Here is a 44,637-nt window from a genome sequence, read left to right as displayed (position 1 = left end):
AAATAAAAGAGCTAAGGTGCATTTTTGTATCTTAGCTCTTTTTTCGTATATACAAAACTAGTCATAGTAATAAAGGATAGTCTATTTCAAAATTTGATATATGGAATAGATAAATTTTATCTTGAGGAGGACAAAAAATTGAATTATATGGATCAAATATTTGGAGATGATTTTCTTTTGATTGTCCTTCGCCTATTTGTTGCTCTGTTATTATCCGGCATGATTGGATTTGAAAGAGAAATAAATAATCATTCCGCGGGTTTTCGTACACATATTTTAGTTGGTGTGGGTTCATGTTTAATGATGATTTTATCCTTATTCGGTTTTATTTCATTTATGGAAACATATGAAAATGTTCAATTTGACCCAGCACGTATACCATCTTATGTAATTAGCGGGATTGGCTTTCTTGGGGCAGGAACGATTATAGTGTATGGAGGAACGGTTCGGGGATTAACTACGGCTGCTTCTATTTGGGCTGTTGCGGGTATAGGACTGGTAGTTGGAGCTGGTATGTACAGTGTTGCGATAGTGACAACACTGATTATATTAATTAGTTTAGTTTTCCTTAATCATATTGAAAGTTTCTTTCCAAAATCGAAAACTAGTAATTTTATAGAGATTGTAGTAGAAGAACATTTTCAAATTCATTATGTGGTTGAGCTTATTGAGAAATATAATTTATCGATTAATAATGTTGAAATCTTTCGGATGGAAAGTAATTTAAGAAAAATTTTCATAAAAACAGACGTAAAAGACAATCAGGACCTAGTAGGATTGTTCGAAGAAATATCCAGAATTGAACATGTTAAAAACATTTCTAAGTGAAATAGTTAAACTGTTTTAAAAGCCTTACACATATAATATGTGTAAGGCTTTTGTTTCGTTTCTTTTAATTTTGGCTAATATATATAAAGTAAGATGTTTGCATCTCCTTCATTTTGGCGTATAATAAATGTAAAGTCAAAGATAGTCAAAGTCAAAATAACATTACAAACTGAGATAACTCATACAGATAAGAGGTGCAACACAAAATGAGCAACATTTCGGATATTATTGAACAATATTTGAAGAATGTGCTTCTGTCGAAAGGCCAAAATACGATTGAAATAAAACGCAGCGAAATCGCAGATCAATTTCAGTGTGTCCCTTCACAAATAAATTACGTCATTAACACGCGTTTTACAATGGAAAAAGGGTATATAGTAGAGAGTAAGCGCGGTGGCGGTGGGTATATCCGCATCATGCGTGTAAAGCATGAAGATAAATCCGATTTAATTGATGAAATTATACAAATGATTGGGACCGCCATTACACAACGTTCTTCCATTGATGTACTTGAACGCTTATTAGAAGAAGAACTTATTTCAAAGCGAGAAGCTAAAATTATGTTAAGTGCCATTGATCGAACTACATTGGCATTTAGTTTACCATTAAGGGATGAGGTTCGCGCTCGTGTACTGGCCGCAATGCTCTCTACACTTAAGTATTTAAACGAATAAATAAGGTACTTTATTTTCGGGTAAGGGGGAATAACCTTGGAATGTCATGAATGCCATGAAAGGCCTGCTACACTACAATTTAAAAAGATTATTAATGGAGAAGAAACAACAGTGCAATTGTGTGAAGAATGTGCCAAGAAGAAAGGGTATGTATCCTATCCCGAAGACGGTTATTCGCTTCATGATTTGCTAACAGGGTTATTTAATTTTGATAATTTGAAAATGGCAAATCCTAGTGGCAACCAGATAAATCAAATGAAGGATCTGCAATGTTCCTCTTGCGGGATGACCTTTTCTGAGTTTAAGAAAATCGGGAAATTTGGATGTGCGCAATGCTATGAATCGTTCACTTCCAGATTGGAACCAATTTTCCGTAGAGTACACGCGGGTAATACAAAGCATTTTGGTAAAATACCAAAACGTGCTGGCAGTGATTTACATGTAAAAAGGCAGCTGCAAAGCTATAAAGAAGAATTGCATCACCTAATTGAAGCAGAGGCTTTTGAAGATGCAGCAAGTGTTAGGGACAAGATCAAGGCATTGGAGAAAGGACATCGAGAGCCGGAAGCAGGTGAGGACTTATGACCTTAGAGCACTTTATTAATGAAGCAATCAGTCCATGGATGCTAGAGGATGGCCCTGATAAAGATATTGTGATGAGCAGTAGGATTCGATTAGCCAGAAACTTCGCCAATGTGTCCTATCCCATTCTTGCTGATCAGGAGAAACTGGAGGAAATCCGTAACTTTTTTGAGAAGGAGTATGCGCATCAATCATTTCAGTCTTACGAAAATCTTGAGTTTGTTTCCATCCCAGAGTTAACGGCAGTGGAAAAAAGTGTACTGGTCGAAAAGCATCTAATTAGTCCGCATCTTGTAACATATACACAGCAAGGGGCCGCATTGATTTCGCAGAATGAACAGGTTTCTGTAATGATTAATGAAGAAGATCATATTCGTATCCAAGTATACTTCCCTGGTCTGCAGTTAAAAAAAGCACTGGAGCATGCTTTTAACTTTGATGACTGGCTGGAGGAAAAGGTGAATTATGCATTTGATGAGACGAAAGGCTACTTAACTAGTTGCCCAACGAATGTTGGGACAGGAATGCGGGCCTCTGTGATGATGCATCTTCCAGCATTGGCCATGTCAAATCAAATTAATCGAATGATTCCTGCAATCAGTCAACTCGGGCTTGTTGTCAGGGGGATATATGGTGAGGGCAGTGAAGCGCTTGGTAATATATTCCAAATATCGAATCAAATTACACTTGGAAAGTCTGAGTCTGACATTATTGAGGATCTGGAAAGTGTAGTGAATCAATTGATTGAACATGAAAAAACGGCACGTACTCATATCGTAGAACGATCGGAAATGAAGCTTCAGGATCGTATTTTCCGTTCCTACGGTGTGCTGCAATACAGTCGCATAATAGATTCAAAGGAAGCATCCAGATGTATTTCAGACGTGCGATTAGGTATAGATTTAGGTATTATAAAGAATACATCAGGAAATATCCTAAATGAGTTAATGGTTCTTACACAACCGGGTTTTCTTCAACAATATGCAAATAGAACTTTAAAAGCGGGTGAACGTGACGTACTGCGTGCATCGCTCATTCGTGAAAGATTAAAATTGGAAAAATAGGAGGGAAATCCAGATGATGTTTGGACGATTTACAGAAAGAGCACAAAAAGTATTGGCGTTATCACAGGAGGAAGCGGTACGACTTGGTCATAATAATATTGGTACAGAACATATTTTATTAGGCCTGGTTCGCGAAGGGGAAGGAATTGCCGCTAAGGCTTTGCAATCCCTTGGTTTAGAAGTAACAAAGATTCAGGAAGAAGTTGAAAAATTAATCGGGGTTGGCAAAGAGCCAATGCAGTCGATACATTATACTCCACGTGCTAAGAAAGTGGTCGAATTGTCTCAAGATGAGGCGAGGAAACTTGGTCATTCCTACGTGGGAACAGAGCATATTTTACTTGGTTTAATTCGTGAAGGTGAAGGTGTTGCTGCACGTGTATTAAATAATCTTGGCGTAAGTCTAAATAAAGCAAGACAGCAGGTTTTGCAGCTACTGGGCAGCAATGAATCACAGGCAGGTCGTCAAGGACGTGCAGGACAGCAATCGAATGCAAGTACCCCTACGCTCGATTCCTTAGCCAGAGACTTAACTGTAAGCGCCAAGGAAGGTAAAATTGACCCTGTCATTGGACGTGCGAAAGAGATTGAACGTGTCATTCAAGTATTGAGCCGCCGGACGAAAAATAATCCAGTATTGATTGGTGAACCAGGTGTTGGTAAAACGGCTGTTGCTGAAGGACTAGCACAGCAAATCATTGATAATGAAGTACCGGAAACGTTAAGAGACAAGCGCGTAATGACGTTGGATATGGGTACGGTAGTTGCTGGAACAAAATACCGAGGTGAATTCGAAGATCGCCTGAAAAAAGTGATGGAAGAAATCCGTCAGGCAGGTAATATTATTTTATTCATCGATGAACTTCATACATTAATCGGTGCTGGTGGGGCAGAAGGTGCCATTGATGCTTCTAATATTTTGAAACCATCGCTTGCCCGTGGTGAATTGCAATGTATCGGTGCAACCACATTGGATGAATATCGTAAATACATTGAAAAAGACGCAGCACTTGAACGTAGATTCCAGCCGATTCAAGTAGATGAGCCAACAATGGATGAAACCATTCAGATTTTAAGAGGTCTCCGTGACCGTTACGAGGCACATCACCGTGTGACGATTACAGATGAAGCTATTGAAGCGGCTACAACACTTTCTGATCGATATATTACCGATCGCTTTTTGCCGGATAAAGCAATTGATTTAATTGATGAGGCAGGTTCAAAGGTGCGTCTTCGTTCGTATACGATTCCACCTAATCTAAAAGAGTTGGAGCAGAAGCTAGAAGAAGTCCGTAAAGAAAAGGATGCTGCTGTTCAAAGTCAGGAATTTGAAAAAGCTGCTTCATTACGTGACTCGGAACAACGGTATCGTGAGGAACTGGAAAAGACAAAAGATGAATGGAAAGAAAAACAAGGTCAGACCGACTCTGAAGTAACCGTGGAAGACATTGCAAGTGTTGTTTCTATATGGACGGGTGTTCCGGTATCCAAATTGACGAAAGATGAGAGCCAACGTCTATTGAACATGGAAGATATTTTGCATAATCGTGTAATTGGTCAATCAGAGGCTGTTGACGCGGTATCCAAGGCGATTCGCAGAGCGCGTGCTGGATTAAAGGATCCGAAACGTCCGATTGGTTCATTTATCTTCCTCGGACCAACAGGAGTTGGGAAAACAGAGCTTGCACGTGCACTGGCAGAAGTAATGTTCGCCGATGAGGATGCAATGATACGAATTGATATGTCTGAATACATGGAAAGACACGCTACATCCCGTTTGGTCGGTTCTCCTCCAGGATATGTTGGGTACGAAGAAGGCGGACAGCTTACAGAAAAAGTTCGTCGTAAACCATATTCCGTTGTATTGCTGGATGAAATCGAAAAGGCTCACCCGGAAGTATTTAATATTTTACTGCAAGTACTTGAGGATGGACGATTAACCGATTCAAAAGGTCGTCTCGTTGATTTTCGTAACACAGTAATTATTATGACTTCCAACGTTGGCGCAAGTGAGTTAAAACGAAACAAGTATGTTGGGTTTAATATGGGTGATAAAAAACAGGAATATAGTGATATGAAATCCAAAGTAATGGAAGAATTGAAAAAGGCTTTCCGTCCGGAGTTCTTGAACCGTATCGATGAAACGATCGTGTTCCACTCCTTGGAGAGAAAGCATATGAAGGATATCGTAACGCTTATGCTGGACCAACTACAACGTCGTCTGAAAGGTCAGGATATCCATTTATCTCTGACGGAAAAAGCAGTTGAAAAAATCGCCAATGATGGATATGATCCTGAATATGGTGCGAGACCATTACGCAGAGCGATTCAAAAAAATATTGAAGATCTGTTGTCTGAAGAACTGCTCAAAGAAAGCATTACAAAAGGGGAAAATGTTAAAATAGGATTAAACAACAAAGGGGATTTTACTGTTCTCGCATAGTGTTACTTCATTCAAAAAACACGTCATACTAGCAGTAAATGTGGCACTATATAACTGATGAACATAAAAGCTAGAAGAGTAGTATCTTCTAGCTTTTCCTTCCTTTTAAACGTTAAGAAGCTACAAACTTCTCAGTTGTGGCATAATTATGGTAAGAAATTTTATGAAATGATAGGAATCTGTAACCTACCAGATTCAAAAATGTTTTACAATAGAAAAAGGGGATAGTGATTTGGCTAAACGAAAAACGAAGTATACCTGCCAGGAATGCGGATATGAATCTGCAAAATGGATGGGGAAATGTCCCAGTTGCAATAAATGGAATTCAATGGTTGAAGAGATTGAGGCATCAGATGTCAGAGGAAGAACCTCGTTTTCGAGTGGAACACAGTCAGTTAGCAAGCCGGAAAGTATCACGGCGATTGAATCAGAAAAGGAACCGAGAGTTACAACTTCCATGATGGAATTTAATCGTGTCCTTGGTGGGGGAATCGTTTTAGGTTCTTTAGTATTGATTGGTGGAGATCCAGGTATTGGGAAGTCCACATTACTGTTGCAAATATCTTCCCAATTGGCAGACAAGCAATTGCCAGTACTTTATGTATCTGGAGAGGAATCTACACGTCAAACAAAACTTCGGGCGGATCGTTTGGGAATAAAATCAGATTTACTATATGTTCTCGCTGAAACCAACTTGTTTGATATCGGTAAGCAAATAGAAGAATTGCGACCCTCATTTGTAGTGATTGATTCCATTCAGACGATTTTTAAGGAAGAAGTAACCAGTGCTCCAGGAAGTGTCTCACAGGTTCGTGAGTGTACAGTTGAATTAATGAAGATTGCTAAGACGAATGGCATTCCGATATTTATTGTTGGTCATGTAACAAAAGAGGGTGCCATAGCTGGTCCACGATTATTGGAACATATGGTGGATGCGGTTCTGTACTTCGAGGGGGAAAGGCACCATACTTACCGAATATTGCGTGGGGTAAAGAACAGATTCGGAAGTACCAATGAGATGGGGATTTTCGAAATGAAAGAAGAGGGGCTTCGTGAAGTGTTGAATCCCTCCGAAATATTTCTAGAAGAACGATCTGAGGGGGCAGCTGGATCTACAGTGGTAGCATCGATGGAAGGTACAAGGCCAGTACTTGTTGAAATACAAGCCTTAATTTCACCTACCAGTTTTGGTAACCCACGAAGAACCGCAACCGGTATTGACCATAACCGTGTACCATTACTTATGGCTGTCCTTGAGAAGCGGGTGGGGTTGATGCTACAAAATCAGGATGCCTATATTAAAGTAGCGGGTGGTGTCAAACTCGATGAACCTGCAATCGACTTAGCACTTGCAGTCAGCATAGCTTCCAGTTTTCGTGATCAACCTACAAATCCAGATGATATTTTTATCGGTGAAGTTGGCTTAACTGGAGAAATCAGAAGAGTATCCCGTATCGAACAGCGTGTGCAGGAAGCGGCTAAATTAGGGTTTAAACGTGTTATATGCCCGAAAAACAATTTAGAAGGCTGGACATTTCCTAAAGGGATTGAGATTGTCGGTGTTAGCACGGTTCAGGAAGCACTAGATATAGGAATTATTAGATAGTATATTCATACAAAAATTCGTCTTTTTTTTAGCTATATTAAGATCTACTTGATATGACAAGCTTTTAATTTGATTTTAAGGTTACATTTTAAAAATATAGGTAATAATAATTGTTAGGAGGTGACGATAGTGCTCAATAAAGTTGTGCATTTGTTTTTTATTATCCTGGGTGGTACCGTCGGGTATTTATATGTACCGGAATTAATCAGGATATTGAACTTCACAGATTCTGAATGGGTGAGTTCTCCATATTTAGGCATGATTATCGGTGCAATTATATTTTTTATACTTTCATACTGGCTGGCAGATTACATCTTGGATTTATTAAGGTGGATTGAAGATGCACTTATTAAACTCCCGGCAATGGATTTGTTCTTCGGTAGTGTCGGTCTAATTGTAGGATTGGTAATTGCTTATTTTATCAACATGCCACTGCAGGATATAAACATCCAAGTAGTTTCACAGGTGCTGCCATTATTTATTATGATTGTACTTGGTTATCTTGGGTTCCAGGTAGGCTTCAGACGGAGAGAAGAGTTTGTTAATTTACTGAAAACAAACAAGAAAGAACGACGTCGTCCATTGGAGGGCGAAGATGCTGAATTACTGATGCCTAAGGGAAAAATTCTGGATACGAGTGTAATTATCGATGGTAGAATTGCAGATATTTGTCAAACGAATTTTCTTGAAGGAACCATTATTATCCCGCAATTTGTTTTGGGGGAATTACAGCATATCGCAGATTCCTCTGACACGCTAAAAAGGAATAGAGGGCGCCGTGGGTTGGATGTATTAAATCGGATTCAAAAAGAACTACCTGTAAAAGTAGAAATTTACGAAGGTGACTTTGAGGAAATACCTGAGGTGGACAGTAAGTTAATTAAACTTGCTAAAGTCATCAATGGTATTGTTGTAACAAATGATTTCAATCTAAACAAAGTGTGTGATTTACAAGGTGTTAATGTATTAAATATTAATGATCTTGCGAATGCAGTTAAACCAGTCGTATTGCCTGGGGAAGAGTTAGTCGTACAGGTAATCAAAGATGGTAAGGAGCATAATCAAGGTGTTGCATATTTGGATGACGGCACGATGATTGTTGTCGAAGAAGGACGCGATTATATCGGTAGAACCATTGAAGTAATCATTACGAGTGTGTTGCAAACATCTGCGGGTCGGATGATCTTTGCAAAACCGAAATTACTTGAAAAAGCGTTGTAAAAAGGGTATAACTTATAGAGGATGTAGTAAAGTGATAACATATTATATGTTATCACTTTTTCATATAAACGGTTATATTAATTAATTATTTGAGAGGGGTAACACCATGGGTAACGAAGTTCGTGTACGTTATGCACCAAGTCCAACAGGTCACTTACACATTGGAAATGCACGTACAGCATTATTTAATTATCTATATGCAAAACATTTTAACGGGAAATTTATTATTCGTACGGAAGATACGGATGAAAAACGGAATGTTGAAGGTGGAGAAGAAAGTCAGCTTAAGTTCCTAAAATGGTTAGGACTGGAATGGGATGAAGGGGCAGATATTGGTGGAGATTATGGTCCATATCGCCAAACAGAACGCTTGGATCTCTATGCGTCGTATGTAAACGAACTGCTTGAGAAAAATCTGGCTTATAAATGTTATATGACGGAAGAAGAACTTGAAGTAGAACGTGAAGAACAACGTGCAAAGGGACAAGTTCCTAAATACTCAGGTGCACATTGCAATCTATCACCAGAACAAATTGCTGCCTTTGAAGCAGAAGGCCGTCAGCCGAGTATTCGATTCCGCATTCCGGAAAACACCACCTACAAATTTGGTGATCTTGTTCGTGGCGATATAACGTTTGAATCTGTAGATTTCGGTGATTGGGTCATTGTGAAGAAAAATGGAATGCCGACCTATAATTTTGCAGTAGCAATTGATGATCACTTAATGGAGATTTCACACGTCCTCCGTGGGGAAGAACATATTTCCAATACGCCGAAGCAAATAATGGTCTTTGAGGCATTTGGCTGGGAAGCACCGCGTTATGGTCACATGACACTGATTCTAAATGAAGAACGAAAGAAATTGAGCAAGCGTGACGAGCATATTCTACAATTTATAGAACAATATCGCAATCTTGGTTATTTGCCGGAAGCAATGTTTAACTTCATTAGTCTTTTGGGATGGTCTCCTGTAGGTGAGGAAGAAATCTTCTCACAAGAAACACTGATTGAAATTTTTGATCCGGAACGACTATCCACATCTGCTGCTATCTTTGATCAGCAAAAACTGAAATGGATGAATAACGAGTACATTAAAGCAGCTGAACTGGAAACGGTAATTAAGCTTGCAATGCCACATTTAATTGAAGCGGGAAAATTACCGCATGATATGGACAACGATAAGAGAGAATGGGCGGAAAATGTAATTACTCTTTATCGTGAGCAATTACGCTACGGAGCAGAAATCGTTGAGTTGACAGATCTTTTCTTCAATGACGATATCTCCTATGACGATGAAGCCATGGAAATACTAAACCAGGAACAGGTACCGGAAGTGCTTCAGGTGTTTACGGATAAGTTGATACATTTGGATGACTTTACAAAAGATTCAGTCAAGGCACAAATTAAAGCGACCCAAAAAGAGACAGGGCATCGAGGAAAGAAATTATTTATGCCAATTCGCATCGCAACTACAGGCCAAATGCATGGGCCAGAACTTCCTTTTGCAATCGAACTTTTAGGGAAAGAAGTTATTCTTGCAAGACTTGATAAAGTACTTAAACAATTGGGAGCTTAGTAGTTCACATTTAGACGATAGTATAATATAGTATTAAAAAAGGACGTTCAAAAAGTTCGGTAAAAATGATTAACCTAAGATAATATAAAAAAATATGCAATGAACGTTGAAAAGGGAAAGTAAGAGCAGAACGCTTATCCAGAGAGAATCACCAGTGGCTGGGAGTGATTTTAAGCACCTGTTCTGAAGTGCCCCTTGGAGTCTGGTATGGAAATTAAAGTACATAACAGCGGAACTCTCCCGTTATGAGAGCACAAGTTGGGAGATTTCAAATCTTCAAACAGAGTGGAACCGCGTATGAAAGCGTCTCTGTGTATAAATTGCACAGGGCCGTTTTTTTTATTTTTTTCTTTATAAATATGGTAAAGGGGCAAACAAATGGGGATATTTAAAACGATGAAAGATGATATGGATGTAGTGTTTGAACAGGACCCAGCTGCAAGGACCTATTTTGAAGTGTTGTTAACTTATGCTGGGTTGCATGCGGTTTGGGCCCACCGGTTTGCACATTGGTTTTATAATCGAAAATTATATTTTATTGCACGCTCCATCTCGCAAATCAGCCGATTCTTTACCGGAATTGAAATTCATCCGGGTGCCAAAATCGGGCGTCGTCTATTTATTGATCATGGCATGGGAGTGGTTGTTGGAGAAACGTGTGAGATTGGTGACAATGTTACCATTTTCCAAGGTGTAACACTTGGTGGTACCGGAAAAGAGAAAGGGAAGCGGCATCCTACTGTGAAAAATAATGCACTTATTTCCACAGGCGCCAAAGTTCTTGGAGCAATCACGATTGGTGAAAACTCCAAGGTGGGTGGCGGTTCTGTCGTATTGAAAGATGTACCTGACAATTCAACGGTCGTAGGGGTTCCTGGAAGAGTGGTTATTCAGAATGGTGAAAGGGTAAGAAGAGACCTTGACCATCATAAAATACCGGACCCCGTATACGATAGATGTGAGTATTTACAGGAGCAAATTAATTCACTTAAAGCCGAAATTGCGTTATTGAAAGAAGGGAGCACAAAAGAGCATGTCAATAAAAGTCTATAATACGCTGACACGAACAAAAGAAGATTTTAAACCTCTTGTAGAAGGCAAAGTAAGTATGTATGTATGTGGTCCAACGGTTTATAACTATATCCATATAGGGAATGCGCGACCGGCTATCGTATTTGATACGGTGAGAAGATATTTTGAATACAAAGGTTTTCACGTAGACTACGTTCTCAACTTTACCGACGTGGATGACAAAATTATTAAAACAGCAAAGCAACTCGGAGAAGAGGTACCGGAGATTGCTGATAAATTTATCGAAGCTTATTTGGAAGATGTCGGCGCGTTAGGTGTGAAAAAGGCGACCCATAACCCACGTGTGATGGATACGATGGATGATATTATTTCATTTATCGATGTACTTATCCAGAAAGAGTATGCCTATGCAGCGGATGGAGATGTTTATTTCAAACCACGTGCTTTTGAAGGGTACGGTAAACTATCTCATCAATCCATTGATGAATTAAGGTCTGGTGCAAGAATTCAAATTGGTGAAAAGAAAGATGATCCACTCGATTTTGCTCTATGGAAAAAAGCGAAAGATGAAGAGATTTCATGGAATTCACCATGGGGAAAAGGTCGCCCGGGTTGGCATATTGAATGCTCGGCGATGGTAAAAAAATATCTTGGAGATACAATTGATATTCATGCTGGAGGGCAAGATCTTACATTTCCGCATCATGAAAATGAAATAGCCCAATCTGAAGCTATGACAGGTAACACGTTTGCAAAGTATTGGATGCATAATGGATATATTAATATTGATAATGAAAAAATGTCTAAATCTCTTGGTAATTTCGTTTTAACAAGAGAATTAATATCTCATCACGACCCACAAGTGTTAAGGTTTTTTATGCTTAGTGTGCATTATCGAAATCCAATTAATTTTACGGAAGAATTACTGGAAAGTGCAAAAAATAGTTATGATCGAATAAAGACGGCGTATCACAACTTGGAACACCGTAAACAATCAAGTATGAATCTTGTAAATGACACTGATTCGTGGGTAGCAAAAATTGATGAAATGAAAGCTCGTTTTGAGTCTGAAATGGATGATGACTTTAACACGGCGAATGCTATTTCCGTACTATTTGACTTATCAAAGGAAGCAAATGTCTATTTACAGTTAAAGCAAACATGTGCAACTGTTATTGCCTACTTTCAGGAAACAATAAAATCACTGCTACAGGTGTTGGGAATAGATATAACAGAAACAGATGAGTTATTGGATGAAACCATTGATGCACTCATTGAAGAGAGAAATGAAGCAAGAAAAAATCGAGATTTCCCCCGAGCTGACGAAATCAGAGATTTGCTAAAGGAGAAAAACATCATTTTAGAAGATACACCGCAAGGGATTCGTTGGAAAAGAGGCTAATAATGGAAAAGGATGTAAAGCAAGTAAAAAGCTTAGCCTTGGCGTATATGGGAGATGCTGTTTATGAGGTTCATGTCCGGGAATATTTGCTTCTAAAGGGAAAGGTCAAGCCTAATCAGCTGCACCGGGAAGCGATCACCTTTGTTTCTGGGAAATCTCAGGCTGCTGTTATTCTTCAATGGATTAATGAGGCAGGTTTTCTAAGTGAGGAAGAAGCAAGAATTGTATCCCGGGGGAGGAATGCTAAATCCGGAACTACGCCTAAAAATACCAGTGTTCAGACATATCGTTACAGTACGGCATTTGAAGCGTTAATCGGTTATCATTATTTAATGAAAAACGAAGAACGGCTGTTAGAACTAATGGATACAGCTATCCAATTTGTTGAAGAAAGGAGTGAATAAGATGGATCAGGAAATGATTATTGGAAAGAATCCGGTCATAGAGGCACTGAAATCCGGACGTTCGGTAAATAAAGTATTTGTTTCAGAACACTTGAACTCGAATGTGCAAAAACAATTAAATCAATTGGCCAGAGAAGCGGGAACAATTGTGCAGAAGGTACCAAAAAACAAATTGGATCAAATGGATTCAGGTAGCCATCAAGGTGTCATTGCTTATGTGGCGTCGTATCAATATGCATCCATTGAGGATTTATTTCAGCTTGCAGAGGAAAGAAAAGAAGATCCTTTTTTTATTATCTTAGATGAATTGGAGGATCCACATAACCTTGGGTCTATTTTGAGAACGGCAGATGCTACTGGCGCACATGGAGTAATTATTCCTAAAAGACGTTCAGTTGGACTGACTGCCACAGTTGCTAAAACAGCTGCTGGTGCGATGGAACATATACCTGTTGCAAGGGTTACAAATATCGCAAATACAATTGATGAATTAAAAGAACGGAATGTATGGGTGGTTGGAACGGAAGTGGAAGCAACAGAGGATTTCCGGAAACTTGATGGTCACCTGCCAATTGCTTTAGTTATAGGGAATGAAGGAAAGGGCATAAGCAGATTAGTCCGCAAGAAATGTGACTGGACAGTAAGCCTCCCGATGAAAGGTGAGGTTTCTTCCTTAAATGCTTCTGTAGCTTGCAGTCTGTTGTTGTATGAGGTATATCGTAAAAGGTATCCAATGGGTGATGTGTAATGGTTATACTCGTTGTCGATGGTTACAACATTATTGGAGCCTGGGATGAGTTACAACGACTAAAGGAAAAAGAAATTGGACAGGCCCGTGACCGTTTAATTGAAATTATGGCGGAATACCAGGCCTACTCCGGTCACCGAGTTATTATTGTTTTTGATGCCTACTATGTGAAAGGTATTGCCAGCAAGTTAAAGCAATATAAAGTCGACGTTATCTATACGAAGGAAAAGGAAACAGCAGATGAATGTATAGAAAAGCTTGTAAAAAAAATAAAAAATATCAAAACTCAAGTTTATGTAGCAACTTCGGATTATGCAGAACAGCGCACAATTTTTGGGCAAGGGGCACTACGGAAATCTGCTCGTGAATTGCTAATTGAAATGTCGGATATGGAGCGTGAAATCGAAGCCAGCATTGAAGTTCACAAGAGGGATCAGCCTTTATCAAAGATTGAATTGGATCAGGAGATTCGGGAGAGATTTGAGAAAATGAGAAGAGGAGAGAAATAGCATAGAAGTCTGACTTTTATGCTATTTCGACATTTTTCGTCTTGTAACCGCTTATATCGTGTATTGACTGTATAGAAATCCTTGCTGTATAATACTCTCTAAAGTGATATTGGGTAGTCGGGGGGACGATTTTGGTGAATGTTGAGCAAATTGAAATTAGCGACATAAGTTTAGACAAGCTGGGCGATAATGATTTGCTGCAATTGGTCCGTCAAACAAACAGTCATGCTTTGGATGTATTGATACATAGATACATAAATTTTGTCAGAGCAAAAGCACGAACATACTTTTTAGTTGGAGCTGATAAGGAGGATATCATTCAAGAAGGGATGATAGGTCTTTATAAAGCCATTCGTGATTATGATGTAGACAAGCTTTCTTCATTTAAGGCATTCGCTGAGCTTTGCGTGACGCGTCAAATTATTACAGCTATCAAAACGGCAACGAGACAAAAACACATTCCGCTTAATTCCTATGTCTCACTGGACAAACCAATCTATGATGAAGAATCCGATCGCACTTTATTGGATATAATCGGAGGATCGAAGGAAATTGACCCACAGGAAATGTTAGTCAATCAAGAAGACTACGGGAATATGGAGTTTAAACTATCTGAATTGTTGAGTGATTTAGAGAAACAAGTCCTTCACTTATATTTGGATGGTAGAACATATCAGGAAATTTCTGTTAGTTTAAAGAGACATGTTAAATCCATTGATAATGCTCTGCAACGAGTGAAACGGAAGCTGGAGCAATTGATGGAGGCAAACGGTGTGACTTATTGACGAGTAAAGTACCCTCTCATTTAAATTAATTGCAAAATCTGCCGAGACGTTGACACAATATGTCAAGCATGCTACATTTATAAGAGTGAAAAAGGTGAATGAATGAGTAATAAAATAACTTTATCGTGTGCGATATGTTCAAGCAGAAATTATTCTACTAATAAAAATGTATCTACAAAATCTACAAGATTAGAAGTAAACAAATATTGCAAAACATGTGGGAAGCATACATTGCATCGCGAAACAAAATAAAATGAAAATTACATTTAAGAAAGTTAATAACTTCTAAAGTGTATGATGAAAATGAGAGTTAGGTAGCTTCGGGGGGTACGAGCATGTTTAAATTTCTGAAGAATGTCTCCAAAGAGATGAAAAAAGTCAGCTGGCCAAAAGGTAAAGAACTAAGAAATTATACGATCATTGTAATTTCGACTGTTATTTTTGTAGCACTGTTCTTTTTTGTTATAGATCTTGGGATAACACAGATTTTAAATGCATTTTTTGAATAATTGAGCTATAATATAGCTATACTGAAAAAATGATATTTCTTTTTTAAAACCCGGAGAAAAACGGGTTTTTTAATATTGGGAAAGAATTTTTAAGGAAACGTTCGCAAACGTGTTAATAAATAATGAACGCTGCAAGGGAGGGAAGGACAAGGCATTGTCCTGATAATTAATGGAAAAGAATTGGTATGTTGTTCATACGTATTCCGGATACGAAAACAAAGTGAAAATGAATTTGGAAAAAAGAGTAGAAACAATGGGGATGGAAGACAAGATCTTTCGGGTAATTGTCCCAGAAGACGAAGAAACAGAAATAAAAGATGGAAAAAAGAAAGTAACAAAAAAGAAATCATTTCCAGGCTATGTATTAACGGAAATGATTATGACAGATGATTCCTGGTATGTAGTCAGAAACACACCGGGTGTTACCGGCTTTGTCGGTTCTAGTGGCCATGGTGCAAAACCAACACCGTTAATGCCTGGAGAAATTGATGTGGTGTTAAAACGTATGGGTGAAGCAGCGCCAACGGTTCTGGTTGATTTTGAAATGAAAGAAAATGTTCGAGTTGCTGACGGTCCGTTTACAGATTTCACAGGAACAATAGAGCATATTGACGTCGATAAACAGAAAGTCAAAGTCCATGTAAATATGTTCGGAAGAGAAACACCTGTTGAATTGGATTTCTCACAAGTAGAAAAGCTTTCTTAAAAAATTCTTAGGAAACTTGCAATATTATTTAATGTATGGTAAAATTTTTATGTTATTCATTCCCCGGATTCGGGAGCGTGTATAACTCTGAGTGGGAGGGTATCCAATACAATAACAGGACCCTATTACCACATCACGGACTTTAAGGAGGTGTGTCTCGTGGCTAAAAAAGTAATCAAATTAGTTAAATTGCAAATCCCAGCTGGTAAAGCTAATCCAGCACCGCCAGTAGGACCGGCCCTAGGTCAAGCAGGTGTAAACATCATGGGATTCTGTAAAGAATTCAATGCTCGTACACAAGAACAAGTGGGTTTAATTATCCCTGTTGAAATTACGGTATTTGAAGACCGTTCATTTACATTTATTACTAAAACTCCGCCAGCAGCTGTTCTTTTGAAGAAAGCAGCCGGTATTGAGTCAGGTTCTGGTGAACCGAACAAGAATAAAGTCGCAACAGTAAAACGCGATAAAGTAAAAGAAATTGCAGAAACTAAAATGCCTGATTTAAACGCCGCTGATGTAGAAGCAGCGATGCGCATGGTTGAAGGAACTGCACGCAGCATGGGAATTACAATCGAAGACTAATGGACAAAAGCAATAGCAGCCGTTTAGCGACGCGCGGACGGGATAAGTAGTCTCGTCAGTCGCCCGGCCGCTTGAGCTAGACTTCGAATGAACTAAATACGGTATAGGTTGCGGTTGGGTAACCACCCGCAACCTTTTTCGTGAATGTAATGGACCAGTGATGGTCCATTACATGCTTTATAAAAGCCAGGTGCTTTTATAAGTGGGAGGTATTACCGTTATAACCACAATAGAGGAGGAAATAAAATGGCAAAAACAGGTAAGAAATATCAAGAAGCTACAAAGCTTGTTGACCGTACAAAAACGTATGAAGTAAAAGAAGCTGTTTCGCTTGCGAAGCAAACTGCTAAAGCTAATTTTGATGAAACCGTTGAAGCTGCATTTCGTCTTGGAGTAGATCCGAAGAAAGCAGACCAACAAATCCGTGGAGCATTTGTTTTGCCACATGGTACTGGTAAAACACAACGTGTCCTTGTATTTGCAAAGGGCGAAAAGGCAAAAGAAGCAGAAGCTGCTGGAGCAGACTTTGTAGGAGAAGCTGAATACATCGAAAAAATCAATCAAGGTTGGTTTGATTTCGACGTAATCGTAGCAACTCCTGACATGATGGCTGAAGTTGGTAAACTTGGTCGCGTACTTGGACCAAAAGGACTTATGCCGAACCCTAAAACTGGAACAGTTACTTTCGAAGTAGAAAAAGCTGTTAATGATATTAAAGCTGGTAAAGTTGAATATCGCGTAGATAAGTCAGCTAATATCCATGTTCCTATTGGGAAAATTTCATTTGAAGATGAAAAATTGGTTGAAAACTTTGTAGCACTTACAGAACAACTAGTAAAAGTTAAACCACAGGCATCTAAAGGCGTTTACATGAAGAATGTTTCAATCGCCTCTACAATGGGACCTGGAATTAAAGTTGACGTTACCGGTTTCCGTAAATAAGTATTGACTTTTCTGCAGAGGTTAGGTATACTAAGCCCTGTTATATAAAACGAATACGTTATACCGTAGACAGTAGGGGCGACGAGTCGCTTAAAGATCCTGCCGAGGTGTTTATAAACAGATGTGATGATCGATAAGATTTTCATTTGTTATATAAAGCTCCCATGTCTGCATGGGAGCTTTTTTTTGCTTCGTGTCCTAAAGTTATCGTATTTCGAACGTTGTAATGATAGGGAATATCTATAGGAGGTGGAACAATGTCTGGAATAATCGAAAAGAAAAAACAAGTGGTTGATGAAATCACTGAAAAATTTCGTGCGAGTCAAACTGCTGTGGTAGTTGATTACCGTGGACTTGATGTAGCCGAAGTTACAGCTTTGCGTAAAGAGCTTCGCGACGCAGGAATTGAATTTAAAGTTTACAAAAACACAATGACACGCCGTGCAGTTGCTGCTATTGATTTATCAGACCTGAGCGATACGTTGGTAGGACCGACTGCTATTGCTTTCAGTAATGACGACGTGGTAGCCCCTGCAAGAATTCTAAATAACTTTATGAGAGAACATGAAGCTTTGGAAATCAAAGGTGGAGTTATTGAAGGTAATGTTGCAACATTTGAACAAATTCAAGAGCTTGCTTTACTTCCAAACTACGAAGGTATGGTTTCAATGTTGCTTAGCGTACTTCAAGCACCTATTCGCAACTTTGCATATGTTACTAAAGCTATTTCGGAACAAAAAGAAGAACAAGGCGCATAATTTATGCCCCGCATTTTAAATAGGATTAAATTAAAATTATTAGGAGGAAATATATCATGACTAACGAAGAAATGATTGGCGCAATCAAAGAAATGTCAGTATTAGAATTAAACGATTTAGTTAAAGCTATTGAAGAAGAGTTTGGAGTAACTGCTGCTGCACCTGTAGCTGCTGCTGGAGCTGGAGCTGGGGCTGTCGAAGAAGAACAAACTGAATTTGATGTTGTTCTTACTAGTGCTGGAACAGCAAAAATCAAAGTTGTTAAAGCTGTTCGTGAAATCACTGGTCTTGGTCTTAAAGACGCAAAAGACATGGTTGATAACGCACCAAAAGCAATTAAAGAAGGCGTAGCTAAAGAAGAAGCTGAAGAAGTTAAAGCTAAACTTGAAGAAGCTGGCGCTGGAGTAGAAGTTAAATAATTAAGCTTTTCAATAATAGGAGCTCGTCGTATTTTCGGCGGGCTTTTTATCACGATTTCCCCTGCTTCGTACTCTTTTATTCGGACTGGGAAATTAACACAACATAATTACCACCTATTTGGGATAGGATTTTCTATTGATTGATGCGGCGTCATTGTTTTGTGTGCATACGATACAACTTTATTAGTGTGACTTACTCTCGCTGGTTAAGTTTTTATTATATATATTTATGGAGAGCGATAGGCTTTCCGATATCTTCTAATTCTAATTCTAATTCTAATTCTAATACTAAGTCAAAGTAGGTGCCCATATGTCTGAGCATTACTTTTCCAATAAACCTCAATCTAAAACTTCACCTAGAACATGGACCTATCAATTAAGAGGAAAAGAATATACGTTTAATAGTGATGTGGGCGTTTTTTCAAAAAATGAAGTAGATTTCGGTTCCAGGCTTTTAATTGAGCAATTTCGGGAACCGGGTATTTCCGGGGATCTATTGGATCTCGGGTGCGGATACGGACCAATCGGGATTTCATTAGCGGGTAGCTTTGAAGACCGTAAAGTAGTTATGGTTGATGTAAACGAGCGTGCGCTTGCACTCGCTGAAAAAAACGCCTCCGCCAATGCGGTGAGAAATACAGACGTCGTTCAGAGCGATCGTTTTTCCAGTTTAGCAGATAGGTCATTTGCGGCAATACTTACAAACCCGCCCATTAGAGCAGGCAAACAAGTTGTTCATCAAATGTTTGAGGAGTCCTTTGCAGCCTTGCTGCCAGGTGGTGAATTATGGGTTGTTATACAAAAGAAACAAGGAGCCCCTTCTGCAATAGAAAAAATAGAGATGTTGTTTGGAAATGTTGAAGTTGTGGCAAAAAGTAAAGGTTACTATATTCTGCGAGCCTTAAATAATTGACCGTGGAAAATTACTATGATAAGATTGGAAGATGCTAACATGGGGATTCTCTTGTCAAGAGATTTTTTCATGAATAGAAACGTATATTTCGAAGACTAACGGCAACACTGGTATAATCGAAGAAATTGAAGGTTTTTAATTAAGCCTTTTTTCTAGTTTACCAAAATAATTGCCATCTGTACAACCGGAAATTTGTTATATGGAAGTCGAGGATGTGAAAGCACTCTACTAATAGATAGTACTAACGGGTGCTGCGTTTTTGATATTAGAACTATAAATGGTTCTGCTTTCAAAGGCTTGTCTGGAATGCCGATAGACAGCCGAATGTTATGTATGTTAGTTTCAAAAAACAACCCGGGCAGGAAGTTCTCCGGTGCTGTTTTTTCTAAATATGATAAGCATTTTGTGGAAAAACTACTAAAATGTATGATTTAAGGGGTGAAGCAGTTGACAGGTCAACTAGTTCAGTATGGACGGCACCGCCAACGCAGGAGCTATGCACGTATCAGTGAGGTGTTGGAATTACCAAACCTAATCGAGATTCAAACCTCTTCTTATGAATGGTTCTTAGAAGAAGGTTTGAAAGAGATGTTCAAGGACATTTCTCCGATTGAGGATTTCACAGGGAACCTATCACTTGAATTTGTAGATTACAGTTTAGGTGAACCGAAATATCCTGTAGATGAATCAAAAGAAAGAGATGTTACGTACAATGCTCCACTTCGCGTGAAGGTTCGTTTGATTAATAATGAAACCGGTGAAGTGAAAGAACAAGAAGTATTCATGGGAGACTTCCCGCTCATGACAGATACAGGTACGTTTATTATTAATGGAGCTGAGCGTGTTATCGTTTCACAGCTCGTGCGTTCACCGAGTGTCTATTTTAACGAGAAAATCGATAAAAACGGAAAACGTGGCATTGCCGCGACTGTAATTCCAAACCGCGGTGCCTGGCTGGAATTTGAAACAGATGCTAAAGATGTTGCATATGTCCGTATTGACCGTACACGTAAAATGCCGATAACAGTGCTATTACGTGCACTTGGCTTTGGTACAGATCAGGAAATCATCGATCTGCTTGGAGAAAACGAATACTTAAGAAATACACTAGAAAAAGATAATACAGAAACGACCGACAAGGCACTTTTGGAAATCTATGAGCGACTTCGCCCCGGTGAACCGCCGACGGTAGATAATGCAAAAAGTCTGCTCGTCTCCCGTTTCTTTGACCCGAAACGTTATGACCTTGCTCATGTAGGTCGTTATAAAATGAACAAAAAACTTCATATAAAAAATCGTCTCTTCAACCAAGTATTAGCTGAATCGGTAGTAGATCCGGAGACTGGTGAAGTCCTAGCTGAAAAAGGAGAACGACTTGAACGTAAATTGCTCGATAAAATACTTCCTTATTTGGAAAGGGAAGAAGACCGATTTGGTGAAAGAGTAATAGAACCACATGACGGTGTTTTGGAAGACGAAATTTATATTCAGTCTGTCAAAATCATGGACCCAACAGACCCGAATGGAGAACGTGAATTAACTGTAATCGGAAATGGTGGAGCAGCAAAAGATACCAAAAATATTACGCCTGCTGATATTATGGCATCGATCAGTTACTTCTTTAATCTGCTTTACAAAGTTGGAGACACAGATGATATCGATCACCTGGGGAACCGCCGATTACGCTCTGTTGGTGAATTGCTGCAGAATCAATTCCGTATTGGGTTATCCCGTATGGAACGTGTTGTACGTGAAAGAATGTCTATTCAAGACACGTCAAGCGTTACACCACAGCAATTAATTAATATACGTCCGGTTATTGCATCAATTAAAGAATTCTTTGGAAGTTCGCAGCTATCTCAATTTATGGATCAAACCAACCCATTGGGAGAGTTGACGCATAAACGTCGTTTGTCAGCACTTGGACCCGGTGGTTTAACGCGTGAGCGTGCGGGCTTTGAAGTGCGTGATGTTCACTATTCCCACTACGGGCGTATGTGTCCGATTGAGACGCCTGAGGGACCGAACATTGGGTTGATTAACTCTCTATCAAGCTATGCGAAAGTTAATAAATTTGGTTTTATCGAATCGCCATATCGCCGGGTTGATCCAGAAACTGGTCAAGTTACTAACCAAATTGACTATTTAACAGCGGATGAACAAGATAATTATATTGTTGCACAGGCGAATGCACCTTTAACAGAAGATAGTACATTTGTTAATGAAGAGGTTATTGCTCGTTTCCGAGATGATAACATTATTGTTTCTCGTGACAAAATTGACTATATGGATGTATCACCTAAGCAGGTAGTTTCGGCTGCGACAGCTTGTATCCCGTTCTTGGAAAACGATGACTCCAACCGTGCATTAATGGGTGCGAACATGCAACGTCAGGCTGTTCCACTGATGAAACCGGAAGCGCCAATTGTTGGAACTGGTATGGAATACGTTAACGGAAAAGATTCCGGTGCAGCAGTTATTTGCCTTAATGACGGTATTGTTGAACGCGTAGAAGCAAAAGAAGTATTAGTTCGCCGTGTTTCGGAAGTTGACGGAAAAGAAGTACAAGGTGATTTAGAGCATTATAAATTGCAAAAGTACAAACGTTCAAATCAAGGAACTTGTTATAATCAAATCCCAATCGTAAGTGAGGGAGATCGAGTAACAAAAGGTGAAGTACTTGCTGATGGTCCTTCCATGGAAGATGGAGAACTGGCTCTAGGGCAAAATGTTCTTGTTGGTTTTATGACATGGGAAGGTTTCAACTATGAGGATGCCATTATCATGAGTGAAAGACTTGTTAAAGATGATGTCTATACTTCTATTCATATTGAAGAATTTGAATCTGAAGCTCGTGATACGAAGCTTGGGCCAGAAGAAATCACTAGAGATATCCCGAACGTCGGAGAAGACGCGTTAAAGAATCTTGACGAACAAGGAATTATCCGTGTTGGTGCAGAAGTGACGGACGGAGATATTCTGGTTGGGAAAGTTACTCCTAAAGGGGTTACTGAACTCTCTGCAGAAGAACGATTATTACATGCGATCTTTGGTGAAAAAGCCCGTGAAGTACGTGATACTTCATTACGTGTTCCACATGGTGGAGGCGGTATTGTTCTGGATGTTAAAATCTTCAACCGTGAAGATGGAGACGAACTGCCACCAGGTGTAAATCAATTGGTACGTGCTTATATTGTTCAGAAACGTAAGATTCATGAAGGCGACAAAATGGCTGGACGTCACGGTAATAAAGGGGTTATCTCCAAAATTTTACCGGAAGAAGACATGCCATTCATGCCTGATGGTACACCAATCGATATTATGCTTAACCCACTAGGGGTACCTTCTCGAATGAATATCGGACAAGTGTTTGAGTTGCATTTGGGAATGGCAGCAAGAACTCTTGGCATCCATGTTGCGAGTCCTGTATTTGACGGGGCAACGGAAGAAGATGTTTGGGAAACGCTTGATGAAGCTGGTATGCCTAGAGACGCAAAAACAGTACTTTATGATGGAAGAAGTGGAGAGGCATTTGATAATCGTGTGTCCGTAGGTATTATGTACATGATTAAACTTGCTCACATGGTTGATGATAAACTTCACGCCCGTTCAACAGGGCCATATTCATTAGTTACACAACAGCCGCTTGGTGGTAAAGCACAATTCGGTGGACAACGTTTTGGCGAGATGGAAGTTTGGGCACTTGAAGCATATGGAGCAGCTTATACACTACAGGAAATCCTGACAGTGAAATCCGATGATACGGTTGGACGTGTGAAAACATACGAAGCAATCGTTAAAGGTGATAACGTTCCTGAGCCAGGTGTTCCTGAATCATTCAAGGTTCTGATCAAAGAATTGCAAAGTCTCGGAATGGACGTTAAGATGCTTAACAGCTCTGAAGCGGAAATTGATATGCGTGAACTTGAAGAAGAAGAAGTTCAGGCAGCAACGAAGCTTAATATAGATGTAGAAGAGAATTAATTTTAAGTAGCGCAGATTTGGTTCAACAGTCTTTTTTTAGACCAAGGACCATTCTGCTGCTTGTATATAAATTTCACATGAATCCAGTGGTAAAATCGCACATTATAAAGGGAGGATTGCCCCTTGTTAGATGTAAATAAGTTTGAGTATATGAAAATTGGGCTAGCTTCACCAGAAAAGATTCGTTCTTGGTCATATGGTGAAGTGAAAAAGCCGGAAACAATTAACTACCGTACATTGAAGCCAGAAAAAGACGGTTTGTTCTGTGAAAGAATTTTCGGACCGCAAAAGGACTGGGAATGTCATTGTGGAAAATATAAACGTGTTCGTTACAAAGGTGTCGTTTGTGATCGTTGTGGCGTAGAGGTAACAAAATCAAAAGTTCGTCGTGAAAGAATGGGGCATCTTGAACTTGCTGCACCTGTTTCACATATCTGGTACTTTAAAGGAATTCCAAGCCGTATGGGTCTTGTTTTGGATATGTCTCCCCGAGCATTGGAAGAAGTGATTTACTTTGCGGCGTACATCGTTACAGATCCTGGTAATACCCCCTTAGAGAAAAAACAATTGTTATCTGAGAAGGAATTCCGTGGGTACTATGATAAGTACGGCAATACGTTCAAAGCGCAAATGGGTGCCGAAGCTATTCGTAAACTTTTACAGGATATCGATCTTGATAAAGAAGTTGATTCTTTAAGAGAAGAATTAAAAAGTGCTCAAGGACAACGTAGAACCAGAGCAATTAAGCGCTTGGAAGTAATGGAAGCCTTCCGTCATTCAGGTAATGATACAAGTTGGATGGTATTGGACGTTCTCCCTGTTATACCGCCGGAAATACGTCCGATGGTACAGCTTGATGGTGGAAGATTCGCTACTTCTGATTTGAATGATTTATACCGTCGAGTTATAAACCGTAACAATCGTTTGAAGCGCTTATTGGATTTGGGTGCACCTAGCATCATCGTTCAGAACGAAAAACGGATGCTTCAGGAGGCTGTTGATGCATTAATTGATAATGGCCGTCGCGGACGTCCAGTAACTGGACCAGGTAACAGACCATTGAAATCCTTATCGCATATGCTAAAAGGTAAGCAAGGTCGTTTCCGTCAAAACCTACTTGGAAAACGTGTGGATTATTCTGGTCGTTCCGTAATTGTAGTAGGTCCAAATCTTAAAATGTATCAATGTGGTCTTCCAAGAGAAATGGCTTTAGAGCTGTTCAAGCCATTTATCATGAAAGAGCTTGTTTCCAGAGGGCTAGCACATAATATTAAGTCTGCTAAACGTAAAATTGAACGTGTGCATTCGGATGTATGGGATGTGCTTGAAGATGTTATTAAAGAGCACCCGGTATTGCTTAACCGTGCACCAACATTGCATCGATTAGGTATTCAGGCTTTTGAACCAACATTGGTTGATGGTCGTGCAATTCGATTGCACCCATTGGTATGTACAGCTTACAACGCTGACTTTGATGGTGACCAAATGGCGGTTCACGTTCCATTGGGAGCAGAGGCTCAAGCGGAAGCTCGAATTTTAATGCTTGCTGCACAGAATATCTTGAATCCAAAAGATGGTAAACCAGTTGTAACACCTTCACAGGATATGGTATTAGGTAACTATTACCTAACACTTGAACGTGAAAAAGCAATTGGAGAAGGCAGCATTTTCAAAGACGCTAGTGAGGCAATGATTGCTTATCAGAATGGCTATGCACATTTGCATACAAGGGTGGCAGTACATGCGTCAAGCCTTAATAACAAAACATTTACAGAGGAACAAAACTCTCAAATGTTACTTACAACTGTGGGTAAATTGATTTTCAATGAAATCTTGCCTGACTCTTTCCCTTATATCAACGAACCATCCAAAATAAATCTGGTAGAGAAAACACCGGAACATTATTTTGTAGGACGTGGTACCGATATTAGAGAAGAGATCAAAAAACGTGAATTGGTCAAACCATTCAAAAAAGGTTTCCTAGGCGATATCATCGCTGAAGTATTTAAACGTTTCAAGATTACTGAAACATCAAGAATGCTTGACCGTATGAAAGACCTTGGTTTTAGCTATTCAACGAAAGCAGGTATGACTGTTGGTATTTCAGACATCGTCGTGTTAGCTGAAAAACAAGGAATACTTGATGAAGCGCAATCCAAAGTGGATAACGTACTCAAACAATTCCGTCGCGGTTTAATTACCGAAGAAGAACGTTATGAGCGAGTTATTTCTATCTGGACACAAGCAAAAGATGTTATTCAAAATAAATTGATGGGCTCCTTGAGTAACCGAAATCCTATCTTTATGATGAGTGACTCTGGTGCGAGGGGTAACGCATCCAACTTTACACAACTTGCCGGTATGCGTGGTTTGATGGCTGATCCATCTGGTAAAATCATCGAAATCCCGATTAAATCAAGTTTCCGTGAAGGTCTGACTGTATTGGAATACTTTATTTCCACTCACGGAGCACGTAAAGGACTTGCCGATACAGCTCTAAAAACAGCAGATTCTGGTTACTTAACAAGACGTTTAGTAGATGTTGCACAAGATGTAATCATTCGTGAGGAAGACTGTGGAACAGACCGTGGACTACCAGTATCTGCCTTGGTTGATGGTTCAGAAGTCATTGAACCATTAATCGATCGCTTAATTGGAAGAACTGCTTTCATTACTGTAAAACATCCTGAATCAGGTAAAGTAATTGTATCTAAAAACGAATTAATATCTGAAGACCAAGCTAAAAGAATTGTGGAAGCTAATGTGGAAGAGGTAACAATTCGAACAGCATTTACATGTAATACCAAACATGGCGTCTGCCAAAAATGCTATGGTCGCAACCTGGCAACAGGAGCTGATGTTGAAGTTGGCGAAGCTGTTGGTATCATCGCTGCTCAATCAATCGGTGAGCCGGGTACACAGTTAACAATGCGTACATTCCATACTGGCGGGGTTGCCGGAGATGATATTACACAAGGGTTACCACGTATTCAGGAACTATTTGAAGCTCGTAATCCGAAAGGTCAGGCAATCATTACTGAAATCTCCGGTTCTGTCTTGGAAGTTAAAGAAGTTAAAGACAAACAAGAAATCGTGGTACAGGGTGAGGTAGAACAACGTAGCTACGCTGTCCCATACAACGCTCGGATGAAAGTTGCAATTGGTGAAGAAGTAGTTACTGGGCAAGAGCTGACAGAAGGTTCCGTTGATCCGAAAGAACTTCTGCGTATTAAAGGTGTTGAAGGCGTGCAGGATTACCTGCTTCGTGAAGTTCAACGCGTTTACCGTATGCAAGGGGTGGAAATTGGTGATAAACACGTTGAAGTAATGGTGCGCCAGATGCTTCGTAAAATCCGTGTTACTTCTGCAGGAAATACGGAAGTATTACCAGGTTCTTTACTTGAATTACATCAATTCAAAGCTGCGAATCATCCTGTCCTTAATAGTGGAGGAGAGCCCGCAACAGGGCGCCCTGTATTGCTTGGTATTACAAAAGCTTCCCTTGAAACAGATTCATTTCTTTCAGCGGCATCTTTCCAAGAAACAACACGTGTTCTTACAGATGCAGCCATCAAAGGAAAACGAGACGAGTTGCTCGGACTCAAAGAAAATGTTATCATTGGGAAACTTGTTCCTGCGGGTACCGGAATGCCACAATACCGCAACATTAAGTCAGGTATGGACTTGCCGGAAACTACAGAAACAGAAGAAGAAACAGAAACTGTCCTATAATTAAATAATACCGGTTGATCAAAGCGGGGACGATTCACATATCGCCCCTGCCTCTAACCGGATTAATAGTTAATAAAGCAGTTAAACAAGAAAAAAATGTCGGAAACACCAAAAAATAATCATTTTTATATTGACATAAAAAATATAGGATGATAATATATTCAAGGTGCTTCCAATTATGCTTGTTACTTTGGAGGATACTCGGATGTCTTATGAAAAAGTGACGAAAAATAGGTCGCAAATAATTATTGGGACAAATCAAGCACTTAAAGCTATGCATAATGGTGAAATAAGTGAAGTGATTATTGCCGAAGATGCCAACAGGCAAATAACACAAAAAGTAGTCAGTTTAGCAAATGAACTAGGTATACCTTACCAGCATGTGGATTCCATGAAAACACTTGGTGCCGCTTGCGGTATAGAGGTTGGCACATCTACTGTTGCACTTAGGAAATAAACGTTTTGGCGTCACTTTAAACGCTAAAGCATTATTTTTTACCTAAAGATGAACCACCTGGATGTGTGGTATTACAACCGGTGTTCAGAAAATCTGATTGCTGTTTTAAATGAATAGCTATAATACAAGAAGGGAGGACATTAATAATGCCTACAATTAATCAGTTAGTACGTAAAGGTCGCGTAAGTAAAACTAGAAAGTCTGATTCACCAGCTCTAAACAAAGGTTACAATAGTTTCAAAAAGAGACTTACTGACCAAAGTTCTCCACAAAAACGTGGTGTTTGTACTCGTGTTGGTACTTTGACTCCAAAGAAGCCAAACTCAGCACTTCGTAAATATGCACGTGTTCGTTTGTCAAACAACATGGAAGTAACTGCATACATTCCTGGTATCGGACATAACCTGCAGGAGCACAGTGTTGTACTAATCCGTGGTGGTCGTGTAAAAGATTTACCAGGGGTACGTTATCACGTTGTTCGTGGTGCGCTTGATACTGCCGGAGTAGACGGTCGTATGCAAGGACGTTCCAAATACGGTACAAAAAAACCGAAAGCAAAAAAATAAATTCTAAAATAACCTAGATTAGGAAAGGAGGATTCTAATATGCCTCGTAAAGGACCAGTACCAAAACGTGATGTATTGCCAGATCCGCTTTATAATTCAAAATTAGTAACTCGTTTAATCAATCAAATCATGATTGATGGTAAACGTGGGAAAGCACAAAAAATCCTTTATAAAGCGTTTGAACAAGTTGCTGAAAGAAGTGGCCAAAACGCTATGGAAGTTTTTGAGCAAGCAATGAAAAATGTAATGCCTGTACTTGAAGTGCGTTCCCGCCGTGTTGGTGGTTCAAACTACCAAGTACCAGTTGAGGTTCGCCCTGAACGCCGTCAGGCATTAGGATTACGTTTTATCGTTAACTACTCACGCTTACGCGGAGAAAAAACGATGGAAGAGCGTCTTGCTAATGAAATTCTTGATGCTTCTAACAACATAGGAGCTGCTGTTAAGAAACGTGAAGATCTGCATAAAATGGCAGAAGCGAATAAAGCTTTCGCTCACTACCGTTGGTAATATAAATCTGACAAATGGTTTTATAAGGAAGGAGAGGATTAAATGGCTAGAGAGTTCTCCTTGGAAAATACGCGTAATATTGGTATTATGGCCCACATTGATGCGGGTAAAACAACAACTACTGAGCGTATACTTTTCTATACAGGACGTATTCATAAAATTGGTGAAACACACGAAGGTGCTTCACAAATGGATTGGATGGAGCAAGAGCAAGAGCGTGGGATTACAATTACTTCCGCAGCAACAACTGCTTCATGGAAAAATCATCGAATTAACATTATCGACACACCTGGACACGTAGATTTCACAGTTGAAGTTGAACGTTCATTACGTGTGCTTGATGGTGCTGTAACAGTTTTGGATGCACAATCAGGTGTTGAACCACAAACCGAAACAGTATGGCGTCAAGCCACAACATACGGTGTACCGCGTATTGTTTTCATTAATAAAATGGATAAAACCGGTGCTGACTTTCTATACTCCACTGGTACTTTAAGAGATCGTTTAGGTGCTAATGCGCATCCTATACAGATGCCTATCGGTGCTGAAGATGAATTCAACGGAATTATTGACTTGGTTAAAATGGAAGCTCATTTCTATTTAGATGATCTTGGAACACGTGAAGAAGCTCGTGAAATTCCGGATGAATATAAAGAACAAGCTGAAGAATTACGTGCAAACTTAATTGAAGCAGTTTCTGAAACAAACGAAGAACTAATGATGAAGTACCTTGAGGGAGAGGAAATCTCGATTGAGGAACTTAATGAAGCGATTCGTATAGCAACATTGAATGTTGATTTCTACCCAGTATTATGTGGGTCAGCATTTAAAAACAAAGGTGTTCAATTAATGCTAGATGCTGTTCTTGCTTATCTTCCTGCTCCAACTGATGTGCCTCCAATTGAAGGTATTGTTCCTGGAACTGAAGAAAAAGTTACTCGTCTGTCTTCTGATGATGCACCATTCTCAGCTTTAGCATTTAAAGTTATGACAGATCCATTCGTTGGTAAATTAACATTCTTCCGCGTATATTCTGGGACTTTAAAATCTGGATCTTATGTAAGAAACTCTGTAAAGGATAAGCGTGAACGTGTAGGTCGTATCCTACAAATGCACGCTAACTCTCGTGAAGAGATTTCTGTTGCATACTCAGGAGAAATTGCTGCAGCTATAGGTCTGAAAGATACTTCAACTGGTGACACGCTTTGTGATGAAAAAGATTTAGTTATCTTGGAATCCATGGATTTCCCAGAGCCGGTTATCTCGGTTGCTATTGAACCAAAAACAAAAGCCGACCAAGATAAAATGGGTATTTCATTAGCTAAATTAGCTGAAGAAGATCCTACTTTCAGAACTGAAACCGACCAAGAAACTGGTCAAACGATTATTTCCGGTATGGGTGAACTTCACCTTGATATCATTGTTGATCGTATGAGACGCGAATTTAAAGTTGAAGCTAATGTTGGTGCACCTCAGGTTTCTTATCGCGAAACATTCCGTGGATCCGCATCAGTAGAAGGTAAATTTGTTCGTCAATCTGGTGGACGTGGACAGTTCGGACACGTTTGGGTTAAATTCGAACCTAATGAAGAAGGCGCTGGATTTGAATTCGAAAATAAAATTGTTGGTGGGGTTGTTCCACGTGAATATATCCCTGCTGTTGAACAAGGTATTCGTGAATCAATGGCCAACGGTGTCTTAGCTGGATATCCATTGATCGACATCAAAGCTTCTTTATATGATGGAAGTTATCATGATGTTGACTCGAATGAAATGGCATTTAAAGTTGCTGCTTCAATGGCATTGAAAGCAGCGAAAACAAAATGTAATCCTGTACTTCTTGAACCAATGATGAGAGTTGAAATCGTTATTCCTGAAGAGTACATGGGAGACATCATGGGTGATGTTACTTCACGCCGTGGACGAATTGAAGGTATGGAAACACGCGGTAACGCACAACTTGTTAAAGGGTTTGTGCCACTTGCTGAAATGTTTGGTTACGCAACAGCATTGCGTTCGAACACACAAGGTCGCGGTACTTATACGATGTCATTCGATCACTATGAAGAAACACCTAAGAGCGTCACAGAAGAAATCATCAAGAAAAATGCTGGTCAATAATTGATTTTTTCTATCATTTAACGTATAACAATTAGTAAAGGCTAATGGTATAAACCACATTTATCCCATTAGCGCCAACTAATTACAATAAAATGTATTTATTTAAAGGAGGAACTATAAATGGGTAAAGAAAAGTTTGATCGCTCTAAAAGTCACGTGAATGTTGGTACAATCGGACACGTTGACCATGGTAAAACGACATTAACTGCTGCTATTACAACTGTTATGGCTAAAAGAAACGGTAATGGTACTGCAATGGGGTATGACCAAATTGATGGTGCTCCAGAAGAAAAAGAACGTGGAATTACAATCTCAACATCACACGTAGAATATGAAACTGCAACTCGTCACTATGCACACGTTGACTGCCCGGGTCACGCTGACTACGTTAAAAATATGATTACTGGTGCTGCTCAGATGGATGGAGCTATTCTTGTAGTATCCGCTGCTGATGGCCCAATGCCACAAACTCGTGAGCATATCCTGCTTTCACGTAACGTTGGGGTTCCTACAATCGTAGTATTCCTTAACAAAACGGATATGGTTGATGACGACGAGCTACTAGAATTAGTAGAAATGGAAGTTCGTGATTTATTAACAGAATACGATTTCCCTGGTGATGATGTACCAGTTGTTAGTGGTTCTGCTCTTAAAGCTCTTGAAGGCGATGAAGAATACGAAGAAAAAATCGTAGAATTGATGGCTGCTGTTGATGAGTATGTTCCAACTCCAGAACGTGATACTGACAAACCATTCATGATGCCTGTTGAGGATGTATTCTCAATCACTGGTCGTGGAACAGTTGCTACTGGACGTGTTGAACGTGGTCAAGTTAAAGTCGGAGATGAAGTTGAAATCATCGGTCTTAACGAAGCACCTGGTAAAACAATTGTAACTGGTGTTGAAATGTTCCGTAAGCTTCTTGACTATGCTGAAGCTGGCGATAACATTGGAGCGCTATTACGTGGTGTTGCACGTGAAGATATCAACCGTGGTCAAGTTCTTGCTAAACCAGGTTCGATTACTCCACATACAAACTTCAAATCTGAAGTATATGTATTATCAAAAGAAGAAGGTGGACGTCATACTCCATTCTTCACAAACTATCGCCCGCAGTTCTACTTCCGTACAACTGACGTAACTGGTGTAGTATCACTTCCAGAAGGCGTTGAAATGGTAATGCCTGGTGATAACATCGAAATGACAATTGAATTAATATCACCAATCGCTCTTGAAGACGGTACACGTTTCTCAATTCGTGAAGGTGGACGTACTGTTGGATCTGGTGTTGTATCATCTATCCAAAAATAATGCAATAACAAGAAAACAGACAGCGTGACGACGCTGTCTTTTTTTTGTGTCAATTTATTTTTAGAAGATGATAACTACGGTTATTCGTTCCGTTTGAAAAGATTAATTGCCTTGTTAAAAAATCTAACAAGTACGACATTCATATGAGACTATGTTTAAATGTAATCAAACTAAGGAAAAACGATAATGTAAGACTAGCAAAATATTGTAATTCTATGAGTTAATCAGATGTCTCTCGTAAAAAGTTCAAAAAGATTTTTATATACACTTGCATTGACCGTTAATTATATGTATAATACAGAAATGCGCAATCGTCTATTGGTATTAAAATAATAGGGGTTGCATTGAGACTACATTTTTAGTATAATATTAATGTTGGTCATTTAAGGCGATGATGTGGAAGGTTGTTGGCACACACGGCCCCTTTGCCATGGCGGAGTGCTAAGAAATTTTCACGGAGAATGTCTGTATGAATATGGGCGAAAAGGAGGGAAAATAATGGCAAAAGAAAAAATTAGAATTCGTTTAAAAGCATATGATCACCGTATTTTAGATCAATCTGCTGAAAAAATTGTTGATACTGCAAAACGTTCGGGTGCAAAAGTATCTGGACCGATTCCATTACCAACTGAGAGATCTATCTATACAGTACTGCGCGCGGTGCATAAGTATAAAGATTCTCGCGAACAATTCGAAATGCGTACTCATAAACGTCTAATCGATATTGTTGATCCAACTCCAAAGACTGTTGATTCGCTAATGCGTCTTGACTTACCATCTGGTGTGGACATTGAAATTAAACTATAAAATTTAAGTTAAATATAGGAGGTGTAACGGATGACGAAAGGAATCTTAGGTCGTAAAATCGGCATGACTCAGCTTTTTTCTGATAACGGAGAATTGGTACCAGTAACGGTTATACAGGCTGAGCCAAACGTAGTTTTGCAAAAGAGAACATTAGAAAATGATGGTTACGAAGCGTTGCAAATCGGTTTTGCAGATAAAAAGAAATCACGTACAAACAAAGCGGAAAAAGGTCATGCTGAAAAAGCAAACACAGCCCCTAAGCGCTACGTTCGTGAAATCCGTGACGCAGAACTTGACAGCTTTGAAATTGGTCAAGAAATCAGCGTTGAAGTTTTTCAGGCCGGAGACAAAGTTGATGTAACAGGGACTTCAAAAGGGAAAGGTTTCCAGGGTGTTATTAAACGTCACGGACAACGACGTGGACCAATGACCCACGGTTCTCATTTCCATAGATCTCCAGGTTCAATGGGGGATGTTGACCCAATGCGTGTTTTCAAAGGTAAAAACTTACCAGGACACATGGGTGCTGAACAAGTAACTATACAAAACCTTGAAATCGTAAGTGTAGATGTTGAAAAGAATATTCTACTAGTAAAAGGTAATGTCCCTGGTGCTAAAAAATCTTACGTTCGAGTATCAAGTGCAGTAAAAGGTAACTAATCACACATACGAAGGGAGGATATGTCATGCCTAAAGTAGCACTTTTAAAACAAGATGGAAGTAATGCAGGAGATATCGAATTAAACGATTCCGTTTTCGGTATTGAGCCAAATACACATGTATTGCACGAAGCAGTAGTGATGCAACGTGCATCATTAAGGCAAGGTACACATGCTGTGAAAAATCGCTCTGATGTACGCGGTGGTGGTCGTAAGCCGTGGCGTCAAAAAGGAACAGGTCGTGCACGTCAAGGTTCTATTCGTTCACCACAATGGGTTGGCGGTGGAGTTGTTTTCGGACCTACACCACGCAGCTATAGCTATAAACTACCGAAGAAAGTACGTCGTTTAGCGCTTAAATCTGCATTGTCTTCTAAAGTAAAAGAAGAAAACTTGTTAGTTTTAGACAGCATCGGATTTGATGTTCCAAAAACAAAAGAAGTTATAAAAATGCTAGATGCTCTTAAAGTTGATACAAAAGTATTGATCGTGACTGCTGATAAAGACGAAAAAGTTATTCGTTCAGCAAATAACCTTCAAACTGTTAAAGTATTAACCGTAGAAGAAATGAATGTACTAGACTTGCTTTCGCATGACAAGCTGATCATTTCTAAAGATGCAGCTGAAAAAGCAGGGGAGGTGCTCGCATAATGAAAGATTCACGTGATGTGATAAAGCGCCCTGTCATTACAGAGAATTCCGCTGACTTAATGGCAGACAAAAAATATACGTTTGAAGTATCTACAAAAGCAAACAAAACTGAGATCAAAGATGCAGTTGAGTTAATTTTTGGTGTCAAGGTAGAAAAAGTCAACACTATGAATATTAAAGGTAAATTTAAGCGAATGGGCCGTTACGGTGGATATCGCTCAAATCGCAAAAAAGCTATCGTACAGCTTACAGAAGACAGTAAAGAATTGGACTTCTTTGAAGCTTAATCCAAAAATATCGTGAAGGAGGGAATAAGATGGCGATTAAAAAATTCAAACCAACCTCAAGCGGTAGACGTAATATGTCTGTATCAGACTTTGCAGAGATAACTACGGATACTCCTGAGAAATCCCTTTTAGCTCCATTACACAAACATGGTGGTCGTAATAACCAAGGGAGATTAACGGTTCGTCATCAAGGTGGCGGTCATAAACGTCAATACCGTATTATCGACTTTAAACGTGATAAAGATGGTATACCAGGACGCGTTGCTACAGTCGAGTATGATCCAAACCGTTCAGCAAATATTGCATTAATCAATTATGCTGACGGAGAAAAACGTTATATTTTAGCTCCAAAAGGACTAAAAGTAGGGCAGGTAATTGAATCAGGAGAAGCTGCAGATATCAAATCTGGTAATGCACTTCCACTTGGAAAAATTCCTGTAGGTACAATCATTCACAACATCGAATTAAAACCAGGACGCGGTGGACAAATCGCTCGTTCAGCTGGTGCAGAAGCGCAAATCCTAGGCCGTGAAGAGAAATACACGCTAGTTCGTTTGTCTTCAGGTGAAGTTCGTTTAATCCTAACTACTTGCCGTGCTACAATCGGTCAGGTTGGTAACATTGAACATGAACTTATCCGCGTCGGTAAAGCTGGTCGTTCACGCTGGATGGGTATCCGCCCAACTGTTCGTGGTTCTGTAATGAACCCTAATGATCACCCACACGGTGGTGGTGAAGGTCGTGCTCCAATCGGGCGTAAATCGCCAATGTCACCATGGGGTAAACCAACACTTGGTTACAAAACGCGTAAACGAAACAAACCGTCTGATAAATATATCGTTCGTAAACGTAAAAAATAAGCGGATTAATGGACGGGAACTAAGACCCGTCTCTCAATTGCGGAAGGAGGTTTATCCATGGGTCGTAGCTTAAAAAAAGGACCTTTTGCAGATGACCATCTATTAAAGAAAATTGATGTATTAAACGAAGATGACAAGAAACAGGTTGTTAAAACTTGGTCACGTCGTTCAACAATTTTCCCGACATTTATTGGTCATACAATAGCTGTATATGATGGACGCAAACACGTTCCAGTATATGTTACAGAAGATATGGTCGGACATAAATTAGGTGAATTCGCACCAACTCGTACGTATAGAGGACACACCGGTGACGATAAGAAAACAAAACGTTAATGAGAGGAGGTATCAGGCATGCAAGCTAAAGCCGTTGCGAAATCAGTTCGTATTGCTCCTCGTAAAGTTCGTTTAGTGGTAGATCTAATTCGAGGAAAAAATGTTGGTGAGGCAATTGCCATTTTACGCCATACACAACGCGGTGCTTCTCCAGTCGTAGAAAAAGTTTTGAATTCTGCTGTTGCAAATGCAGAACATAACTATGAAATGGATACAGATAATCTAGTGATTTCTGAAGCATTCGTTAATGAAGGTGCTACATTGAAACGTTTCCGTCCACGTGCACAAGGACGCGCAAGTAAAATTAACAAACGCACAAGCCATATTACAGTTGTGGTAACTGAAAAAAAGGAGGGATAGTCAGTGGGTAATAAAGTGAATCCAACAGGTCTTCGCATAGGTGTCATTAAAGACTGGGAGTCTAAATGGTATGCTGGTAAAGACTATGCAGACTTACTGCATGAAGATATTAAAATCAGAGAATATCTTGAAAACCGCTTAAGTACAGCTGCTGTTTCTTCTATCGAAATCGAACGTGCAGCAAACCGTGTAAACATTACAATTCACACTGGGAAACCAGGAATGGTAATTGGTAAAGGCGGCTCAGAAGTTGAAGCTCTACGTAAATCATTAAACAGCTTGACAGGCAAGAGAGTTCATATCAATATTGTTGAGATCAAAAAAGTGGATCTTAACGCTAAATTGGTTGCAGACAACATTGCTCGTCAATTAGAAAGTCGTATTTCATTCCGTCGTGCTCAAAAGCAAACTATCCAACGTGCAATACGTGGGGGAGCTAAAGGAATTAAAACTCAAGTTTCCGGACGTCTTGGTGGAGCAGATATCGCTCGTGCGGAACATTATAGTGAAGGAACAGTACCACTACACACATTACGTGCTGATATTGACTATGGTACAGCAGAAGCTGATACTACTTATGGTAAATTAGGTGTTAAAGTGTGGATCTATCGTGGAGAAGTCCTTCCAACTAAAACCAACAAATAAGGGAGGGGGCTCATTACTATGTTAATGCCTAAACGTGTTAAATATCGTAGACAACATCGTGGTAAAATGAGAGGCCAAGCAAAAGGTGGCACAACAGTCGCTTTTGGTGAATACGGTTTACAAGCTACAGAAGCTTCTTGGATTACAAGCCGCCAAATTGAGGCAGCTCGTATTGCAATGACTCGTTACATGAAACGTGGTGGTAAAGTCTGGATTAAAATTTTCCCAGATAAGCCATATACTGCAAAACCGCTAGAAGTTCGAATGGGTTCCGGTAAAGGTGCTCCTGAAGGATGGGTAGCAGTAGTTAAACCAGGAAAAATCTTGTTTGAAATCGCAGGTGTTCCAGAAGAAGTCGCTCGTGAAGCATTAAGACTTGCATCACATAAACTGCCGATTAAAACTAAATTCGTAAAACGTGAAGAAATTGGTGGTGAAAGCAATGAAGGCTAATGAAATCAGAGATCTAACCACTGCCGAAATTGAACAAAAAGTTAAAGGTTTAAAAGAAGAACTATTTAATTTACGCTTCCAGCTTGCTACTGGTCAGTTGGAAAACACTGCACGAATTCGTGAAGTACGTAAAGGAATCGCACGTATGAAAACAGTTGTACGTCAGCGTGAATTAAGCGTAAATAACTGATTCTAAAGAGAGGAGGTTAGCCTCAATGACTGAACGTAATAATCGTAAAGTATATACAGGTCGTGTTGTTTCCGATAAATCGGATAAAACAATTACAGTTTTAATTGAAACTTACAAATTCCATCAATTATATGGCAAACGTGTTAAATATTCTAAAAAATTCAAAGCACATGATGAAAATAATGTTGCAAAAACAGGTGATGTGGTTCGCATCATGGAAACTCGTCCGCTATCAGCTACGAAACGTTTTCGTTTGCTAGAAGTAACAGTAGAAGCGGTAATTATCTAACTAAAGTTCGCTCGGAAGGTATCCGAAGGGAGGTCACAGCGTTATGATTCAACAAGAAACTCGTTTAAAAGTTGCAGATAACTCTGGTGCTCGTGAAGTATTGACCATTAAAGTATTGGGTGGATCAGGACGTAAGACTGCTAATATTGGTGATGTAATTGTTTGTACCGTCAAACAAGCAACACCAGGCGGCGTTGTCAAAAAAGGCGAAGTTGTTAAAGCAGTAATCGTACGTACTAAATCTGGTGCACGCCGTAAAGATGGATCATACATCCGTTTTGATGAAAATGCTGCCGTAATTATCCGTGATGATAAAAGTCCAAGAGGAACTCGTATCTTCGGACCAGTTGCACGTGAATTACGTGATGCTAAGTTCATGAAAATCGTATCTCTAGCTCCAGAAGTGTTATAAGAATGAATTACCTTGTCAAGGAGGTGCGTTAAGAATGCATGTAAAAAAAGGTGATAAAGTAAAAGTATTGTCCGGTAAAGACCGCGGTAAAACAGGCACTATATTAGAAGCATTTCCGAAAAAAGAGCGTGTGCTTGTAGAAGGAATCAATATGATTCAAAAGCATGCAAAACCTTCTCAAGAGAATCCGCAAGGCGGAATTCTCAACATGGAAGCTCCAATTCATGTTTCTAATGTAATGCCAATCGATCCAAAATCCGGTGAGCCAACTCGTGTTGGATATGAAGTACGAGACGGAAAGAAAGTCCGCATCGCTAAAAAATCCGGTGAAGCATTAGATAAATAATTTAGCGACGAAAGGAGGGCGCCACTATGAACCAATTAAAACAAAAATACCAAGATGAAATTTCAACATCATTAATGAATAAATTCAATTATGAATCTGTTATGCAAGTACCAAAAGTAGATAAAATTGTTATTAACATGGGTGTTGGTGATGCAGTTCAAAATACAAAAGCATTAGATAGTGCTGTTGAGGAACTTTCTTTAATTTCTGGTCAGAAACCATTAATCACTCGTGCAAAGAAATCCATTGCTGGTTTCCGTCTTCGTGAAGGGATGCCGATTGGGGCAAAAGTAACTCTTCGCGGTGAGCGTATGTATGACTTCCTTCAAAAGTTGATTGATGTATCACTTCCACGTGTACGTGATTTCCGTGGTATTTCCAAAAAAGCTTTTGATGGCCGTGGTAACTACACATTAGGTGTTAAAGAACAACTGATTTTCCCAGAAATTAACTATGATAAGGTAAGCAAAGTTCGTGGTATGGATATCGTTATAGTAACAACATCTAATACTGACGAAGAAGCTCGTGAACTTTTAGCTCAGCTAGGCATGCCTTTCCAAAAATAAGCTAAGAGCTAATACAAGGAGGGAAAATTGTGGCTAAAAAATCTATGATTGCGAAACAAAAACGTACTCACAAATATAAAGTACAAGAATACACACGCTGCGAGCGTTGTGGTCGTCCGCATTCTGTAATCCGTAAATTTAAACTTTGCCGTATTTGTTTCCGTGAACTTGCCTATAAAGGTCAAATTCCTGGTGTCAAAAAAGCAAGCTGGTAAACCCCGATTCGGGAAGGAGGTAATTAGTAATGGTTATGACAGATCCAATCGCAGATATGCTTACTCGCATTCGTAATGCAAATATGGTAAAACATGAAAAATTAGAGCTTCCTGCTTCTAACATGAAAAAAGAGATCGCTGATATCCTGAAACGTGAAGGTTTTGTTAAAGATTATGAATTAGTCGAAGACAACAAACAAGGTGTTTTGCGTATCTTCCTTAAATATAGCACGACTGAAGACAGAGTAATTACAGGTATCAAACGTATCAGTAAACCAGGATTGCGCGTATACGCTAAAGCAGAAGAAGTGCCACGTGTACTTAATGGTTTAGGTATAGCTATCGTATCAACATCTAAAGGTGTGTTATCTGACAAAGAAGCACGTTCGCAAGCTGTTGGTGGCGAAGTTCTAGCGTATGTTTGGTAATTAACATTTTTTAATAAGGAGGTGTATGGAATGTCTCGTATAGGACTTAAACCGGTTGAAATTCCAGAAAGTGTAGAAATTAAACTTAATGGCACTACGGTTACTGTTAAAGGACCAAAAGGTGAATTAACTAGAGAACTGCACCAAGATATGAAAGTTAATATTGAAGGTAACGTGCTTACAGTTGAACGTCCAAGTGATCATAAAGACCATCGTGCCCTGCACGGAACTACTCGCAGCCTGATTAACAACATGGTAGAAGGCGTAAGTAAAGGTTTCGAAAAATCACTTGAAATTATTGGTGTTGGTTATCGTGCGCAAAAACAAGGAAACAAACTTGTGATTAACGCTGGGTATTCACATCCAGTTGAAATTGATCCAATTGACGGCATCGAAATTGATGTTCCTAAAAACACGCAATTAATTGTAAAAGGTATTGATAAAGAACTGGTTGGAGCAATAGCATCTAATATTAGAGCAATCAGACCACCAGAACCTTACAAAGGTAAAGGTATTCGTTACACGAATGAACATGTTCGTCGTAAAGAAGGTAAAACTGCTAAGTAAGATTGGTTAGGGAGCAGAAAGGAGTGACCTAGATGATCACAAAACCTGATAAAAATATTATTCGTAAAAAGAGACATGGTCGTGTTCGTAAAAACCTTTTTGGTACAGCCGAGCGTCCTCGTCTAAACGTATTTCGTTCAAATAAAAACATTTATGCTCAATTGATAGATGATATTAATGGCGTAACTGTAGCAAGTGCTTCAACTGCTGACAAAGAGTTGAATATTAGCGGTGCTGCTAATGTTGAAGCTGCTAAGCAAGTTGGGGAAGCTATTGCTAAACGTGCTAAAGATAATGGTTATAAATCAGTTGTATTTGACCGTGGAGGATATCTTTATCATGGACGTATTCAAGCATTGGCAGACGCTGCCCGCGAGGCAGGTCTTGAATTTTAATCGATAAGGAGGGAACCATTGTATGAAAACTAACATCGATGCTAACAAACTAGATCTAGAAGAACGCGTTGTTACGATCAACCGAGTAGCTAAAGTAGTAAAAGGTGGACGTCGCTTCCGTTTTGCAGCACTAGTAGTTGTTGGAGATAAAAACGGTCATGTAGGTTTCGGTACTGGTAAAGCGCAAGAAGTACCTGAAGCAATTAAAAAAGCAGTTGATGACGCGAAGAAAAACTTGATTACTGTACCAATCGTTGGAACTACAATTCCTCACCAAATTAATGGACGATTCGGCGCTGGTAATGTATTGATGAAGCCAGCTTCAGAAGGTACTGGAGTTATCTCCGGTGGTCCGGTTCGTGCTATTTTAGAACTTGCTGGTGTAGGCGATATTTTAACAAAATCACTTGGTTCTAACACACCAATTAATATGATCCGTGCAACATTAAATGGCTTAACAAACTTAAAAACAGCTGAAGACGTAGCAAAATTACGTGGAAAGTCTGTAGAAGAACTGTTAGGATAAGGAGGGAAACACTATGTCTAAAAAATTAGAAATAACCCTCACTCGCAGTGTCATTGGTGGTTCACCAGTTCAAAAAGGAACTGTAGAAGCATTAGGGTTAAAGAGAATTCGTCAATCCGTTGTACGTGAAGATACTCCAGCCATTCGTGGTATGGTAAATAGAGTGTCCCACTTATTGACAGTTAAAGAAATTTAATTATATATTAGCGTAAAGAGGAGGTGCTCGCATGAAACTTCATGAATTGAAGGCAGCAGAAGGAACTCGTAAAGAGAGAAATCGTGTTGGACGTGGTACGTCTTCTGGTAACGGAAAAACTTCCGGCCGTGGACATAAAGGACAAAAAGCACGTTCAGGCGGTGGTGTACGTCCGGGCTTTGAAGGTGGACAAATGCCTTTATTCCAACGTCTACCTAAACGCGGATTTACAAACATCAATCGCAAAGAATATTCAATCGTAAACTTAGATACGTTAAATGGCTTTGAAGAAGGCACTGAAATTACACCTGAGCTATTACTTGAAAATGGTGTCGTAAGCAAACTTAATGCCGGTATTAAAATACTTGGCAAAGGCGCTATCGAGAAAAAGTTAAAAGTAAAAGCTCATAAGTTCTCAACTTCAGCTAAAGAAGCAATTGAGGCAGCGGGCGGTCAAACCGAGGTGATTTAATGTTTCGTACAATCTCCAATTTTATGCGCGTAGCTGATATTAGACGAAAGATAATTTTTACATTATTAATGTTAATTGTATTTCGCCTAGGTACATTTATACCTGTGCCGTTCACTGATAAAGCGGCAATTGATTTTATGAACCAGCAAAATGTATTTGGGTTTATGAACACCTTTGGTGGTGGAGCCCTTCAAAACTTCTCGATTTTTGCGATGGGAATTATGCCGTACATTACAGCATCCATCATTATGCAGTTATTGCAAATGGATGTTGTACCTAAATTTACCGAATGGAAAAAACAAGGTGAAATGGGTCGTAAAAAAATTGCACAGGTTACTCGCTATGGAACGATTGTTCTTGCCTTTGTTCAAGCAATTGCAATGTCAGTTGGATTCAACGCGATGGCTGGCGGGTTGTTAATAGCTGATCCAAGCTTCACGAAATTTCTTGTTATTGCTATTGTACTAACAGCTGGAACTGCATTCTTAATGTGGGTTGGGGAACAAATCACTGCACATGGTGTCGGCAACGGAATCTCTATCTTAATATTCGCTGGTATCGTAGCAGCTATACCTAATGGTGTTGGTCAACTTTACACTCAGTATTTTGTTAATCCTGGAGATGAGTTGTTCATAAATATCATTATCGTTCTACTGATTGCATTAGTTGCTGTTGCTGTAACAGTTGGAGTTATTTTTGTGAACCAGGCATTAAGGAAAATTCCAATCCAGTATGCAAAAAAGACAGTTAATCGATCTCCAGTAGGTGGTCAATCCACACATTTACCTATTAAAGTAAATGCTGCGGGTGTTATACCTGTAATCTTCGCGATTGCTTTTATGATAGCACCGACAACGATTGCTGGTTTCTTTGAAGGTAATCAAATAGCTCAGTCAATAGCATATATATTTGATTACACGCAGCCGGTTGGTATGGTAATATATGTAGCATTAATTATTGCTTTCACGTATTTCTATACATTCATTCAGGTAAATCCTGAACAGATGGCTGAAAACTTGCAAAAACAAGGTGGATATGTACCTGGTATACGACCTGGGAATAATACAGAGAAATATCTGACCCGTGTTATGTATCGCTTAACATTTGTAGGTGCACTATTTCTAGCGGCAGTTTCTGTATTTCCTATGATTTTAGGTGGTCTTGCTAATCTGCCAACAGCAGTACAAATAGGTGGCACAAGTTTACTAATCGTTGTAGGGGTAGCATTACAAACAATGAAACAACTAGAGAGTCAATTAGTGAAGCGTCACTACAAAGGATTTATTAAGTAATTTCCTGCTGCCAATGAGAGCGAGGGAAAAATATTGAATTTAATTTTAATGGGGTTACCTGGTGCTGGAAAAGGTACGCAGGCTGAGAAAATAAATAAAAAATATAACATCCCGCATATTTCAACAGGGGATATGTTCCGACTGGCTATCAAAGAGGGTACAGACCTTGGTATGAAAGCTAAGGACTATATGGATCAAGGTGATCTTGTTCCGGATGAAGTAACCATTGGAATTGTAAAAGAACGTCTAAGCAAAGCTGATTGTGTGAATGGATTTCTACTGGATGGTTTTCCAAGAACCATCGCTCAAGCAGAAGCTTTACAACAACTTCTAACTGATTTAAACCGATCTATAGATTATGTTTTACATGTAGATGTTCCAGAAGAAAAATTGGTAGAGCGTTTAACTGGACGGAGAATTTGTCCAACTTGCGGAACTACGTATCATGTTGTATACAATCCTCCTAAACAGGAAGGCGTATGTGATAATGATGGTTCTAAGTTAATTCAACGGGATGACGATCAACCAGAAACGGTTAAGAAACGTTTATCCGTTAATATTGAGCAAACACAACCGTTACTTGATTTTTACCAGGATAAAGGATATCTTTTGAAGGTAGATGGAGATCGAGACATTGAAGTAGTCTTTCAGGATATTCAAACTATATTGGGAAAATAAGTCATTTATTGTTTTGTGATACAGATAAGATGCATTTCTATCTCTGAGTGTTATAATAAATGACGTGAGTTAACGAGAAAAAAATGTATTACTTTATATAAAGTGACGCAGGATCATAAATAGTTACTCGATTTTCTATATAAACTATAGCCTAAGTGATGGTGAGCGCTGTTGTACGAGAATGATTCGATTCCAATGAAGGGTCAGATTGTTCGTATTAAGCAAGGACGCGATGCGGGTCAGTATGCAGTTGTTATTGCAATTGTGGATGATCGGTTTGTTCTGCTGGCCGACGGGGAAAAGCGCAAAACGAATAGACCAAAGAAGAAGAATCTGCATCATATTGAGACGATGGATTATGTTTCACCAGAAGTCCAAAACAGCCTTCTAGAAACTGGTCGTGTCACAAATGGGAAATTGCGATTTGCCATAACGAATTTTATAGGTGAGGTTGTGACTGATTTGAAGAAGGGAGATCAACACGATGGCGAAAGATGATGTAATTGAAGTTGAAGGTACCGTAAAGGATACATTGCCAAATGCGATGTTTAAAGTTGAGCTTGAAAATGGCCATACGGTCTTAGCGCATGTATCTGGCAAAATCCGTATGCATTTTATCC

At 39.4% G+C, this 44,637-nt stretch carries 54 protein-coding genes and 2 other annotated features (1 of these 56 cut by a window edge); all 54 genes read left to right on the top strand.

What is annotated here, in order from left to right; translation table 11 throughout:
- Nucleotides 1–147: 147 nt before the first annotated feature.
- Nucleotides 148–828: an MgtC/SapB family protein gene (locus ACHABU_RS19130; protein ID WP_435766559.1), complete on the top strand. Its 681-nt coding sequence runs from the start codon at nucleotides 148–150 to the stop codon at nucleotides 826–828.
- A gap of 206 nt (nucleotides 829–1,034) precedes the next feature.
- The gene (locus ACHABU_RS19125; RefSeq protein ID WP_435766557.1) at nucleotides 1,035–1,502 is read left to right on the top strand and encodes a CtsR family transcriptional regulator; all 468 of its coding nucleotides are present in this window, start codon (nucleotides 1,035–1,037) and stop codon (nucleotides 1,500–1,502) included.
- A 36-nt stretch (nucleotides 1,503–1,538) separates the two neighbouring features.
- Nucleotides 1,539–2,087: a UvrB/UvrC motif-containing protein gene (locus ACHABU_RS19120; RefSeq protein WP_435766556.1), complete on the top strand. Its 549-nt coding sequence runs from the start codon at nucleotides 1,539–1,541 to the stop codon at nucleotides 2,085–2,087.
- Nucleotides 2,084–3,148, top strand: coding sequence for a protein arginine kinase (locus ACHABU_RS19115; protein ID WP_435766555.1), 1,065 nt, complete (start codon nucleotides 2,084–2,086; stop codon nucleotides 3,146–3,148). Before ACHABU_RS19120 ends, ACHABU_RS19115 begins: the two co-directional genes overlap by 4 nt.
- A gap of 13 nt (nucleotides 3,149–3,161) precedes the next feature.
- Entirely contained in the window at nucleotides 3,162–5,591 is a 2,430-nt protein-coding gene (clpC, locus tag ACHABU_RS19110; RefSeq protein WP_435766554.1) for an ATP-dependent protease ATP-binding subunit ClpC, read from the top strand.
- Between the two features lie 232 nt (nucleotides 5,592–5,823).
- The gene (gene radA / locus ACHABU_RS19105; protein WP_435766553.1) at nucleotides 5,824–7,197 is read left to right on the top strand and encodes a DNA repair protein RadA; all 1,374 of its coding nucleotides are present in this window, start codon (nucleotides 5,824–5,826) and stop codon (nucleotides 7,195–7,197) included.
- Nucleotides 7,198–7,326: 129 nt separating this feature from the next.
- Nucleotides 7,327–8,418 carry a PIN/TRAM domain-containing protein gene (locus ACHABU_RS19100; RefSeq protein WP_435766552.1) on the top strand — a complete coding sequence of 364 codons (1,092 nt, stop codon included), beginning with the start codon at nucleotides 7,327–7,329 and terminating at the stop codon, nucleotides 8,416–8,418.
- A 106-nt stretch (nucleotides 8,419–8,524) separates the two neighbouring features.
- Nucleotides 8,525–9,994, top strand: a complete 1,470-nt coding sequence (gene gltX, locus ACHABU_RS19095) for a glutamate--tRNA ligase (protein WP_435766551.1) — start codon at nucleotides 8,525–8,527, stop codon at nucleotides 9,992–9,994.
- A 97-nt stretch (nucleotides 9,995–10,091) separates the two neighbouring features.
- Nucleotides 10,092–10,308 (top strand) — a binding site (T-box leader).
- Nucleotides 10,309–10,372: 64 nt separating this feature from the next.
- Entirely contained in the window at nucleotides 10,373–11,047 is a 675-nt protein-coding gene (gene cysE / locus ACHABU_RS19090) for a serine O-acetyltransferase (RefSeq protein ID WP_435766550.1), read from the top strand.
- Nucleotides 11,028–12,428: a cysteine--tRNA ligase gene (gene cysS, locus ACHABU_RS19085; RefSeq protein ID WP_435766549.1), complete on the top strand. Its 1,401-nt coding sequence runs from the start codon at nucleotides 11,028–11,030 to the stop codon at nucleotides 12,426–12,428. Before cysE ends, cysS begins: the two co-directional genes overlap by 20 nt.
- A 2-nt stretch (nucleotides 12,429–12,430) precedes the next feature.
- Nucleotides 12,431–12,832 carry a Mini-ribonuclease 3 gene (locus ACHABU_RS19080; protein WP_435766548.1) on the top strand — a complete coding sequence of 134 codons (402 nt, stop codon included), beginning with the start codon at nucleotides 12,431–12,433 and terminating at the stop codon, nucleotides 12,830–12,832.
- A gap of 1 nt (nucleotide 12,833) precedes the next feature.
- Entirely contained in the window at nucleotides 12,834–13,580 is a 747-nt protein-coding gene (gene rlmB / locus ACHABU_RS19075; RefSeq protein ID WP_435766547.1) for a 23S rRNA (guanosine(2251)-2'-O)-methyltransferase RlmB, read from the top strand.
- Nucleotides 13,580–14,089, top strand: coding sequence for an NYN domain-containing protein (locus ACHABU_RS19070; RefSeq protein ID WP_435766546.1), 510 nt, complete (start codon nucleotides 13,580–13,582; stop codon nucleotides 14,087–14,089). Before rlmB ends, ACHABU_RS19070 begins: the two co-directional genes overlap by 1 nt.
- 134 nt (nucleotides 14,090–14,223) lie before the next feature.
- Entirely contained in the window at nucleotides 14,224–14,874 is a 651-nt protein-coding gene (gene sigH / locus ACHABU_RS19065) for an RNA polymerase sporulation sigma factor SigH (protein WP_435766545.1), read from the top strand.
- 102 nt (nucleotides 14,875–14,976) lie between these two features.
- Complete coding sequence (gene rpmG, locus ACHABU_RS19060) at nucleotides 14,977–15,126, top strand: 50S ribosomal protein L33 (protein WP_249872527.1); 150 nt, start codon at nucleotides 14,977–14,979, stop codon at nucleotides 15,124–15,126.
- Nucleotides 15,127–15,209: 83 nt separating this feature from the next.
- Nucleotides 15,210–15,383, top strand: a complete 174-nt coding sequence (secE, locus tag ACHABU_RS19055) for a preprotein translocase subunit SecE (RefSeq protein ID WP_435766544.1) — start codon at nucleotides 15,210–15,212, stop codon at nucleotides 15,381–15,383.
- A gap of 169 nt (nucleotides 15,384–15,552) precedes the next feature.
- Complete coding sequence (gene nusG, locus ACHABU_RS19050; RefSeq protein WP_435766543.1) at nucleotides 15,553–16,089, top strand: transcription termination/antitermination protein NusG; 537 nt, start codon at nucleotides 15,553–15,555, stop codon at nucleotides 16,087–16,089.
- A 159-nt stretch (nucleotides 16,090–16,248) separates the two neighbouring features.
- On the top strand, nucleotides 16,249–16,674 hold the full coding sequence (gene rplK / locus ACHABU_RS19045) for a 50S ribosomal protein L11 (protein ID WP_435766542.1): 426 nt from the start codon (nucleotides 16,249–16,251) through the stop codon (nucleotides 16,672–16,674).
- Between the two features lie 246 nt (nucleotides 16,675–16,920).
- A complete protein-coding gene (gene rplA, locus ACHABU_RS19040) occupies nucleotides 16,921–17,616 on the top strand; it encodes a 50S ribosomal protein L1 (protein WP_435766541.1) in 696 nt (231 codons plus the stop codon).
- Between the two features lie 45 nt (nucleotides 17,617–17,661).
- Nucleotides 17,662–17,811, top strand: a sequence feature (ribosomal protein L10 leader region).
- 62 nt (nucleotides 17,812–17,873) lie between these two features.
- Nucleotides 17,874–18,374, top strand: a complete 501-nt coding sequence (gene rplJ / locus ACHABU_RS19035; protein ID WP_435766540.1) for a 50S ribosomal protein L10 — start codon at nucleotides 17,874–17,876, stop codon at nucleotides 18,372–18,374.
- Between the two features lie 56 nt (nucleotides 18,375–18,430).
- Entirely contained in the window at nucleotides 18,431–18,793 is a 363-nt protein-coding gene (gene rplL / locus ACHABU_RS19030; RefSeq protein ID WP_435766539.1) for a 50S ribosomal protein L7/L12, read from the top strand.
- Between the two features lie 310 nt (nucleotides 18,794–19,103).
- The gene (locus tag ACHABU_RS19025) at nucleotides 19,104–19,706 is read left to right on the top strand and encodes a class I SAM-dependent methyltransferase (RefSeq protein WP_435766538.1); all 603 of its coding nucleotides are present in this window, start codon (nucleotides 19,104–19,106) and stop codon (nucleotides 19,704–19,706) included.
- Nucleotides 19,707–20,153: 447 nt separating this feature from the next.
- Complete coding sequence (gene rpoB / locus ACHABU_RS19020; protein WP_435766537.1) at nucleotides 20,154–23,690, top strand: DNA-directed RNA polymerase subunit beta; 3,537 nt, start codon at nucleotides 20,154–20,156, stop codon at nucleotides 23,688–23,690.
- A 123-nt stretch (nucleotides 23,691–23,813) separates the two neighbouring features.
- The gene (gene rpoC / locus ACHABU_RS19015) at nucleotides 23,814–27,422 is read left to right on the top strand and encodes a DNA-directed RNA polymerase subunit beta' (protein ID WP_435766536.1); all 3,609 of its coding nucleotides are present in this window, start codon (nucleotides 23,814–23,816) and stop codon (nucleotides 27,420–27,422) included.
- Between the two features lie 205 nt (nucleotides 27,423–27,627).
- On the top strand, nucleotides 27,628–27,879 hold the full coding sequence (locus ACHABU_RS19010) for a ribosomal L7Ae/L30e/S12e/Gadd45 family protein (protein WP_435766535.1): 252 nt from the start codon (nucleotides 27,628–27,630) through the stop codon (nucleotides 27,877–27,879).
- Between the two features lie 146 nt (nucleotides 27,880–28,025).
- Nucleotides 28,026–28,445: a 30S ribosomal protein S12 gene (gene rpsL, locus ACHABU_RS19005; RefSeq protein WP_435766534.1), complete on the top strand. Its 420-nt coding sequence runs from the start codon at nucleotides 28,026–28,028 to the stop codon at nucleotides 28,443–28,445.
- Nucleotides 28,446–28,484: 39 nt separating this feature from the next.
- Nucleotides 28,485–28,955, top strand: coding sequence for a 30S ribosomal protein S7 (rpsG, locus tag ACHABU_RS19000; protein ID WP_435766533.1), 471 nt, complete (start codon nucleotides 28,485–28,487; stop codon nucleotides 28,953–28,955).
- 42 nt (nucleotides 28,956–28,997) lie between these two features.
- The gene (fusA, locus tag ACHABU_RS18995; protein ID WP_435766532.1) at nucleotides 28,998–31,076 is read left to right on the top strand and encodes an elongation factor G; all 2,079 of its coding nucleotides are present in this window, start codon (nucleotides 28,998–29,000) and stop codon (nucleotides 31,074–31,076) included.
- A 120-nt stretch (nucleotides 31,077–31,196) separates the two neighbouring features.
- Complete coding sequence (tuf, locus tag ACHABU_RS18990) at nucleotides 31,197–32,387, top strand: elongation factor Tu (protein ID WP_435766531.1); 1,191 nt, start codon at nucleotides 31,197–31,199, stop codon at nucleotides 32,385–32,387.
- 498 nt (nucleotides 32,388–32,885) lie between these two features.
- Nucleotides 32,886–33,194, top strand: a complete 309-nt coding sequence (gene rpsJ, locus ACHABU_RS18985; RefSeq protein WP_435766530.1) for a 30S ribosomal protein S10 — start codon at nucleotides 32,886–32,888, stop codon at nucleotides 33,192–33,194.
- A 30-nt stretch (nucleotides 33,195–33,224) separates the two neighbouring features.
- Nucleotides 33,225–33,854: a 50S ribosomal protein L3 gene (gene rplC, locus ACHABU_RS18980; RefSeq protein WP_435766529.1), complete on the top strand. Its 630-nt coding sequence runs from the start codon at nucleotides 33,225–33,227 to the stop codon at nucleotides 33,852–33,854.
- Nucleotides 33,855–33,880: 26 nt separating this feature from the next.
- Entirely contained in the window at nucleotides 33,881–34,504 is a 624-nt protein-coding gene (gene rplD / locus ACHABU_RS18975) for a 50S ribosomal protein L4 (RefSeq protein ID WP_435766528.1), read from the top strand.
- Nucleotides 34,504–34,791, top strand: coding sequence for a 50S ribosomal protein L23 (gene rplW / locus ACHABU_RS18970; RefSeq protein WP_379498156.1), 288 nt, complete (start codon nucleotides 34,504–34,506; stop codon nucleotides 34,789–34,791). The genes rplD and rplW overlap by 1 nt, the downstream gene beginning before the upstream one ends.
- Before the next feature lie 29 nt (nucleotides 34,792–34,820).
- Nucleotides 34,821–35,651 carry a 50S ribosomal protein L2 gene (gene rplB / locus ACHABU_RS18965; RefSeq protein WP_435766527.1) on the top strand — a complete coding sequence of 277 codons (831 nt, stop codon included), beginning with the start codon at nucleotides 34,821–34,823 and terminating at the stop codon, nucleotides 35,649–35,651.
- A 57-nt stretch (nucleotides 35,652–35,708) separates the two neighbouring features.
- Nucleotides 35,709–35,987, top strand: coding sequence for a 30S ribosomal protein S19 (gene rpsS, locus ACHABU_RS18960; protein WP_435766526.1), 279 nt, complete (start codon nucleotides 35,709–35,711; stop codon nucleotides 35,985–35,987).
- 18 nt (nucleotides 35,988–36,005) lie between these two features.
- Complete coding sequence (gene rplV, locus ACHABU_RS18955) at nucleotides 36,006–36,347, top strand: 50S ribosomal protein L22 (RefSeq protein ID WP_379498153.1); 342 nt, start codon at nucleotides 36,006–36,008, stop codon at nucleotides 36,345–36,347.
- 3 nt (nucleotides 36,348–36,350) lie between these two features.
- Nucleotides 36,351–36,992, top strand: coding sequence for a 30S ribosomal protein S3 (gene rpsC, locus ACHABU_RS18950; RefSeq protein ID WP_435766525.1), 642 nt, complete (start codon nucleotides 36,351–36,353; stop codon nucleotides 36,990–36,992).
- 18 nt (nucleotides 36,993–37,010) lie between these two features.
- Entirely contained in the window at nucleotides 37,011–37,445 is a 435-nt protein-coding gene (gene rplP / locus ACHABU_RS18945) for a 50S ribosomal protein L16 (protein WP_435766524.1), read from the top strand.
- Nucleotides 37,435–37,635: a 50S ribosomal protein L29 gene (rpmC, locus tag ACHABU_RS18940; RefSeq protein ID WP_379498151.1), complete on the top strand. Its 201-nt coding sequence runs from the start codon at nucleotides 37,435–37,437 to the stop codon at nucleotides 37,633–37,635. Before rplP ends, rpmC begins: the two co-directional genes overlap by 11 nt.
- A gap of 25 nt (nucleotides 37,636–37,660) precedes the next feature.
- On the top strand, nucleotides 37,661–37,924 hold the full coding sequence (gene rpsQ, locus ACHABU_RS18935) for a 30S ribosomal protein S17 (RefSeq protein ID WP_435766523.1): 264 nt from the start codon (nucleotides 37,661–37,663) through the stop codon (nucleotides 37,922–37,924).
- A gap of 43 nt (nucleotides 37,925–37,967) precedes the next feature.
- Nucleotides 37,968–38,336 carry a 50S ribosomal protein L14 gene (gene rplN, locus ACHABU_RS18930; protein ID WP_036578659.1) on the top strand — a complete coding sequence of 123 codons (369 nt, stop codon included), beginning with the start codon at nucleotides 37,968–37,970 and terminating at the stop codon, nucleotides 38,334–38,336.
- A 34-nt stretch (nucleotides 38,337–38,370) separates the two neighbouring features.
- Complete coding sequence (gene rplX / locus ACHABU_RS18925; RefSeq protein WP_435766522.1) at nucleotides 38,371–38,682, top strand: 50S ribosomal protein L24; 312 nt, start codon at nucleotides 38,371–38,373, stop codon at nucleotides 38,680–38,682.
- Between the two features lie 26 nt (nucleotides 38,683–38,708).
- The gene (rplE, locus tag ACHABU_RS18920) at nucleotides 38,709–39,248 is read left to right on the top strand and encodes a 50S ribosomal protein L5 (RefSeq protein WP_435766521.1); all 540 of its coding nucleotides are present in this window, start codon (nucleotides 38,709–38,711) and stop codon (nucleotides 39,246–39,248) included.
- Between the two features lie 29 nt (nucleotides 39,249–39,277).
- Nucleotides 39,278–39,463, top strand: a complete 186-nt coding sequence (gene rpsN, locus ACHABU_RS18915) for a 30S ribosomal protein S14 (protein WP_379498147.1) — start codon at nucleotides 39,278–39,280, stop codon at nucleotides 39,461–39,463.
- A gap of 29 nt (nucleotides 39,464–39,492) precedes the next feature.
- Nucleotides 39,493–39,891 carry a 30S ribosomal protein S8 gene (gene rpsH, locus ACHABU_RS18910; protein WP_435766520.1) on the top strand — a complete coding sequence of 133 codons (399 nt, stop codon included), beginning with the start codon at nucleotides 39,493–39,495 and terminating at the stop codon, nucleotides 39,889–39,891.
- A 30-nt stretch (nucleotides 39,892–39,921) separates the two neighbouring features.
- Nucleotides 39,922–40,458 (top strand): 50S ribosomal protein L6, encoded by a 537-nt coding sequence (rplF, locus tag ACHABU_RS18905; RefSeq protein WP_435766519.1) that lies wholly within the window; start codon nucleotides 39,922–39,924, stop codon nucleotides 40,456–40,458.
- A gap of 32 nt (nucleotides 40,459–40,490) precedes the next feature.
- The gene (gene rplR, locus ACHABU_RS18900) at nucleotides 40,491–40,853 is read left to right on the top strand and encodes a 50S ribosomal protein L18 (protein WP_435766518.1); all 363 of its coding nucleotides are present in this window, start codon (nucleotides 40,491–40,493) and stop codon (nucleotides 40,851–40,853) included.
- A gap of 22 nt (nucleotides 40,854–40,875) precedes the next feature.
- Nucleotides 40,876–41,379, top strand: a complete 504-nt coding sequence (gene rpsE, locus ACHABU_RS18895; protein WP_435766517.1) for a 30S ribosomal protein S5 — start codon at nucleotides 40,876–40,878, stop codon at nucleotides 41,377–41,379.
- 13 nt (nucleotides 41,380–41,392) lie between these two features.
- Complete coding sequence (gene rpmD, locus ACHABU_RS18890; protein WP_435766516.1) at nucleotides 41,393–41,575, top strand: 50S ribosomal protein L30; 183 nt, start codon at nucleotides 41,393–41,395, stop codon at nucleotides 41,573–41,575.
- A 31-nt stretch (nucleotides 41,576–41,606) separates the two neighbouring features.
- Complete coding sequence (gene rplO, locus ACHABU_RS18885) at nucleotides 41,607–42,047, top strand: 50S ribosomal protein L15 (protein ID WP_435766515.1); 441 nt, start codon at nucleotides 41,607–41,609, stop codon at nucleotides 42,045–42,047.
- Complete coding sequence (gene secY / locus ACHABU_RS18880; protein ID WP_435766514.1) at nucleotides 42,047–43,339, top strand: preprotein translocase subunit SecY; 1,293 nt, start codon at nucleotides 42,047–42,049, stop codon at nucleotides 43,337–43,339. The genes rplO and secY overlap by 1 nt, the downstream gene beginning before the upstream one ends.
- Before the next feature lie 33 nt (nucleotides 43,340–43,372).
- On the top strand, nucleotides 43,373–44,017 hold the full coding sequence (locus tag ACHABU_RS18875) for an adenylate kinase (protein WP_435766513.1): 645 nt from the start codon (nucleotides 43,373–43,375) through the stop codon (nucleotides 44,015–44,017).
- Between the two features lie 171 nt (nucleotides 44,018–44,188).
- Nucleotides 44,189–44,515, top strand: coding sequence for a KOW motif-containing protein (locus ACHABU_RS18870; RefSeq protein ID WP_435766512.1), 327 nt, complete (start codon nucleotides 44,189–44,191; stop codon nucleotides 44,513–44,515).
- Nucleotides 44,502–44,637, top strand: partial view of a translation initiation factor IF-1 gene (gene infA, locus ACHABU_RS18865; protein ID WP_379498137.1) — the 5' portion only. 83 nt of this gene lie beyond the right edge of the window; the window shows 136 of its 219 coding nt (coding positions 1–136); its start codon is at nucleotides 44,502–44,504; its stop codon lies off the right edge, out of view. Before ACHABU_RS18870 ends, infA begins: the two co-directional genes overlap by 14 nt.

It is taken from the genome of Oceanobacillus sp. CF4.6 (genome assembly GCF_051262635.1).
GTDB lineage: Bacteria > Bacillota > Bacilli > Bacillales > Amphibacillaceae > Oceanobacillus.
This window is presented reverse-complemented; position numbering and strand designations above follow the sequence as displayed.

Bases quoted from the DNA above. Each gene is read 5' to 3' on its own strand.
- secY (WP_435766514.1), top strand. From the start codon at position 42,047: ATGTTTCGTACAATCTCCAATTTTATGCGCGTAGCTGATATTAGACGA.
- gltX (WP_435766551.1), top strand. From the start codon at position 8,525: ATGGGTAACGAAGTTCGTGTACGTTATGCACCAAGTCCAACAGGTCAC.
- rplA (WP_435766541.1), top strand. From the start codon at position 16,921: ATGGCAAAAACAGGTAAGAAATATCAAGAAGCTACAAAGCTTGTTGAC.
- fusA (WP_435766532.1), top strand. From the start codon at position 28,998: ATGGCTAGAGAGTTCTCCTTGGAAAATACGCGTAATATTGGTATTATG.
- rplO (WP_435766515.1), top strand. From the start codon at position 41,607: ATGAAACTTCATGAATTGAAGGCAGCAGAAGGAACTCGTAAAGAGAGA.
- rplN (WP_036578659.1), top strand. From the start codon at position 37,968: ATGATTCAACAAGAAACTCGTTTAAAAGTTGCAGATAACTCTGGTGCT.
- ACHABU_RS19080 (WP_435766548.1), top strand. From the start codon at position 12,431: ATGGAAAAGGATGTAAAGCAAGTAAAAAGCTTAGCCTTGGCGTATATG.
- rpmC (WP_379498151.1), top strand. From the start codon at position 37,435: ATGAAGGCTAATGAAATCAGAGATCTAACCACTGCCGAAATTGAACAA.
- ACHABU_RS19070 (WP_435766546.1), top strand. From the start codon at position 13,580: ATGGTTATACTCGTTGTCGATGGTTACAACATTATTGGAGCCTGGGAT.
- ACHABU_RS19130 (WP_435766559.1), top strand. From the start codon at position 148: ATGGATCAAATATTTGGAGATGATTTTCTTTTGATTGTCCTTCGCCTA.
- rpsE (WP_435766517.1), top strand. From the start codon at position 40,876: ATGAAAACTAACATCGATGCTAACAAACTAGATCTAGAAGAACGCGTT.
- rpsS (WP_435766526.1), top strand. From the start codon at position 35,709: ATGGGTCGTAGCTTAAAAAAAGGACCTTTTGCAGATGACCATCTATTA.
- rplR (WP_435766518.1), top strand. From the start codon at position 40,491: ATGATCACAAAACCTGATAAAAATATTATTCGTAAAAAGAGACATGGT.
- rpsJ (WP_435766530.1), top strand. From the start codon at position 32,886: ATGGCAAAAGAAAAAATTAGAATTCGTTTAAAAGCATATGATCACCGT.
- rplD (WP_435766528.1), top strand. From the start codon at position 33,881: ATGCCTAAAGTAGCACTTTTAAAACAAGATGGAAGTAATGCAGGAGAT.
- ACHABU_RS19125 (WP_435766557.1), top strand. From the start codon at position 1,035: ATGAGCAACATTTCGGATATTATTGAACAATATTTGAAGAATGTGCTT.
- rplJ (WP_435766540.1), top strand. From the start codon at position 17,874: ATGTCTGGAATAATCGAAAAGAAAAAACAAGTGGTTGATGAAATCACT.
- rpmD (WP_435766516.1), top strand. From the start codon at position 41,393: ATGTCTAAAAAATTAGAAATAACCCTCACTCGCAGTGTCATTGGTGGT.
- secE (WP_435766544.1), top strand. From the start codon at position 15,210: ATGTTTAAATTTCTGAAGAATGTCTCCAAAGAGATGAAAAAAGTCAGC.
- rplE (WP_435766521.1), top strand. From the start codon at position 38,709: ATGAACCAATTAAAACAAAAATACCAAGATGAAATTTCAACATCATTA.
- rpsQ (WP_435766523.1), top strand. From the start codon at position 37,661: ATGACTGAACGTAATAATCGTAAAGTATATACAGGTCGTGTTGTTTCC.
- tuf (WP_435766531.1), top strand. From the start codon at position 31,197: ATGGGTAAAGAAAAGTTTGATCGCTCTAAAAGTCACGTGAATGTTGGT.
- cysE (WP_435766550.1), top strand. From the start codon at position 10,373: ATGGGGATATTTAAAACGATGAAAGATGATATGGATGTAGTGTTTGAA.
- ACHABU_RS19025 (WP_435766538.1), top strand. From the start codon at position 19,104: ATGTCTGAGCATTACTTTTCCAATAAACCTCAATCTAAAACTTCACCT.
- nusG (WP_435766543.1), top strand. From the start codon at position 15,553: ATGGAAAAGAATTGGTATGTTGTTCATACGTATTCCGGATACGAAAAC.
- rpmG (WP_249872527.1), top strand. From the start codon at position 14,977: ATGAGTAATAAAATAACTTTATCGTGTGCGATATGTTCAAGCAGAAAT.
- rplX (WP_435766522.1), top strand. From the start codon at position 38,371: ATGCATGTAAAAAAAGGTGATAAAGTAAAAGTATTGTCCGGTAAAGAC.
- rpsH (WP_435766520.1), top strand. From the start codon at position 39,493: ATGGTTATGACAGATCCAATCGCAGATATGCTTACTCGCATTCGTAAT.
- rlmB (WP_435766547.1), top strand. From the start codon at position 12,834: ATGGATCAGGAAATGATTATTGGAAAGAATCCGGTCATAGAGGCACTG.
- rplC (WP_435766529.1), top strand. From the start codon at position 33,225: ATGACGAAAGGAATCTTAGGTCGTAAAATCGGCATGACTCAGCTTTTT.
- ACHABU_RS19115 (WP_435766555.1), top strand. From the start codon at position 2,084: ATGACCTTAGAGCACTTTATTAATGAAGCAATCAGTCCATGGATGCTA.
- ACHABU_RS19010 (WP_435766535.1), top strand. From the start codon at position 27,628: ATGTCTTATGAAAAAGTGACGAAAAATAGGTCGCAAATAATTATTGGG.
- rplF (WP_435766519.1), top strand. From the start codon at position 39,922: ATGTCTCGTATAGGACTTAAACCGGTTGAAATTCCAGAAAGTGTAGAA.
- rplW (WP_379498156.1), top strand. From the start codon at position 34,504: ATGAAAGATTCACGTGATGTGATAAAGCGCCCTGTCATTACAGAGAAT.
- clpC (WP_435766554.1), top strand. From the start codon at position 3,162: ATGATGTTTGGACGATTTACAGAAAGAGCACAAAAAGTATTGGCGTTA.
- rplV (WP_379498153.1), top strand. From the start codon at position 36,006: ATGCAAGCTAAAGCCGTTGCGAAATCAGTTCGTATTGCTCCTCGTAAA.
- rplL (WP_435766539.1), top strand. From the start codon at position 18,431: ATGACTAACGAAGAAATGATTGGCGCAATCAAAGAAATGTCAGTATTA.
- rpsL (WP_435766534.1), top strand. From the start codon at position 28,026: ATGCCTACAATTAATCAGTTAGTACGTAAAGGTCGCGTAAGTAAAACT.
- cysS (WP_435766549.1), top strand. From the start codon at position 11,028: ATGTCAATAAAAGTCTATAATACGCTGACACGAACAAAAGAAGATTTT.
- rplB (WP_435766527.1), top strand. From the start codon at position 34,821: ATGGCGATTAAAAAATTCAAACCAACCTCAAGCGGTAGACGTAATATG.
- rplP (WP_435766524.1), top strand. From the start codon at position 37,011: ATGTTAATGCCTAAACGTGTTAAATATCGTAGACAACATCGTGGTAAA.
- rpsG (WP_435766533.1), top strand. From the start codon at position 28,485: ATGCCTCGTAAAGGACCAGTACCAAAACGTGATGTATTGCCAGATCCG.